The 44,414-nt window shown below is 49.6% G+C and carries 41 protein-coding genes (1 of these 41 running past the window's edge); 7 read left to right on the forward strand and 34 right to left on the reverse strand.

Annotated elements, in window-relative coordinates:
* The 6 genes from ACFSB2_RS16175 to ACFSB2_RS16200 form a co-directional block, all read right to left on the reverse strand.
* Window positions 1–437, reverse strand: the 5' end (the start) of a protein-coding gene (locus tag ACFSB2_RS16175) for an alpha/beta fold hydrolase (protein WP_377944125.1). Its footprint begins 517 nt before the window's first position; only the first 437 of its 954 coding nucleotides appear in the window; it begins with the start codon at window positions 435–437; the stop codon falls past the left edge of the window.
* 55 nt (window positions 438–492) lie between these two features.
* Window positions 493–1,392, reverse strand: a complete 900-nt coding sequence (locus ACFSB2_RS16180; protein WP_377944126.1) for a phosphotransferase family protein — start codon at window positions 1,390–1,392, stop codon at window positions 493–495.
* A gap of 465 nt (window positions 1,393–1,857) precedes the next feature.
* Window positions 1,858–2,247, reverse strand: coding sequence for a VOC family protein (locus ACFSB2_RS16185; RefSeq protein ID WP_377944127.1), 390 nt, complete (start codon window positions 2,245–2,247; stop codon window positions 1,858–1,860).
* A gap of 165 nt (window positions 2,248–2,412) precedes the next feature.
* Window positions 2,413–3,291, reverse strand: a complete 879-nt coding sequence (locus ACFSB2_RS16190) for an N-acetylneuraminate lyase (protein WP_377944176.1) — start codon at window positions 3,289–3,291, stop codon at window positions 2,413–2,415.
* A 163-nt stretch (window positions 3,292–3,454) separates the two neighbouring features.
* The gene (locus ACFSB2_RS16195; protein ID WP_377944128.1) at window positions 3,455–3,904 is read right to left on the reverse strand and encodes a phosphotransferase enzyme family protein; all 450 of its coding nucleotides are present in this window, start codon (window positions 3,902–3,904) and stop codon (window positions 3,455–3,457) included.
* Window positions 3,905–4,063: 159 nt separating this feature from the next.
* Window positions 4,064–4,588, reverse strand: a complete 525-nt coding sequence (locus ACFSB2_RS16200; protein WP_377944129.1) for a GNAT family N-acetyltransferase — start codon at window positions 4,586–4,588, stop codon at window positions 4,064–4,066.
* A gap of 727 nt (window positions 4,589–5,315) precedes the next feature.
* Here ACFSB2_RS16200 and ACFSB2_RS16205 point away from each other — a divergent pair.
* Window positions 5,316–6,017: a class I SAM-dependent methyltransferase gene (locus ACFSB2_RS16205; protein WP_377944130.1), complete on the forward strand. Its 702-nt coding sequence runs from the start codon at window positions 5,316–5,318 to the stop codon at window positions 6,015–6,017.
* A gap of 304 nt (window positions 6,018–6,321) precedes the next feature.
* On the opposite strand, the gene ACFSB2_RS16210 is transcribed toward ACFSB2_RS16205, so the two are convergent.
* Window positions 6,322–6,930 (reverse strand): methyltransferase domain-containing protein, encoded by a 609-nt coding sequence (locus ACFSB2_RS16210; protein ID WP_377944131.1) that lies wholly within the window; start codon window positions 6,928–6,930, stop codon window positions 6,322–6,324.
* Between the two features lie 173 nt (window positions 6,931–7,103).
* Here ACFSB2_RS16210 and ACFSB2_RS16215 point away from each other — a divergent pair, with 173 nt between their 5' ends.
* Window positions 7,104–7,892: a class I SAM-dependent methyltransferase gene (locus tag ACFSB2_RS16215; protein WP_377944132.1), complete on the forward strand. Its 789-nt coding sequence runs from the start codon at window positions 7,104–7,106 to the stop codon at window positions 7,890–7,892.
* Between the two features lie 252 nt (window positions 7,893–8,144).
* Here ACFSB2_RS16215 and dapF read toward each other — a convergent pair whose 3' ends face one another.
* The 7 genes from dapF to ACFSB2_RS16250 form a co-directional block, all read right to left on the reverse strand.
* Entirely contained in the window at window positions 8,145–8,984 is an 840-nt protein-coding gene (dapF, locus tag ACFSB2_RS16220) for a diaminopimelate epimerase (RefSeq protein WP_377944133.1), read from the reverse strand.
* A 46-nt stretch (window positions 8,985–9,030) separates the two neighbouring features.
* On the reverse strand, window positions 9,031–9,165 hold the full coding sequence (locus ACFSB2_RS16225; RefSeq protein ID WP_377944134.1) for a hypothetical protein: 135 nt from the start codon (window positions 9,163–9,165) through the stop codon (window positions 9,031–9,033).
* A gap of 111 nt (window positions 9,166–9,276) precedes the next feature.
* Window positions 9,277–10,572, reverse strand: a complete 1,296-nt coding sequence (locus ACFSB2_RS16230; RefSeq protein ID WP_377944135.1) for a glycosyltransferase — start codon at window positions 10,570–10,572, stop codon at window positions 9,277–9,279.
* Window positions 10,573–10,624: 52 nt separating this feature from the next.
* Entirely contained in the window at window positions 10,625–11,506 is an 882-nt protein-coding gene (locus tag ACFSB2_RS16235) for a GNAT family N-acetyltransferase (RefSeq protein WP_377944136.1), read from the reverse strand.
* Window positions 11,507–11,976: 470 nt separating this feature from the next.
* The gene (locus tag ACFSB2_RS16240; protein ID WP_377944137.1) at window positions 11,977–12,819 is read right to left on the reverse strand and encodes a carbohydrate ABC transporter permease; all 843 of its coding nucleotides are present in this window, start codon (window positions 12,817–12,819) and stop codon (window positions 11,977–11,979) included.
* On the reverse strand, window positions 12,819–13,814 hold the full coding sequence (locus ACFSB2_RS16245) for a carbohydrate ABC transporter permease (protein ID WP_377944138.1): 996 nt from the start codon (window positions 13,812–13,814) through the stop codon (window positions 12,819–12,821). Before ACFSB2_RS16245 ends, ACFSB2_RS16240 begins: the two co-directional genes overlap by 1 nt.
* A 36-nt stretch (window positions 13,815–13,850) precedes the next feature.
* On the reverse strand, window positions 13,851–15,212 hold the full coding sequence (locus ACFSB2_RS16250) for an ABC transporter substrate-binding protein (protein WP_377944139.1): 1,362 nt from the start codon (window positions 15,210–15,212) through the stop codon (window positions 13,851–13,853).
* Between the two features lie 267 nt (window positions 15,213–15,479).
* Between ACFSB2_RS16250 and ACFSB2_RS16255 the strand changes: the two genes are divergently transcribed.
* Window positions 15,480–16,376 (forward strand): helix-turn-helix transcriptional regulator, encoded by an 897-nt coding sequence (locus ACFSB2_RS16255; RefSeq protein WP_377944140.1) that lies wholly within the window; start codon window positions 15,480–15,482, stop codon window positions 16,374–16,376.
* 38 nt (window positions 16,377–16,414) lie between these two features.
* On the opposite strand, the gene ACFSB2_RS16260 is transcribed toward ACFSB2_RS16255, so the two are convergent.
* Window positions 16,415–17,119, reverse strand: coding sequence for a TetR/AcrR family transcriptional regulator (locus tag ACFSB2_RS16260; protein WP_377944141.1), 705 nt, complete (start codon window positions 17,117–17,119; stop codon window positions 16,415–16,417).
* A 258-nt stretch (window positions 17,120–17,377) separates the two neighbouring features.
* Between ACFSB2_RS16260 and ACFSB2_RS16265 the strand changes: the two genes are divergently transcribed.
* Window positions 17,378–18,808, forward strand: a complete 1,431-nt coding sequence (locus tag ACFSB2_RS16265) for an MDR family MFS transporter (protein WP_377944142.1) — start codon at window positions 17,378–17,380, stop codon at window positions 18,806–18,808.
* Window positions 18,809–18,998: 190 nt separating this feature from the next.
* Here ACFSB2_RS16265 and yicI read toward each other — a convergent pair whose 3' ends face one another.
* The 5 genes from yicI to ACFSB2_RS16290 form a co-directional block, all read right to left on the reverse strand.
* Complete coding sequence (gene yicI, locus ACFSB2_RS16270; RefSeq protein ID WP_377944143.1) at window positions 18,999–21,320, reverse strand: alpha-xylosidase; 2,322 nt, start codon at window positions 21,318–21,320, stop codon at window positions 18,999–19,001.
* A 75-nt stretch (window positions 21,321–21,395) separates the two neighbouring features.
* Window positions 21,396–22,217, reverse strand: coding sequence for a carbohydrate ABC transporter permease (locus tag ACFSB2_RS16275; protein ID WP_377944144.1), 822 nt, complete (start codon window positions 22,215–22,217; stop codon window positions 21,396–21,398).
* Window positions 22,214–23,080, reverse strand: coding sequence for a carbohydrate ABC transporter permease (locus tag ACFSB2_RS16280; protein WP_377944145.1), 867 nt, complete (start codon window positions 23,078–23,080; stop codon window positions 22,214–22,216). Before ACFSB2_RS16280 ends, ACFSB2_RS16275 begins: the two co-directional genes overlap by 4 nt.
* Window positions 23,081–23,158: 78 nt before the next feature.
* Window positions 23,159–24,430, reverse strand: a complete 1,272-nt coding sequence (locus ACFSB2_RS16285) for an ABC transporter substrate-binding protein (RefSeq protein ID WP_377944146.1) — start codon at window positions 24,428–24,430, stop codon at window positions 23,159–23,161.
* A 295-nt stretch (window positions 24,431–24,725) separates the two neighbouring features.
* A complete protein-coding gene (locus ACFSB2_RS16290; protein WP_377944147.1) occupies window positions 24,726–25,748 on the reverse strand; it encodes a LacI family DNA-binding transcriptional regulator in 1,023 nt (340 codons plus the stop codon).
* 500 nt (window positions 25,749–26,248) lie between these two features.
* Here ACFSB2_RS16290 and ACFSB2_RS16295 point away from each other — a divergent pair, with 500 nt between their 5' ends.
* Complete coding sequence (locus ACFSB2_RS16295) at window positions 26,249–27,991, forward strand: ABC transporter ATP-binding protein (RefSeq protein ID WP_377944148.1); 1,743 nt, start codon at window positions 26,249–26,251, stop codon at window positions 27,989–27,991.
* A 108-nt stretch (window positions 27,992–28,099) separates the two neighbouring features.
* Window positions 28,100–29,017: a phosphotransferase gene (locus tag ACFSB2_RS16300; RefSeq protein ID WP_377944149.1), complete on the forward strand. Its 918-nt coding sequence runs from the start codon at window positions 28,100–28,102 to the stop codon at window positions 29,015–29,017.
* Between the two features lie 102 nt (window positions 29,018–29,119).
* Here the strand turns inward: ACFSB2_RS16300 and msrA are convergent, their stop codons facing one another.
* On the reverse strand, window positions 29,120–29,659 hold the full coding sequence (gene msrA / locus ACFSB2_RS16305) for a peptide-methionine (S)-S-oxide reductase MsrA (RefSeq protein WP_377944150.1): 540 nt from the start codon (window positions 29,657–29,659) through the stop codon (window positions 29,120–29,122).
* Between the two features lie 229 nt (window positions 29,660–29,888).
* Between msrA and mgrA the strand changes: the two genes are divergently transcribed.
* On the forward strand, window positions 29,889–30,878 hold the full coding sequence (gene mgrA, locus ACFSB2_RS16310) for an L-glyceraldehyde 3-phosphate reductase (RefSeq protein WP_377944151.1): 990 nt from the start codon (window positions 29,889–29,891) through the stop codon (window positions 30,876–30,878).
* A 199-nt stretch (window positions 30,879–31,077) separates the two neighbouring features.
* Here the strand turns inward: mgrA and hmpA are convergent, their stop codons facing one another.
* The 13 genes from hmpA to ACFSB2_RS16375 all read right to left on the reverse strand — a co-directional run.
* The gene (hmpA, locus tag ACFSB2_RS16315) at window positions 31,078–32,295 is read right to left on the reverse strand and encodes an NO-inducible flavohemoprotein (protein ID WP_377944152.1); all 1,218 of its coding nucleotides are present in this window, start codon (window positions 32,293–32,295) and stop codon (window positions 31,078–31,080) included.
* A 269-nt stretch (window positions 32,296–32,564) separates the two neighbouring features.
* Window positions 32,565–32,753, reverse strand: coding sequence for a hypothetical protein (locus ACFSB2_RS16320; RefSeq protein ID WP_377944153.1), 189 nt, complete (start codon window positions 32,751–32,753; stop codon window positions 32,565–32,567).
* Between the two features lie 161 nt (window positions 32,754–32,914).
* Window positions 32,915–34,375 carry a CoA-acylating methylmalonate-semialdehyde dehydrogenase gene (locus tag ACFSB2_RS16325; RefSeq protein ID WP_377944154.1) on the reverse strand — a complete coding sequence of 487 codons (1,461 nt, stop codon included), beginning with the start codon at window positions 34,373–34,375 and terminating at the stop codon, window positions 32,915–32,917.
* A gap of 24 nt (window positions 34,376–34,399) precedes the next feature.
* Window positions 34,400–35,248 (reverse strand): 5-deoxy-glucuronate isomerase, encoded by an 849-nt coding sequence (gene iolB, locus ACFSB2_RS16330; RefSeq protein WP_377944155.1) that lies wholly within the window; start codon window positions 35,246–35,248, stop codon window positions 34,400–34,402.
* 55 nt (window positions 35,249–35,303) lie between these two features.
* On the reverse strand, window positions 35,304–37,166 hold the full coding sequence (gene iolD, locus ACFSB2_RS16335) for a 3D-(3,5/4)-trihydroxycyclohexane-1,2-dione acylhydrolase (decyclizing) (protein WP_377944156.1): 1,863 nt from the start codon (window positions 37,164–37,166) through the stop codon (window positions 35,304–35,306).
* 23 nt (window positions 37,167–37,189) lie between these two features.
* Window positions 37,190–38,146 (reverse strand): 5-dehydro-2-deoxygluconokinase, encoded by a 957-nt coding sequence (iolC, locus tag ACFSB2_RS16340; protein ID WP_377944158.1) that lies wholly within the window; start codon window positions 38,144–38,146, stop codon window positions 37,190–37,192.
* Window positions 38,110–39,042: a Cgl0159 family (beta/alpha)8-fold protein gene (locus ACFSB2_RS16345; protein WP_377944159.1), complete on the reverse strand. Its 933-nt coding sequence runs from the start codon at window positions 39,040–39,042 to the stop codon at window positions 38,110–38,112. The genes iolC and ACFSB2_RS16345 overlap by 37 nt, the downstream gene beginning before the upstream one ends.
* 100 nt (window positions 39,043–39,142) lie before the next feature.
* Window positions 39,143–40,060 carry a myo-inosose-2 dehydratase gene (iolE, locus tag ACFSB2_RS16350; protein WP_377944160.1) on the reverse strand — a complete coding sequence of 306 codons (918 nt, stop codon included), beginning with the start codon at window positions 40,058–40,060 and terminating at the stop codon, window positions 39,143–39,145.
* Complete coding sequence (gene iolG, locus ACFSB2_RS16355) at window positions 40,057–41,082, reverse strand: inositol 2-dehydrogenase (RefSeq protein WP_377944161.1); 1,026 nt, start codon at window positions 41,080–41,082, stop codon at window positions 40,057–40,059. The genes iolE and iolG overlap by 4 nt, the downstream gene beginning before the upstream one ends.
* Window positions 41,083–41,172: 90 nt before the next feature.
* Window positions 41,173–41,730 carry an HAD family hydrolase gene (locus ACFSB2_RS16360; RefSeq protein ID WP_377944162.1) on the reverse strand — a complete coding sequence of 186 codons (558 nt, stop codon included), beginning with the start codon at window positions 41,728–41,730 and terminating at the stop codon, window positions 41,173–41,175.
* Between the two features lie 67 nt (window positions 41,731–41,797).
* A complete protein-coding gene (locus ACFSB2_RS16365; protein WP_377944163.1) occupies window positions 41,798–42,547 on the reverse strand; it encodes a glycerophosphodiester phosphodiesterase in 750 nt (249 codons plus the stop codon).
* Between the two features lie 75 nt (window positions 42,548–42,622).
* Window positions 42,623–43,900 carry a CehA/McbA family metallohydrolase gene (locus ACFSB2_RS16370; RefSeq protein WP_377944165.1) on the reverse strand — a complete coding sequence of 426 codons (1,278 nt, stop codon included), beginning with the start codon at window positions 43,898–43,900 and terminating at the stop codon, window positions 42,623–42,625.
* Window positions 43,901–44,000: 100 nt separating this feature from the next.
* Window positions 44,001–44,414: carbohydrate ABC transporter permease (locus tag ACFSB2_RS16375; RefSeq protein ID WP_377944166.1), on the reverse strand; the 414-nt coding region annotated here is incomplete at its 5' end.

Consider the following 44,414-nt stretch of genomic DNA (forward strand, 5'->3'; position numbering starts at 1 on the left):
CCCAACGCGCGAAGATGCGATCGCAATGATAAATCAAAATCAAACGACGGGCACTCCAAAATCAAGCAATCGATAGACTTTGGATAAGCTACTGCATACCTGACACCAAGATGACCTCCGAACGAATGGCCAAGAACACTCCATGATTTGATGTCCAAGGCAATGCGCAGCGCTTCACAGTCCTCGACGAGATCGTCCATCCCAAACGGTTCATCAGCCAGAATCGGGTCAGAACGAAGCACGCCACGTTGATCAAACGCGATGACGTGAAAGTGCTTGGCAAGACGTTTCATTTGGAACTGTACGAAATCGTAACAACTTGCGCCAGGGCCACCGTGTAAGTAGACAAGCGCAGGCAAATCTGCTGCACCGTCCATTTCGACATGCAAGCGCTTTCCACGAACTTCGATCAGTTGCGCGGTATTCAGCTGATTCATCAGCTTCCCTCCTCGTTTGTGTTATATTTACACGCCATAAACGCGTCAAGCCACATCAAACATACGCTTCCACAATGTGTGAACAGCGTGTCGTCAACCAATCGAGATCGACCGGATTCTCTCTCACCGCGCTATCGTATATCTCCTGTAGCCCGATGCGAAGTTGGTAGCAGAAAAGACGTTCTTGATACTGTGGCAGAGATGACAGTTCTCTCGCCTGTCGGATCACGAGCTTCATTCTGTCCTCGCCCCAGAAGGCGAGATTGGCCCATTCATACAGCGGGTCCCCAAACAAGGCCAAGTCCCAGTCAATCACCGCCGTAATGTGCTGACCATCGCTGAGCGTGTTGTAAGAGCCGAAATCACCGTGAATCAGCCGCCGTTCCTCGGGACAGGTTTCACTGAACTGGTGCACAAGTTGAAATAGTAGCTTTACTTGCTCCATGTCCACATATTCGCTGGCCTTCTCCCAATCATTTCGCCCATCATCGGTGATGCTAATCAGATAATCGCACCAGCTTGGGTGCGCACCGACGCCATGCGGATCAAAACGGCCAAAACCGGATGTTTTATCTAAGTTGGACATGGCGATTGCCGCTATGGTCCTCGCCGTTGGCTCCGCCATTCGCTGCATCGCTGCCTCATCCAAGTCGTGCAACCTCATGCCACGCGCACGACTGGAAATACAGAAGGCGTGATGTTCATCCAAATGGTCGATCTCGATGATATCCGGGATGGGCACGCGCGCACAGCTGAATTGCGCGCTTGCATACGCATCTTTTTGAAAGCCGACGATGGAGCGATTAACTCGAATGACAAACTCGGCACCATCGTGGCAAAATCCGAACGCCTGGGAAGACAATCCCTCGCTAAGTTGATGAAATGCGGAAATCTCCCCCCAACGGCGCTGGAGCATTTGTTCAATGCGCGCCGGAGGAACTGCAGGTTTCGTCATCATTTGCGCCTCCTTTTTTCAATCGAGCGACGAAAAAGCTTATCTATGAAAATAAGCCATTGCATGCGGATAATCCACCGTGATGGAGAAGTAACGGAATACCGAGCCCCCCAAAGCCCCCTCGACCCGTTTATCCATCCACTGGGACATGTAATTATGGAAATTCTGATCCGGTCGCTGTTGATGGCACTGGGTAAGTATGCATCAGCGCGAAATTCCGGAAAATGGACAGATTCAAGTTCTCCTTCATCTGTTGTCTCTTTAAACACTTCTAAGTTCAATCTTTCTACTGTTGATGGTGCTATGAGCATCGCTCCGCCACCAGTGTCCGTGTAAAAGGTCAGTTTGACGCCATCGATTGTGATCGGACACACAAAAATTCTGTCCCCGACAAAATTTGTCGGAAGGATAAGATTAGACATCATACCCCCCTACCTAATCTGTTTGTGCAAACCGCGTGCCACTTTACTCCGCCTCCGTTATCCGCTCGGCTGGCCGCAGCAAATAGCCATCCGGATGTCGCACCCAAAACTGCTTCATATGCCACGGCCACACTTCCAGCGGACGGACGATTTCTGCCCCCGCCTGTCGCGCTGTTTCGTAGACTTGTTGAACGTTATCCACCAACAGGACAATTTCGACCCCTGCGCCTCGCGTCCCAGGTTCAGGCAAGCGAGATCGCTCGGATTGCCAATAGTCACCTTTGTCAGACCCAAGCAGAATGGTTGTCTCACCTCGCCGCAAACCTGCATAATGTTCATCATGTTCTATCGCTTTAAACCCGAGCACGTTCTCAAACCATACGACGGACTCATCAAGATGGCTTACACAAATCTCAACCCAACTGGTTCTCATGCTGGCATCTCCCTCGCCGGAAAATTGACAAAGACACCGTTCACATCGGGAAAGTCTCCGTCAGTCTCATGTTATGGCACAGGTAGCACCGCATCCATACGCCATTCGGCCTAAGACCTTTATCGATCCGGCAAACCAAACACTTCACTTTGCATCATGTGTCTTTCATAGTGAGAATCTATCCACTAATCTTTTCACTTCATCGCGCCGGTTTTGATCAAACCGTTTCATCGGTTCTCGACATACACCAGCGTCAATCCCTTTCACTTTCAAAATTCCTTTGAGCGTCTGATAGATACCCAATGCCAAAATTTCTTCAATCAGATCATTGGTCTCATGTTGAACAGCTAAGGCGTTTTGCAAATTGCCTTGGCGAACGGAGGCAAGTATTTCCTTGGCTCGCTTGCCATTCACATTAAATGTGCTGCCAATCGCCCCATCGATGCCCATCACCGCTGCCGACAGCAACATTTCATCAAAGCCGGAAAACAACAGTTTTCCTGGAAAATTTCGCTTTATCCGCTCAAGTAGATAAAAATCACCCGATGTAAATTTGACGCCGATGATTTTTTCGTTTTGGAATAACTGCTCAAATTGAGAGCGTGACAAATTGACGCCAGTGAATGAGGGAATGGAGTAGACGAACATGTCCTTGCCTGTTGCAGCGATGATCGAATCATAATAGTATTTGATCTCCGCAAAATCGAATTTGTAATAAAACGGCGTCACGGCGGACAGACAATCATAGTTCAACGTTGTTGCGAACTCTCCCAATTCGATGGCCTCATGCAGGTTGATGGATCCCACCTGTGCAATCAATGTTGCTTGATCCTGCACTTCGTCCTTCACAATTTCAAAAATCAGCTTTTTTTCTTCGGTTGAGAGCATGAATGTCTCACCAGAGCTGCCATTTACGTACAGACCATCGACTTGGCAGACATCCAGATTGTGCCGCACGACCTGCCGCAATCCTTTTTCAATCACCTTGCCGGACGCATCAAATGGCACGAGCAATGCGCTATAAATCCCGTTGATTTTGGCCATCCCCTTTTTGGCATCGATTTTGGACAATTGATGCAAGCGTTTTCTTAAAGATAAACAAAAACGCTGACAAAGCAAGCTTGGTTTTTATCTCCCTGGTATGATTTGCAATATCGCCAAGTTTCACATCTGGGGAGTCGGAAAACGACTCCCCAGCGCACGGTTCTTACAACCCTCGCTGCTCCAGTGACGTTCTATATGAGACGACGCAATCGGTCAACTTGGCATGCAATGATTGAAACCACTCTGGCGCAGCCTCCTCGTCAGGCACATCAATGGCGCGAACGAGCTTCGCGTAGCTGATCAGGGCGCCCATTCTCCTGAACATGGGCACTTGCGAGTATATCGCCGGATCGAACGAAGCATATTCGCGATATCCCTCGACAAATGACTGGAACAAGGGATGATTCACATCGTCATCTTTCTCCAAAAGCGCTTCAAGCGCAAAGACAATGTCTGCGGCATACCAGTCATATGCACAGTCATCAAAATCCAGAATGCCAACACCATCTTCCTGCCAACAGAGATTGTCGAGTTCAAAATCAAAGTGAATCAATCCAAAAGTTGTCGGGATGGATGTTGAGCGACTCGGCCCACAATTCTGGCCGGGAAGCATCCACTGTGTTTAGCAACCAAATCTTGTTCTTCAAAAAAAGAATCCCATCCCAATGAACTCAACGTTCTCGCCATTCGCATTTCCCCAATCCTCTTTTTTGAACGCAAAAAAACCGCAAGGCTAAGCCAGCGGTCAACTTAATCAAATAAAAACATAAGATCATAGATCAATCCAAAACCGCAGAATAACGTTGCCATCGTCTTCAACGTAGCTCGTATCCTGAACGCCGCCATTTTTACGTATCGTCTTTTCGGAGCCTACATTCCACTCGTCACAGACAACGAGGACCTTCTCTAGTCCCAACTCCCTAGCCTTTTCCAAGGCCAACGACAACAGCTTTGTCGCATATCCTTTTCGTCGCTCAGAAGGTCGAATGCCATACCCAATGTGCCCGCCTCTGTTCAACAGTTGTTCCGTTAGCCCATGTCGAATATTGACCACGCCCACAATTCGCCGCTCCCCAGTGACCATCCAGTACGTGGAATCAGGAACCCATCCATCTGGCAACTGTTCACCTTTCTCGTTCTTGAGCAGAAACTCAATCATGCCCTGAAAGTCTGTCGGATCTCTGGAAATCACCCAGGGCACCATCTTTTCCCCACGCTCTACCCACTCCCTGTAAAAGGTAAGGTACGCATTTTGCAATGCCAAGGATGGGCGCGATAAATATACTTCAGACTCCATTTTTTGACCTCCAGTCTATTTGACAATCTTGATTTCATGGCTTTGATTTTCCTTTGGTATCGAGCTTCACAAACTCTTTGTCCAGGATCTGAATATGTTAAGATTGAAGAAGCCTTTCTTGGGAGGGTCATTTTTGAACAAAGTGTTGTTCGTGATCGCAAAGTGTATATGGCTTTGTATTGCTTGTGTAACGGCGTTCTATGGTGTGTATTATTTATGCTTAAAGTATCATACGTACGTTATTATGAAAAATAGGGGCGATTCCTGGGCAGGACCTCCGACAAGCATGTTGGAGTCTCCAGGTGTTTTGCTACATTGTGAACACTGGCTTGTTGGGTTATTGATAAGCACCGCCGTATTGTTATTCGGTATGTTTACATTTCGTGTTTTCAAACCATCTAGTGTTTAAATTATTTGGATGATTGCACCATATAAACCCATTTAACCCTATAAAGATATTGGAGCATTAAGATAACGAGGTGATTTAACGTCCGTTATTGGGTGACCTAGAGGGTTTCATGGATAGGACTTGGTGTCCCGTTCAGATAAGTCGAACCCATTCTTTTTCATAGAAGGGATTTGTCATAGCTACAAGGAGCACATTTCTAAACAGTGACCTAGGAGGTGGCGCGATGAATGGCATACGAATTAGGGCAAAACTTTCCACAGGGGATAGCGCCTATTAGCCCGCAAACCAGCGTATTTCCCCTGAAGAAGGGGCATTTTGTTGAATAATCCATTTCTGCAGATTGACAATCCAGCCGCTTGGGGACCAGGTTCTTTCGAGATGGCTTTTCCTTTAGTCAATGCCTTAGGTATTCAGCCAGGGATGCGAGTATTGGAAGTTGGAGCGGGATCTGGTCAAATCGCTGCAACCTTAGCTAAACATTGGCGTGTGTCTGTAGTTGCCTTGGAGCCTTGGAGCGATGGCATCGAAATACACACTAACGCAAAGTTACTCAGCGTAGAAAATCAAGTGCTAGCAATGCGACTAAAAGCACAGTCGCTGCCTTTCCCTAACGACTGCTTCGACGCAGTGATTAGTATTGGGGCATTCGAAATGATCGAAGATGACCGTCCGATCACCTTGGCTGAAATGGTTCGAGTTGTCAAACCCGGGGGCCGTGTAGGAATCGCTGAACCGATGTGCTTACCCGCCCCGATCCCCGATGAAATCGCTGAACTAGACAATCAGACAGGTGGAAGCTTTCAGAGGTGCTTCCGAACTGTTGCGTGGAACTGCAATTTGTTCCGTCAATACCAACTAAAGGTCATTGATAGTGAATATTTCTCACAAGCTCGACAGTGGTGGTTAGAATATAGGGAAAAACATCTCATGTCACAGACAGACCATGCCCCCGAACAAGAGTTAATTCTTCGTGACGAAGGTCGATGGATATCGTTGGGAATGGTGGTTGGAGAAAAGTAAGTCTGTGAATCATGTTCCCACTAAAATCCCGAGGGTAAAAAACTCGGGATTTTGCTATGAAAGAAACAGCTAGTGCCCCATCAGGCAACCTTGATCTTCTTTTGTTCCCTTAGAATTCGCTCGTCGCGTTTATGTTTATTCTGCCAGCGAATGTACGCCCGGATGGCTTGGGCAGTACTACATTGACCTATCTCGAAAATGGGATAACATCTTCGACCTCATGTACGGATAATTGGCAAACATACGGAACTACAGACAGTCAATCGATCCGGCTCAAACCATCCTGCAGTATACAATGTTCACTTCATCTGGCTTCCATCACTTTTTTGGTTTTGGAAAGAAAGCAACTTACGCTTGGATGACTATCAAAAATCGTAATGTCTTCGAGAATAAGCTCAGTCTCTTTTATAAAATCAATAAATTTCTCTTCACTATGATTCTTCAAAAAATCCATATAGATCAGGTGTCCGCCCGTGCGCACAAGATCAATACAGGCTCGAAGAGTCTTTTTATACTCCCCTGTCTCCCTCACCGTTGAACCGATAATTGTAACAACATCAAATTGCTCTGATGGAATAGTAGAGTTCAAAATATCCATGCACAGCACTTTTGACGCATTCGGATGTGCTTCTCTCATCTGTCGATATTGGAACATTCCACAAATTTCACTGTCAATATCTATGCTGGTGAGTTCACCCTTACCCACAAGTAGGTATCCTAGGTAATCATCCCATTCTCCGACACCAATCCCCACATTACACACTTGTATTCCTTCAAAAATTTTAAGATGTTTCTTGATGTAATCGCGGGTTACATACTCCAAATACAGTGATTCAGGGGATAAATTCCACGGTTGAGCTTCCGGCCCTCTTAGCTCTAGGTAAAAATCAAGAAGTTCCTTATCATTTTTCATCTTCACAACCTCCTAAAATGTTCTCTCAATATAACGTTTAACGTACATGTTTTGTTGGAACAGTAGACCGAGGATATTTCTCCACGGACTATGTTTAAGAAAGCTTTACAAACATCAAGTATAATGATATGTTAGCGCTTTCCAAACATCAGTATCCAAGGAGGTCTATCTGCATGCAAGAAGAGATGACGAGGGCCAATAAGGTAGCGTGGAATACAAAAGCGTATGATGCTTGGGTAAGACACTACGGAACTCCTGTCAAACTTGCCGAAGAATTGAAACAGAAACATCGGGAGCTTTTACATCTTTGGCTCAAATACATTGGTGATCCAGCAGAAAAGCGAGTTCTAAACCTCCTTGGTTCAACTGGTCGAAGAGCAATATCTCTAGCCATGTTGGGCGCCGATGTAACCGTAGTGGATATATCTCAAGAGAGCAAATTATATGCCACTGAGACTGCATTCCATGCAGGCGTTCATCTCAATTACATCGCGGCGGATGTGCTGAACATCCCGAATGAAGATACACTCGGGACATTTGACATCGTTTTGATGGAATTTGGTATATTGCATTATTTCATGGATCTAAACTCCATATTTTCCGTGGTTAATCGAAGATTAAAACAGGGAGGGCGATTGATTTTAACCGACTTTCATCCTTTCTCCAGATTATTGGTTAGTACTCGAAATCTACCTAATCCATCAGGGATTTATTTTAGAGATGCCATCGTAGAAGGTGAAGTGGCATTTGCAAAACTTCTTCCAGAAGAAGATCGTTCCGGATTGGGCAAGGTGTTAATACGAAGCTGGACTGTAGGTGAAATTCTAACTTCCATTGCATCCCAAGGCTTGTTTATACGCACGTTTGAGGAAATAAGAAATTCAGAAAACCCAAACCTACCAGAATTTTATACGCTCATTGCTGATAAAATGGAAGTACAATTGCCCCCATTGTACTTCTGATGTTACCTAGCCTTTCGTTGTTAAACTCATATGAATGATTTCAAGCAGATGACGTAACATCAGGCCGTGAAAAGAAAGCGAAAATAGCAAACATTCGAGTTAAAATCATAAGATTCAATTGATCCAGTTGGTTGTATAGCAGTGAAAAGATCGCGGGGCTTGTCCTCGATCTTTTTGCTGTTATTAAAAAAACACAATCATATCCCTGTGTTTCTTTTGAAGACAACTCGTATCTTTCCACTTCTACGGTAGTCAAGCAAAAATTTCGTTGGATAAAACCCCCTTAGATACAAAAACCACGGGTCCCGTCATTTGTATCTTATAATTATCCAAGATGACTATTTCAAGCTCCCCACCTGCCATCTGAACTTTGACGGTATTTTGCGTTAACCCCAAGCGAAAAGCTGCAGCCGCCGCAGCACAGCTACTGCTACCCGACGCCAATGTATAACCAGCGCCGCGTTCCCAGATCTCGATTTGGATATGATGTCGATCTATAACTCGCATAAATTGTACATTTGTGCGGTTCGGGAACATAGCGTGATTCTCCAAATGAGGCCCCATTTCTAAAGCAAGGTCTTTTGATAACATGTTTACAGGCACCACACAATGAGGATTCCCCATGGATACACACGTTACGGTCAACTTCCTGCCATTTACAGCTAGATGTTCATTAACAACCTCTCTTTCTTCTCCCAGCACGGGTATTTTCGTACTGAGAAAGGTTGCCGCCCCCATGTCCATCACAATCTTGTTCCGGCGATCTATCACGTGTGCGGTAACCATGCCACCGAGCGTTTGAAAGCTAAATGGCTCCACACTATTTCGATATCCTTCATCAACTAGATATCGAGCAAAAATCCTTGTTCCATTTCCGCTTTTCTCCGCTTCACTGCCATCTGGATTAAAAATACGTAATTGAATGTCTCCACTCTTGGTAAACAATGGACCATATAATACCCCGTCGGCCCCCTCACCAAAATGAGGTTTGCAGATGGCTCGCACAGATTCTTCATTTATTGGAACCGAGGTCTTATTTGGATCGACCACAAGATAGTCGTTCCCCAGTCCGTGATAACGATAGAAATCCAAGTAAAATCACTCCCACGTAATCGTCATATAGCGCTAACACTATAAGTTAGGTATACTCACGCATGAGCCATTCCTTCAGCTGGTGAAACGCACTATGTTCACTCCAAAAGCGAATCACTTCATCGCCAGCGAGATCGGACAGCAAAAAATCCGCGTTCTCCGGTCTCACCAATCGGTCCATCACCGTACCCTGTTTTCGAATTTCGCAGCATTCGAGGTAACATAAACTAGCTCCATCAGAAATCATCCCTCCGCGAGTGTGGGAACCTGTTGAATGGCTACCTTCCTTCATTCAATTACTCGTATAGATGGGAACAGCAGACAAATGTTTTTCTAGCCAATCCATCGCATTTTGTAGACCATTTTCCGCTTTGATGGACTTCCCTAATTCGGCCGCTCTGGCTTTTACAGATTCATCTTGCAAGTCTTGAATGGCTCGTGTCAGATTTTCTTTAGTCATTTTAGGAAAAGGCAAATGACGCCCGACATTCAGTTCCGTGATTCTTTCTCCCCAAAAGGGCTGATCCGCATAAGTCGAGCAAATCATCGAAGGTGTCCCTGATGCCAAAGCAGTGTGCGTCGTGCCTGCACCCCCGTGGTGGATTACGCAACTGCAGCGAGGGAACAACCATTCGTGTTCGGCAGACTTGATCATAAACACAGAATCCTGCAGTGGTGTTCCTTCCACTGTCATGTTGGACCAGCCAGAAGCAACGATCGCTCTTGCATTCAGCGATTTTGTGATATCCAAAACCATATCGATCATGTTCTGCGGCTCCAAAACGGGTAGGCTGCCAAAGCCAAAATAAATGGGAGCCTGCCCACGGTCCAGCCACGCTGCAAGATGGTCGCTTGTTTTTTCCTCTGAATGCTTGGGTATATATTTATCATCCATTTTCCATTGACCCGTGATGAAGTTGTGATCGCCCCAGTCTTTGGGATGAGGAATGATAGAAGGGCTGTACGCATGGAGAATGGGTATCCGCTGTTGGGCCAATCTTTTAAATACGGAGCCGCGAAGTGGCGCCAGTTCCAGTTGTGAACGCCATTCGTTTATATCGCCTGCATTTGAATTCTGCCACACCTTTGAAAATACTTGATGCGTCAGTTGATTCATGAATCCGAAAGGTAGACGTTTGGCCCTGACCAAAAATTGAGGAAATTCCTTTGTGGTGGAGACGAATGGGAAAGGCGTGGCCAACAAAAAAGGTTTCTTTAGTTTTTCGGAAAGGGTTGTGACATGGGGTAACAATAAAGGGTGAACGATCATTACATCACAATCCTGACAGGCAAGAAAAAGGTCCCGCTGAAGTTCGTAACGTATTTCATGACTGATTCGCTGCAGCGCTTTCATAAATTCCTTTACATTACCGGAAGCCATCCACCGACGCCCCTCTTCGGATTCAAGAATTTCTTGGGTGTTTCCGGCTAGCGAATTGTAGGATATAGGGAATTGTTGAAGATAAGTCTCAAAATTTTCGGGTGCGGCCAATGAAACTTGGTGACCCGTTTCCTGTAGTCCAAGAGCAAGCGCGAGAAATGGCCGTAAATCGCCCAAGGTGCCCATCGTCAATAAGGTGATGTTCATTTTTAATCCCCCCTACAAATAATTGTAACTCGAATTGCCATTCCCGACGGTATCATTCTTTCGGAAAGGTATGTTCAGCAAAGCAAGCGATTTCAGCAAAGTGATACTTTTGATAAAAACGAATTGCCTTTTGATTGGATTTGGCAACGCGCAAACAAACAGGTTTGGTTTCTCCCTGATTCATCAAAGCCTTGGTCGCATGTAGCAAAAGTATCTTTCCGTAACCGAGTCCTTGGTATTGGGGATGCACAACCAGATCACTGATGTAATTCGTATCGACAATATACGCACCTACAAGGGCGTTTTCGTTCCAAAACGCTCTGAGTTCATTTTTCTGCGCTTTAGCCTCTAGACGTTGAGCGAAGATATCCTTATGATTCGAATACCAATCCACTGGCCAACCGTTTTCCTTGTTCAATGGATAATAAGCTTGCTCAAACAAGTGCACGAACTCATTGAACTGCGACCGTTCAAATGACCTGACGACCAGATTAGCAATGGGAACTTCAGGCGGAATGGCACCTTGATAGGCCAACTCAAAACCCTCCATGTCCGAGGCGAACCCCAAGTCCCTCACACATTTGACGATGTTTGCATTTCTTCCGTACACGTTAAAACACAATGGTTCCTTATCGGCGATATACGATCCGATGGTAGACTCGATAAGTTGGAGAATATCGATATCTACCATTTCTTGCATAAACGATGCGTAAGCATAATTCGTCCCCTGCCAGTGAACAAGACAGTACACACCTTGATTCGGCGGACGCCCATCGTGATAAAAAACCTTGATTCCCGATGCGTCAGCCGCGCAGCGCACAAAATCTGCTGTGTCCGGGGACAGGCGTTCAATCAAATCAAGGATTGAATGCTTCGAGTTTTTTTCCATCCCGCTCATCATCTCACTCTCTGCTATCCCCAGTTCAGTGCGCATCGGTTCTGTCCACTCCTGTGCTGAATCGCGCCAGATAGATTCTGCCGGAACAATATATGGATCAAACGGATGAAGAAAAACAACAGCATCAATGTCCGAACCATCATGCGCCGTGCCAGTTGCTCACGTTTATGTAGAGTAGCAGATGTCAATGGAGTTGCTCCTTTCCAGTCATATCCGTTCGAATGAAACAGCAACAATGAGCGCCCTTAAGCCTTATGTCTACTGATACTTGACATACATATATAGAAATGAATGAAAACGAAATACTGTTGGGATTTTTCCTCTACCATTTTAACTCAACTTCCGCAGAGGAATCTGACCCATACTACTACAATTTGTCTAGTGACTTTACTTAACCATTTAGAATAGAGAAATAAAAGTCCAAAGTGATAAATCCAGAGCAAATTTAAAACCACCCTATCCGAATCAGGGTGGTTTTCTTTGAGCGTGAATTGCCGCTTCAGAAACTAGCCTTTGACACCGGACAAACTGATGCCCTCGATAAACGTCTTTTGCGCGAAGAAAAACACAATCAACATAGGCAGTAAAGTCACCAATGCCCCCGCCATCACCAACTGCCAATTGGACGTATATTGACCCAAGAAAGATGACAAACCTAGCTGCAGCGTCCACAGCTTCTGACTGCTCAAATACAGCATCGGATTGAAGTAATCATTCCATGTGCCCATAAATGTAAACACGCCGACGGTCACCATTGCAGGTTTCGACAGAGGGAGAATAACCTTACTGTAAATCGTAAAATAATTCGCACCATCAATAAATGCCGCTTCATCGTAATCCAGCGGAATCGACAGATAAAATTGCCGCAGTAAAAAAATGAAGAACGAATTTCCAAAAAACGAAGGTAGCGTCAAAGGCCAATACGAATTATACGCACCAAGCACTTTCCAGCCGATAAACTGGGGAATGAACATCACCACCGACGGAATCATCATGGTCAACAGCACACACACAAACCAAAAATTTCGACCTTTGAATTTGATGCGGGCAAATCCAAAAGCAATGAAACTATTGCTGAGTATCGCGCCAATCAAATTGACAACGACCAGGAATAGCGTATTGCGAAAATAGAGAGCAAACGGGGCATCCTGAAATGTTTGAACGAAATTCGACCAAAGCAGTTGCGAGGGCCACCATTTCATCGGCACTGAAAAAATCTCTCTTGAACTCATGAATGAGCTACGTAGGAGCCAAAAGAACGGAAACAACATCAGAATGGTGAATACAGTGAGCAACACGTAAAGTACAATTTTGATTCCAACTCCTCTTGTCTGCATAGAAGTCCTCATCACTGTGCACCTCCTTCGTAATACACCCAACGATTTGAGAAACGAAAGATGATTCCCACACAGATGGCTACAATGATGAACAATACCCAAGCAAGTGCGCAGGCGTATCCCATCGCATTATTTGTGAACGCTTGATTATACAGATTGAGAATATAGAACAGACTGGCGTTGTTCGGACCGCCGTCGGTCATGATTTGACCTTGGGCAAACGTCTGTAAACTATTGATAAAATCGGTGACAAAATTAAAAAAGATGATTGGACTAATCATTGGCACAGTGACATTCCAAAAACGTCGCCATAATCCACCGCCATCCATATCGATGGCTTCATACAAATGTTGTGGTACACCCTGCAGCGCAGCCAGATAAATGACCATGTTGTTCCCAGCGCCCCACAAGCTCATCACGATCATCGCCGGAATCACCAAGCTTGAATTGTATAGCCAGTTCTGCGGTTGAATATGAAAGAACCCCAACACGGTATTGAGCAGCCCGTATTCTGGATTGTAAATGAACGACCAGATCACAATCGCCGCAACCAGCGGTACAATGGTTGGAATGTAAAATACTGTACGAAAGAAACTTTTAAAGCGAATTTTGGCATTCAAGAGACTCGCTAAGAACAGCGCTAATATATTGATCAGAATCACGCTGACGACACCGTAATAAAACGTTACACGTAAAGATTGATAAAAGAGCGGATCGGCGGTAAATAATTTTCTGTAATTACTGAACCCAGCCCACTGCATCGGACTGATGATATCCCAGTGCGTCAAGCTCACAATGAAACCAAAAATCACAGGCGCGAGGACGAAGATGAGCATGCCTAAGATGGTGGGCGCAATAAAAAGGTACCCCCACTTCATGCGCGATTTCTCAGACGGTGTCATTTTACTCCGTTTTTTCTCTACTCGAACGCTTTGAGCAGCCATTTCACTGGCCATATGAAGGCACCCCATTTCACGGAATTTTAAATCGTTTTTTGGGGGAACCATGTAAGGACTCCCCCAGGCTTGGCTTGTATGTTGTTTTTATTGATAAGCGCCCTGCAAAAGTGGTTGGATTTGTGAAGCCGAGCTGTTCATGGCCTGTTGGGCAGTTTGTTTGCCTGTCCACACATTGCCAAGTACCTGTGTCAACTTATTGTCGATCTCGTCATTGTTTTTAGCCCAACTATAATAGGGAGATAAGACGATTTTGGAATTGGTGACCGTTCCCCGCACGACTTCCATATAGTTTCCGCCGTGTATCGAGTTATTCGCCCACAACTTCACCGATTTGGGGTCTGTATACCAACTGAGCAGTGGAGGAATCCAGACGCCTGTCTGATACATATTTAGAATATTTTTTGGATTCAAGAGATAACTGAGCAGCTCCCAATCGGCTTTTTGGTGTTTGCTGCTTTTAAAAATAGAGATCCCGGCACTCCACACGCTGTCTTTAGGCGTTTTAAACATCGGGACCGCTGCATAACCCGGTATATATTTATCTTGATTGAATGTTCCGACATCGTACTGCCCATCAATCAGCATTGCCAGTTGACCATTTTCCAACATCGTCGTGCCGGATGGCATGGTGGATGAGGCTGTGGGCGCCGGCGCAACGTGATCATTCAAAGCCAAGTCGGCAATCGACTGCAGGACCTGTGTAGAAGCAGGCTTGTCGATCAACAGTGTCTTCCCATCCCGTGTCATGTATCCCCCGCCATTACTTTGCATCAACGGATCTAGGTCAAAATAGGCTTCATTTACCTCCACGCCGTATGTCTTGGTTTTCAACGGCTGGAACCCTGGGTCGCCTGGATGTTTGCCGCTTGCATCGACGGTCAGCTTTTTTGCAGCCGCGACCATCTGGCTCCACGTCCAGGGATGCTGGGGGTTTGCAGAAGGCGGTTGAATCCCTGCTTGTTTAAAGAGATTTTTGTTGTAAAAAAGCATTGGGATCTCGGGGCCAATCGATACGCCCCAATCATGCCCTTTGTCCTGGAAGATAAGTCCAGGTAAAAAAGCGCTTCCACCCTTCGCATAATTGATCCCTTTCATATTTTTCACATCTTGCGTCAAGTCTGTTAACTGCCCCTTCTCCCCATATAAATTGGGATAGTCCATGTAGGCAATATCTGGCGCCGAACCAGCGGCGACGAGTGTGGATAGCTTTTGTTCATAATTTCCGTTGGTCACAACATCCGCTTTCACCGAGATATTCGGATGCGTGGACTCAAAATTACTGAACGCCTGTTTAAGGGAAGTTAACTCTTGCCCAGAAGCCCACGTTAAAAAATCAATTGTGATTTTTCCATTTTGAGAATTGCCGCTGCCACTACTACCGCAACCGCTAACCAAGAAAGCGATTCCAGTGGTGAATGAAAGACAGGTCATTGCGTATTTCTTCATCACATTCAACCCCTTGCAAATAGTTGTGAATCCCTTTCAGGCATCCATTATAGCTGTCATTCATCGCGAATCATTAGCCTAAAATTACTGACTATTCGACATAAATTATCATCATCAGGACATGATTGCCGTAGTGTGGGATGATTGGCGCAAGAAAGTCACTCACATAGAAGGGGGTATTTTTGATTTTTTCGCACACAGCATACGTTGGTATATGATAGCCGCAAAATCGTTTCCGCAGAGGCGTTCTTTGAAAGGATGAGTCACATGGAAAAGGGGTTCAAGGAACAGACTTCCTTCCTCAACCAGGCTTTCCCAATCAATATATTTACGTTACCAGCCCCAGACTATATATACGTTCACTGGCATGAACATTTGGAACTGGTATACATCATCTCTGGTTCACTGACCATGCAAATTGACACAACGTTTACAGAGGTTTTTGAAGGAGACGTCGTTTTTGTCAACTCTAAGCAAGTGCATTCTACGAAGAATGAATCACCTGGGACTAAACTGATTGCGATCGTCTTTAACGAACGATTACTTCGCAATGCGCATCTGGATTACACAGAACATCGGTATATACTCCCTATCCTGAATCAAGAGATTCATTTGCCTACTTTTCTAGAACGGGAAAATCGATTAACCAAACAGATTGTAGACTCGATTATTCGTTTAGTTTGTGAATTTGACAGCAAGATGTTGGGATATGAGCTATCTATTAAATCTGACCTCTTTAAGATCTTCACAGCAATTATCCGCTACGCTCATGAAAGCGTATTAAACAGCAGTGTGATCAAACGAACATTGGATAGCACACACCCATTGGATGGCATATTGCAGTATCTCCAATCCAATTTAGACAAACACATCTCTTTAACAGAATTGGCCCGTCAATACAACGTCAGCGCAAGCCATTTTTGTCGCCTGTTCAAAGGACTAACAGGGAATACACTGCTCAAGTACCTGAACCAGTTGCGCATTCAGCAAGCTGAGAAGCTCCTCCGGGAATCTGAAATGCCAATTTCGGAGATTGCAGAGAGACTTGGCTTCAGCAGCTTGTCTCACTTTGAAAGGGTATTCAGGAAAATGCATTTCAGTAATCCGTCTGCTTTTCGCGCAAAGGCGAAAACTTCGGGGATTTATATCTATGACATGAACTGATGCAAACTTTGCTCATTAAGCCCTCCATCCAATGGCATTCACGCCATATGGCCCACATCATCTTCTCTTCGCGCGAGTGACAACTGTTCAATGCCCGAAATGAGAATGGTAAGCCCTGTTTGAAACATGCTGATCGACCCAAGTTCGCTGAATATTTGATTGCGATGCATCCGACGAAGCGGATCGGCAACATGGTCAGGTAAATGATCCATCGCGTTGGCGGACTGTTTCTGTACGTGTTCCATCCCGTCCTGTTGCATCGCCAGATTCACTTTCTTCTGTTGATGTCGATCCAATTCAAAAGAAAGCACATAGTTGAGCATGCATGCAATCGCAGAGAACTTATCTCGGTCGCTAAGCGGCAGCGGATCGACAATGATAAGCATGGCGTTGATCAACGCTAGGTATTCGGGTTCTGACGGCAATGTCTGCATCATCAATTGCGCGGAACAGGGGTATTTTTCTAATTGCTCACGAAAATGCATGCCGAATTGATAAAGAGCCGCTTTCCAATCTTCCTCATTTCGAACGGACAGCAGGACTTTCTTCGCAATTTCATTCGCCAAATATTGAAAAATATTCTGTTTGCTTGGGAAATGCCAATAAAGAGAGGCCGCCTTAATATCCAGTTGCTTTGCCAATTTCCGCATGGTGAAGTTTTCAATGCCATCACTACGCAACAAGTCCCAGGAGGCGCTGACGATCTTTTCCTTCGTGATGGGCGTGGCCTTGTTTGGGTTCAAGATTAAACGACCTCCATTCGTTGATATCAATCATTATAAACCAGACAAGCAAAATATCTAACGTCGTTAGTTTTTATACTTTACAAGACCGATTTTCTTGTTATCATGAAACTAACGTTGTTAGTCTTGAACGTTCAAAAACCGTTTGGTATGCATCCTACACAATTTCTCTGCCGCCAAACTAACATCGTTAGTCTCGAAACAAATGTCAGTCATTCCTGATTCGACACACGCGTATCAAAGAAAGGTTGTGTTCGCTTGAACAGTTTATCAAATGAAAGTGTGGCAGCTTTTTCTGTCAGAAAGATTCTACCGACCTTATTGGCGCTCATCTTTGGCATGCTGGTGGTCATGTTGGACAGTAGTGTGATGAATGTGGCCATTCCCCAATTGGAAAAGGCGTTCCATGCCGATTTGAAAACCATGCAGTGGACAATTACCGGCTATACACTCGCGTTATCCGCAGTGATTCCCTTGGCAGGCTGGTTTTCTGATCGGTTTGAAGCAAAACGGGTATTTTTGCTGTCTGTCGTCCTGTTTATGGTTGGGTCTGTTTTATGTGCTATGGCGACCACCCCCGCACAACTGATTACCTTTCGCGTTCTACAAGGGCTTGGCGGCGGCATGGTTACGCCCATCGGCTTGGCGTTTTCGTTTAAAGTGGCGCCGCCGGACAAACGCGGCGCTATCATGGGGTTATTGGGTTTGCCGATGCTGATTGCGCCTGTGTTGGGTCCGCTTCTCTCCGGTTGGCTTTTGGAATATGCAAACTGGCACTGGATCTTCTTTATCAATGTTCCCATCGGCATTGTGGCGTTGGGCCTGGGGTATCGCTTCCTTCAGAGATCAGACGCCGGCAAACACCTAAAGCTCGACATCATTGGCGCGATTTTGGCGCCTGTCTCCTTCGCGACACTGATTTATGGCGTGCATAATGGCGGCAGCGAGGGGTGGAGCACGTTGTCCACTACCGTACCTTTGGCCATTGGACTGATGCTTCTGTCTGTATTCATTGTCGTGGAACTGCGGCAACAGACACCACTTTTGGAATTGCACGCTTTTCGGTCGATGGAATTTAGCAAAGGGCTCGCGATTGTCTTCATGAATTGGATGGCCATTTTCGGCGCTCTATTCTTGATCCCGCTCTATTTACAGCAGGTGAGGGGGTTTTCCACCTTTCACTCTGGCCTGATGGTCATTCCCCAAGCAGTGCTGTCGTTTGTCGGCATGCAGATAGGTGGGAAATTGTTCGACAAATTTGGCGCACGGCCGGTTGTCTGTACTGGGCTTGCCGTGTTGTCCGCCGCTCTATATTGGCTATCTCGGATTCAGGCAGACACGAATATCTTCCTTCTGGCGACCAACCTCGCGCTTCTCGGTCTTGGACAAGGATTGACTTCGATGCAGATCAGCACACACGTCCTAAAGTCGGCGCCAGCAAAACTGATTAGCCGCGTGACACCCATAACCACCTCTGGGCAACAGATTTTCGGTTCCCTCGCCATCGCGATGATGTCTGGATTTTTGACGTCCAACATCACAAAGCATATCCAACTGGTCACCAACTCGACAGGGACACGGTTGGCGGCCATGGCAAACGGATTTGGCGATACGTTCTTGATAGCCATGGGGGTAAGCATTTGTGGCCTTGTGATGGGGCTCTTTTTGCGTCGGCAAGAAACACGCTGAGTGCAAACAGATGATCCGGCATTTGGTACAGAGTCAGGAAAGGGTTAAAGGATGGTGGCGACTTGCCAACAAAACGACAGGGGTATGGAAATGAGAAACTACCGCTTAGTATTTTTCTTACAAATAACCTCCTTCCATTCATTCAGCAGGAGGGGCAGGCCATGTTCCAAGCCTCCCCCTCTACCCACGCTTACTTCAGTTCAATTTTGATGACGCCGTCAATCACTTCCGGCGTGATTTCTGTCCCGCTTTCAGTTTGTGTCCACGTGCCATTTTGTACGCTGGTGACGGTATCCACATTGCGCAGAAGGATACGCCACGCGTTCTTTGCGCCTTCTGCATGTACTTCAAGCTGCTTCCCGTGGCGTTGAACATGAAGCGTGATCGCAACCGAACCATCCGTGTCACAGACGGCTGTTTGCAAGTCCGCGCGCTCGCTCAACGCAAAGACGTGAAAAGTGACGCCGTCGCCGTAACTGTAATCAGGCTTCGTGGTATCATGGCCAACGGCAATGATGGAATTCTCGCGGACGAACAGCGGCAAGCTCATGTAGTCGTAATGTTCATTGCGCCAGACGCCGCCAGTCACGCGCTCGCCTGTCAGGAAATGCGTCCACATTCCTTGTGGCAGATAGTAAGACGATGTCCCGTCTTCACTAAAAATAGGCGCCACGAGCAGCGAATCGCCGAGCATGTATTGCCTGTCCAAATAATGACACGTAGGATCCGCTGGAAACTCCAACATCATCGGCCGCATCATGGGGATACCACGCGTTGAGGCGTCTACGGCCATTCGGTACAGATATGGCATCAGACTGTATTTCAGTTTTGTAAAATGCCGCAGTACATCGACCGACTCTTCATCATAAACCCAAGGCACGCGATATGATGTGCTCCCATGTAGACGACTGTGGCTAGAGAGTAAGCCAAACGCAACCCATCGCTTGTACAAATCAGGCGCCGAGGCGTCTTCGAAGCCGCCGATGTCGTGGCTCCAAAATCCGAAGCCAGATAGGCCCAGCGACAAACCGCCACGTAGGCTCTCGGCCATCGATTCATAGGTGGCGCTGCAATCGCCGCCCCAATGCACCGGGAACTTTTGACCGCCAACGGTGGCGGATCGGGCAAAGAGCACTGCCTCCTTTTCTCCGAGCGTTTCTTTGAGCACATCAAAAACCACTTTATTGTACAAATACGTGTAATAGTTGTGCATCTTCTGCGGATCTGAACCGTCAAAATAGACGACATCTGTGGGAATCCGTTCGCCGAAGTCCGTTTTGAAACAGTCAACGCCCATGGCGAGGAGGCGCTTCAATTTTTCCGCAAACCACGCACAGGCGTCGGGATTGGTAAAATCGACAATACCCATGCCCGCTTGCCACAAATCCCATTGCCACACGTCGCCATTCGGTCTCTTCAACAAGTAGCCGTGCGCAGCGCCTTCCTCAAACAGTGGGGATTTTTGCGCGATATATGGGTTGATCCAGACACAGATTTTCAATCCCTTTTCTTTCAAGCGACGCAGCATTTGCTCTGGTTCGGGGAAAACGCGTCTGTCCCATTCGAAGTTGCACCACTCGAACTCCTTCATCCAGAAGCAGTCGAAGTGAAATACGCGCAGAGGAATGTCTCTTTGCGCCATTCCGTCAACAAAATGGCTGACTGTTTTTTCGTCGTAATTCGTCGTAAACGAGGTGGTCAGCCACAGGCCGAAGGACCATGCTGGCGGCAGCGCAGGTTTTCCCGTCAAGTCTGTATACTTTTCCAACACTTCTTTTGCGGTTGGTCCATTGATGATGTAGTATTCCAGATACTCGCCAGCTACACTGAACTGAACTTTGGAGACCACCTCGGAGCCAACTTCAAACGAGACGAGTTCAGGATGGTTGACAAACACACCGTAGCCTTTGTTGGTCACATAAAGCGGGATGTTCTTGTACGCCTGTTCTGAATTGGTGCCGCCATCCTTATTCCAGATGTCGACCACCTGTCCATTCTTGACAAACGGTGTAAAACGCTCGCCAAGCCCATAGATGCATTCACCAACACCGATGCCCAATTGCTCACGCATATAGACCTCTTTGTTGTTATCCACCACGTAAGCCATGCCTTTGCGCCCACTGCCCGTGAGCCGAGTTTGGCCGTTGTAGTAATCCACAGACCAGATGTCTTGTTTGCTGACTTTGACTGTCAAATCCCCGCTCGTCAGGGAAACGGCTTCGTCCCCCTCATCGATTTGGACAGCCCCGCTTCGTCCTCGGATTTCAAATTCCGGCGTGCGTTTTTGCCCCCCTTGATAATGGTAGAGCTGAACGTGAATCACATCCGGTATTGGGGAAGAGAAGCGCATGGTGAGCAGAGGCCCATCCAATGTCGCCCCGCGCGTGGCCAAATGTTTGCAAGGCGCATATACCGTCACTGAATCGTCATCGCGCACGACCTCGTGCACTTCGACAGGGGAATGGACATTGACGCCGGATCGATTGAGCCAATTGCCGTTACTGAATTTCATTGATAGTCACTCCTAGCTGCATCTCTTTATATCTCGACAATCGCCCGCGGCCATCTCCGCACTTGGGCAAACCCTTTACTTGATTGCCCCTTTGGTGACGTTGTTGACAATCCATTTTTGAAAAAAGATGTAGATGATGATCATCGGCAGCAACGCCAACAAATACGAGGCAAAAGCCAAGCTGTAGTTGGTGCTGTACTGCGACTGGAACGCATATTGTACGAGCGGCAGCGTGTACTGGTTCGGATTGGACAACATCACAAGTGGCAGCAAAAAGTCGTTCCACGCCCAAAGACCGGTTAAAATGGCGACGGTGGCATTCATCGGCGCCATGAGTGGGAAGACGATGCGCCAGAAGATGGTCCAACGGTTTGCGCCATCCACCAAAGCTGCTTCTTCCAGTTCCATCGGAACAGAACGAAGGTAACCAACGTAAAGAAATACGTTTTGCGATACACCATACACGATGTACAAAATGATCAAACCGATGCGGCCGTCCAAGCCGATGTGGCTCATTTGACGCACGAGCGGCAGCATCAGGATGGGAAATGGCACGAACATGGCTGCGAAAAAGTAGTAATACACCGCCTTGAAGAACCGTCTATGCATATTTCTAGCGATGGCGTAAGCAACCATCGAGTGCGTGAGCACCGTCAACACCACGGCGAAGACCGTGATGACGAAGCTGTTCATGAAGGTGCGGAAATAGTGTGTGACCGCCATTGCCTGGGTAAAGTTCCCCCAGTGAAATTTGTTCGGAATGCTGAGCACCGACTGTGCCAACTGCTGCGGACTTTTGACAGCCACCATGATGGCCATGTAAATCGGAAACAGAATAAACAAGGCACCGATGATGAGAAATACTGTTGCGACCCAGTTGTTTTTTGTTCGGCTCATAACTGCACCTCGCGTCCCTGCAGCACACGTACTTGAATCAACGCGACGCAAACTAAAATAATAAGGAACACAACGGCGTTGGCGGATTGGTACGCCAGTTCTCCGCCACCTAACCCGTTGGTGTAAATGACGAACGAGATGGACTGTGTGGATGTTCCAGGTCCCCCGTTGGTCATCCCCACGACTTGATCAAACACCTGCAAGTAAGTTTTGGCTGCTAACACCATGTTGATGGTGAAAAACGGAACAATTAGCGGGAACGTGATCTTCCAGAACGTCGTCCACGGCGATGCACCGTCGATGCTGGACGCCTCGTATACATCCTCTGGAATCGTCTGCAATCCAGCGAGATAGAGCAGGGTGTTAAACGAAGCCCCTTGCCACACCGAGACGATGACAATGCCGACCCACGCCCAACCTGTCCCGAGAATATTCTGCGACAGCGCCGTAAAATGCATATCCTGGGCAATCGTCGGAATCAAATTTGAAAACAAGTAATTGAAAATAAACGAGACAATCAGTGTGCTAAGTACATACGGCAGAAAATAGATGGCTCTAAACGTCTTAGAAAGCTTAATTTTTGCATTGAGCGCCAAGGCGATGAGCAAGCTGATGACATTCACCAGCACCGTGGTCACAATGGCGAACTCAAATGTAAAACCATAGGCGTGCAGAATCTGTTTGTCGTGCAGCAGGTCCAAATAGTTCTTGAATCCAATGAAATGATATGGACCAAATCCGTTCCAGTTCGTAAAACTTAGGAAAATGCCGTGCAAGGCAGGCCAGGTGTGAAAGTAAAAAAATACGACCACCATGGGCACTGTCATCAAAAAGTAGGTGAGCGACCTCCTCATCCAGGCCATCGTAACACCATCCTGACTCCATTTTTTAAAGCGGATGGGGGAAGCAATTCCCCCATCGTGCAACCCGTTTGAGCGTAATTACTGATGTGCAGCTGATTGCTGATACAAGTTGTCCATCTGTTGCAGCAGTTGGCTCACAGACTGTTTCTTCGACAAAGCGCCTTGCAGAACAGCCTCGTATTGGTTGCCAGCCGCCATTGCTGGTGGATAGTAGTGATCATCAAAGTCCACGACTTTTCCTTGGTCAATGTACGGTTGCAGACTGGTCAACGCCGGGTCCGTGTTCTTGACGCCTGTCACTGCTGAGAACAATCCAGCGACAGATGCATACTGCGATGCCGTCTTGTTTTGCAAGAGGAAGTCAATGAACTTCATCGCAGCCGCTTGTTTGGCGGAATTTCCGGAATTCGACACCGCCAACAGGGAGTCTACGCCAGAGACCATCTTGGTCTGGCTTGGATCATTGGTCGCTGGCACAACGAATGTGCCGAGTTTGATTTTCGGGTTCGCTTGACGAATCACCGGCAAAGTCCAGATGCCGTTGGCGTAGAACACTGATTTTCCGTTTGCGAAATCTGGATTGACATCGTTGTAATCCACGCCGAATTGATTCGAATTACCATAGGAAACAAACTGCTGCAAACGTTGTGCGGCAGTGACGTCGCTCTTGCTGAACGTCGTCTTGCCCGCTTTTAAATCCTTGATAAAATTGGGGCCTTCGGTGTTCACTGCAAGCGCATTCCAAATCGGCGCAATGGTCCAAGCATCTTTAAAACCGTTATAGAATGGGGTGCCACCAGCAGCTTTGATTTGCTGTGCTTCGGACATCAACTGGTTCCAAGTGGTTGGCACCTTCAAATGATATTTGTTAAAGAGTGTCACATTGTAAATGATGGGCACCGCATTGACCGTGTACGGAAGCGCGTAAGGTGTGCTCTTGCCCACTTCCCCTTCGAGCATCTTCAAATAAGCAGAAGAAACTTTGCCGACCTCAGGTGTGCCAGACAAATCTTTAAACACCCCGTTGTTGGCCATTTGAATGAACGTTGCGTCAGCGCCCATAGCAATGATGTCTGGAACGCTCCCTTTGGCGAGATCCGACTGAAGCACGGTGTCGGTGTTGGGTGGATTGATTTGCTTGATTTGAATGTTCGGATTCTGCTTTTCGAACTTCTGAATCATCTGATTCCATTGGTTCACAACTTCAGGCTTGTTTTGCAGAAATTCCAAAGTCACCTTGCCGCCACTGCCGCTCGATCCTGTGGCGTTTCCGTTTCCTGAAGTGCCGCAACCTGTCACAACAGCGGATAATGCGATAAGTCCGGATGCAACTGCCATTATCTTTTTCAAATAGCTCTCCCCCTCGAACTGATCTTCCAATGTGATGCAAACGCGACAGCGCTTGCAAAGAATCCAAAAAACACCCCTACACTAATGTTCCAGGATCTACATCTCTCTATGCCAAGCCTCACCACCAATCCAGTGCGTTTCGGCGTCGCCTGTGACACGTGTCTCACGATGTCTATACCAGGCAAACCATGACCTCTGCATCAAAACGACGTTAAAAGCCATCAACCCAATTCAAATAAAAAACCATTCAAATCATTTTTTGATGTACGTACGTCATTTTGAGGCATAAAAAATATCAAAAATAGAACTTTGCATTTTCCTTGATGACAATTTCAAGCTTCGTGATGTTTTCCTGCACGTCAATCTCCTCATTGAGCGCCAGGTAATTAAACATTTTCTTTACGGCCAAATACCCTTGCCCAACCGGATCCTGACAAATCACAGCGGTAATGACGCCTTGATTCAAATTGCGGTAAATGGCGCGATTCATATCGTGCCCAATAAGCACAGTTGAATCATTGAGGTCTAACTGTGCGATTCGATCCAATTCGGCATTTGACACATAGATGCCGTCAACAGATTTCAATTCACCCTCTATGGCCAAGAGAGAATCAGTGAGATTTTCCCGTTCCATTTTGAGCGGACCGACCATTTTGACGGCAGGGTAATCAATGAGCGCCTCGCGAAACCCTGTGATTTTCTGCTGCGATTGAAATGATGTCCAGGAATCTGTCACCAACGCAACTTTTCCAGACCTTCCAATCAGCTTGCACAGTAACTCTCCCGCCAATTTGCCTGCGTTATGATAATTACAGCCGACATAAAACAGTCTTTTGCTGGTTGGCGCATCAATGTTCAATGTACAAACCGGAAATCCCCCGTCGATGGATTGGTCTATGACGTCCACGTAAGCGTCATCCGCAGCAGGAAGCGCAATGGCGTCAAAATTTCCCGACTGCACAATGTCGCGAATGGTTTCTACATTCTTTGCAGCATCATCGTTGATGCGAATCATTTCAATGTGTAAACCATAGTCTCGTAGCTCACGATGAGCGTCCTCTGCCCCTTTTTCGACCTGATCCCAAAAATGCGTTGGGTATTCCAAAAGGACGACCGCAATGGAAAACGCTTGCTTGCGCGAAAGAAAGCTCGCAGACTTATTGACCAAATAATCGAGTTCCTGCGCAGCCTCAAGCACTTTTCGGTATGTTTCCGGCTTTACATTTCCTCGCTGGTTCAAAGCCCTATCCACCGTGGAGATGGAGAGCCCTAACTGTTCAGCAATCAGCTTTTTTGTCACTCTCGATTGTTTTTCCATTTAGCTCTCTACCCTTACGCATTTTATAAAAAACGCTTTCCCTTTAAGTTTCCTCAAGCACATCGCTGAAACGAAACTTCCCTTTTCAATATACGTCATCCGCGATGCTTTCGAAAGACCGAGACACCCCTGATCCTGTAGACACGATGTAGCGCCGCATCTGGTGCTAGTACAATTTATAATCCATGTTGATTTGCTTGTCAATCATTTATGACGTATATACATCATTTTTATGTATATCGTGCGTCATTTTTTTCTGATGGATCTCAAGTTTCTGTGACAAAAAAACTTGGCAATAGATGCGTCACGGATGGCGAAACAACAAACGTCGACCCAATTTTCAGAATATAATAGGAGCACCATCACAACAAGGAGGCAATTTGGATGAAAAAAATGACGCGTCAAACCGCACAAACATATAAGGGTGGAACACTTCTTAACATGTAAGCGGTGTACCCCTTATATGTGTTGATTTCAATCACACAAAAAAGGGGTAAATTATGCGTTTTCCAGTCAAAAGGTTTCTTTCGTATTACAAACCGTATTTGCCGCTGTATCTCACCATCTTGGCATGCGATTTTGTGGTATCCGCCGTGACTTTGGTGTTTCCACTGCTCGTTCGGTATATCACGAAAGATGTTTTAGGAGGAGACTTGTCCACTGCGCTGCACAAAGTATATTGGATTGGCGGGCTGATGCTGGTTTTGGTCGCCGTTCAAAATATCGGCAACTACTTCGTGGACTACAAAGGGCATGAAGTCGGCGCCCGCATGGAAAGCGACCTGCGCAGCGAGTTGTTCTCGCACATGCAGAAGCTTTCCTTCAGCTTTTACGACAAGGAAAAAACCGGGCAGTTGATGTCTCGTATCACAAACGACCTGTTGCTGCTCGCCGAGTTATTTCACCATGGACCGGAAGACTACGTCAAATATTTCATCCGCTTTGTTGGCGCATTTGTCATCCTGTTCTTGATCAACGCGCCGTTGACCATCGCCGTCTTCTGCTTTTTGCCCTTTTTAGCGGTCTTTGCTTTGTATTTTAACAAGGTGTTAAACAAGGCGCTGAGAAGGAACAAAGAGCGCATTGCGGACGTAAACCTGCAGGTCGAGGAAAGTCTATCCGGAATCCGCGTCGTAAAATCGTTTGCCAATGAGCGTGTAGAGATCGAGAAATTTGACCGAGAAAATCGGCGATTTTTCGATAGTCGGAAAAAAACGTACCAAGCAGAAGCTTACTTCTTCAACGGGGTTGGTACGTTCATCCAACTGATTACCATCACAGTGATCATTTTTGGGAGCGCCATTATCGTCAATCACGCCTTGGATTTGGCGGATTTGATCACGTTTTTGCTCTATATCAGCTTTATGATTGAGCCCATTCAACAGTTGTCTCACATGAGTACGCAGTTTCAAGAAGGCATCACTGGGTTCCAACGCTTCATGGAAATCATGAACTTGAAGCCGGCAATTGAAAACAAGCCGAATGCCATCACGCTGTCAGAAGTGCGTGGCGCAATTGAATTCAGGCAGGTTTCTTTCCGTTACGAGAACCATTTGCATCACGTCCTGGTCAATCTGTCCCTGCGCGTTCAACCGGGCGAGTACGTCGCATTGGTCGGGCCATCTGGGGCTGGGAAAACGACGTTATGCTCACTCATCCCCCGCTTTTACGATGTGACAAATGGAGCGGTGTTGCTAGACGGGATCGACGTCCGCGATATGGATTTACAATCACTGCGACATCACATCGGTATCGTTCAGCAGGATGTTTACCTGTTTGCGGGCACGGTGATGGAAAATATCCGTTATGGCAATCCGGCAGCGAGCGATGATGAAATCATCATGGCGGCCAAGCGCGCGCATGCTCACGACTTTATCATGAGCTTGCCAAATGGATACCACTCGGAAATTGGACAGCGCGGCGTCAAACTGTCTGGCGGTCAAAAGCAGCGCCTCAGTATTGCCCGCGTATTCTTAAAGAATCCGCCTGTGCTGATTCTGGATGAGGCGACGAGCGCGTTGGATAACCGGAGTGAGCGCGTTGTCAAAGAATCATTGGAATCGTTGGCGAAAGGACGTACGACGCTCGTGATTGCCCATCGCCTTTCTACCATCCGCAATGCCCAGCGCATTGTCGTATTGACGGAAGATGGCATTGTGGAACAAGGCACACATGATGTGTTGCTAGCCCAGGACGGCGCGTATGCACGTCTGTATTCCATGCAATTTGAATTACAAGTATAATCACATCATCGAATTGACTCTCTAAATCGGCTCTCTCCTTGACAAAAGGAGAGCAGCTGATTTTTTTGCGCCGTCGCGCAGTTCCCCAAGAAACGGAGGATATCCTTGATGGATCCCATTTGGAACGCAGAGTACAGCGTCACCGAAACACTTGCGCAATCACTCATTCAAGGGCAATTTCCAGCGCTCGCCCCCGTGACGATTTCATTTATAGACGAGGGTTGGGACAACCGTGTATTTCAGGTCAACCGGTCATTCGTGTTCCGTTTCCCCCGTCGCAAGGCGGGCGTCGATTGCCTGCTCGCAGAGCGGCGCACCATTCCAAGCCTGGTATCCAGCTTGCCACTGCCCATTTCAGCGCCAATATACATCGGTCAGCCGACCGACGCGTTTCCCTACCCATTCTGCGGATATCCGTATCTCCCTGGCCGCCCAGCATATACCCAACAGCTTGATGATGGACAGCGGAATGCGTCCGCCCCTTTACTGGCAGAGTTTCTTCGCGCCTTGCACACCTTCCCCGTCGAGCAAGCCAAGCAGACAGGCATTGCAGGAGATACCATCGGGCGAATGGATTTGGCAAAGCGTCTGCCAAAGCTCGAGGAACATCTGCATGAACTGCGCTCAAAAGGACTACTGCCTGACATCCAGCCATTCATGCCGATTCTGAATGATCTGTCAGCCATCCAGCCGGAGGCCGGACCACGCGTGGTGACACACGGAGATCTCAATTTCCGCAACTTCCTGCTTGACGAGTGCGGGGTTGTTTCAGGCGTGATCGACTGGGGCGATGTCCACCTCGGCCATCCTGCGGTCGATCTCGCCGTCCTCCACAGCTTCCTTCCGCCTGCGGGACGGCGCGCGTTTTTGGCGGCTTACGGCGCAATTGACGACGCAACCTGGCGGCTGGCTCGCTTTCGCACGCTGTACGTCACGGCGTTCCTGATACTCTATGGCGTGGATATCGGTGACACTGTACATGTGCAAGCGGGGCTGAAATCATTGGAGATGATACTGCGGACGTGATGACTTCTGGCAACCCAGTGTATACAACTACGTTTAGTTGGAACGAGCGCCGCCTGCCCCAAGCCGTTTACCAGCCTGGGACAGGCGTGCCGTGCGACGAATCTAGCGCCAGTGTGCCTGAATAAACGCATCGCGGCCAGACGCGCTACGGTATCCCTGATAATGCGAGGGATCCTTCTTGTAGAAGTCCTGATGATAGCCTTCCGCCGGATAAAACGGCCCCGCCTCGATGATCTCGGTCACAATCGGTTTGGCAAAGCGTCCGCTGGCGCCAAGCGCCTGTTTGGAGGCCTCTGCAGTTTGCCTTTGCGCTTCACTGTGATAGAAAATCGCCGTTTTGTAAGATGAGCCTCTATCGACAAATTGCCCACCAGCATCGGTTGGATCAATCTGTTGCCAATAGACATCCAGCAATTTCTCGTACGGGAAAACGGCGGGATCAAACGTGATCTGAACTGCTTCGTAGTGCCCTGTCGTGCCAGAACACACCTCGGCATAAGTTGGATTTTCCGTATGTCCGCCAGTGTAGCCGGATATGACGCTGATGATGCCTGGCCACTGGTCAAACGGCTTGACCATGCACCAGAAGCAACCACCCGCAAAAGTGGCCAGCTCGCGCTGTTCACCATGGGATTCGCTCATGTCAACACTCCCCATCTTGAAAATGAAATCGGCGCTTTGATGCCGCACCTAGCGCAAAACTCGTTCCTATTTTACACCAGGAAGCAACCACTTGCAGTGCTGATACCGCAAAGAAGATGAACACGGATATCATTCCCACTTTATCTATCGTAGAACTATCATTTTTGAAGCGGGTTCTCTATAATAAGAATAGTTCGACATATGCACTAACAAACAGGAGGTTGAACACTTGAGTTACTTAGCTAAAAATGATCGCTATGAATCGATGGTCTACAACCGCTGCGGAAATTCCGGGTTGAAGCTCCCTGCCATCTCGCTTGGCCTGTGGCACAACTTCGGCGGCATTGATACATATGAAAACGGTCGCGCCATGGTCCGCCGCTCGTTCGACTTGGGCATCACCCATTTCGATCTCGCCAACAACTATGGACCGCCAGCCGGCTCTGCCGAAGAGAACTTCGGCCGCATGATGCAAGCGGATTTGCACCCCTACCGCGATGAACTCGTCATTTCCACGAAAGCGGGTTACTACATGTGGCCTGGTCCGTATGGGGAATGGGGATCGAAAAAATATCTCATCGCCAGTTTGGATCAGAGCCTGAAACGCATGGGACTGGATTATGTGGACATCTTCTATTCACACCGGCCAGATCCGAACACGCCGCTCGAAGAGACGATGCAGGCGCTCGATCAAGTGGTGCGACAAGGGAAAGCGCTGTACGTCGGCATTTCCAGCTACAACGCAGAACAGACGAAAAAAGCGGTGGACATTTTGAACGAACTTGGAACGCCGCTGTTGATTCATCAGCCTTCCTATTCGATGCTCAACCGATGGATTGAAGATGGCTTACAAGATGTCCTCTCCGCAGAAGGTGTGGGTTCTATCGCATTTTGTCCGCTGGCCCAAGGCTTGTTGACAAACCGTTATTTGACAGGCATTCCGACCGATTCGCGCGCCGCTAAATCTTCGGGCGCGTTGCGTCAGGAAGATGTCACGGAGGCCACCATCGCCAAGGTTCGCAAACTCGGCGAGTTGGCGCAAAAACGCGGCCAGTCTTTGGCGCAGATGGCCCTGGCTTGGGTGTTGCGTGGCGGTCGAGTCACGTCGGCGCTGATTGGCGCAAGCCGTGTCAGCCAGATTGAAGAGAATGTCGCAGCTTTGAACCAGTTGGAATTTAGTGCGGAAGAATTAAAGCTGATTGACGAGATTTTGGCTTAATCGCGCAGTAAAGAGAAAAAGACCTTCCCATGGTGGGCGCGTTGGGATATTTTTAAGTCTCGGAGTGCTCTTTCATGATAAATGCTCGATAGATAGCCAAACATCTGGCTTCAGATCAGAGACTCGAAGGGGTCAACCAATCCAGTAACTGAACTGGTTGACCTCCGAACGAGCGCATATTCGCGCGTCAATAAGCCGCTTAGTCTGTGAGGCTGCCTTGGGGACCAAAGAATTCGTAATGAATCTGGTCATCTGGAACGCCCCATCCTTTGAGCGCCCGATACATCGCCTTCATAAAAGGCGTGGGCCCGCAAAAGTAGAAATCAGAGTCTGCGGAAACAACTTGCTTTAACCAATCGAGATCGATAAACCCTTCTTTGGAGAAGTGTTTATGTGCTTTGTCCTGTTCAGTCGGCTTTTCGTAAACGACATGGTAGTTCAGACTCGGGTTCGTCTCTGCTAACGTGTTCAAGTCCTCCTGTAATGCATGGAACCCACCGTGAATGGCCGCGTGAACATATGTTACAGAGTGACCAGGTTGTTCTTGTAAAAGCGTCTTGACCATACTGACCAACGGTGTCATACCGACGCCACCACTCAAGAAGACAACCGGTTTATCAGCCGGCTTTTTCATCACAAAATCCCCAGAAGGCGCACTCACATAAAGTACGTCTCCTTCGTTTAGATGATTGTGAAAATAACTGGAAACCAAACCAGCTGGAATATCCCCTCGTCCGTCTTCGCGTTTCACACTAATGCGATAATGCCCCTTGCCAGGCGCATCTGACAAGCTGTAGTGGCGGCGTTGAGTGTATGTTTCACCTGGAATATCAACTTTGAAAGTTAAGTATTGCCCAGGAAGGAAATCTGCAATCTCCTTGCCGTCCTGCGGAACCAAGTAAAACGAAGAAATGACATCACTTTCAGGTACCTTTTTTTGTACAACGAACGGTCGAAAACCGCTCCAACCGCCTTTTTGGGTCTCTGCCTCGCGGTACATTTCATGTTCAACACTGATGAATGCATCCGCAATTACACCGTATGCCGCAGCCCACGCATCTATAATTTCATCTGTTGCTGCATCTCCGAGCACTTGTTTAATCGCTTTTAGTAAGTTTTCACCTACTATTGGATAATGCTCTGGAAGAATGCCAAGAGCGCGATGTTTATAAGAAATCTGCTTCACAGCGGGAAGGATATCTTCCAAATGATCGATGTGGACTGCGGCAGCGTATACAGCGTTTGCCAACGCGGTTTGCTGATCGCCTTTTCGCTGATTCATTTTGTTAAAAATGTGAAGCAACTCCGGATGGCTATCGAACAAAAGTTGATAAAAGCGGGTTGTAATCGCGGTTCCATGGATCTCGAGAACTGGAACGGTCGCCTTGATAATGTCCCTTTTTTCCTGACTGAGCATTTGTACGCCTCCTAGATACGCTACATGTGGTTCAGTTGCCATTATAATAGCGTTAAAAGCTAAAAGATGTATATAAATTGCATCTTTTGTGACTATTTTTTGGACGATCGTATTTTCCGTGAATCGGTCTGAGAATATTCGATGGGGTTGACTGTCGTCGGCATGTAACGAAACGTCTTGGCGTGGGGTGTGGCCGGGGGCGTATCATAAATATGATTGGCGTGCCGCAAGACACGCCAATCATTCTTCAGAACAGCCAAGAAAGGTGCTTATGACTCTTGCTGCTCCGATTTTTTGCTCTGGAGCTTTTTCATTTTCTCAATCAACGCTTGTTTCTTGTCGTCCTTCACTTGCGCTTCAGACGCATGTTGATTGTTATAGGACTTATTCCGGGCTCCACCGGCGAAACCTGAACCGGATAAATTGGGTGGGCGCTTGCGATTTTCCGCTCGTGGCACAATCATCCCTCCTGTCGAATTCATGCTCTGGCCTTGTGAAATGGCTTTTCACAAGGCCAGAGAGAACGGCTACACTGATCTTAATTGTCGCCAGCAGAAGGGTCAAGCAAAGAAATGCGCAATCATCGTCTGCTTGAGGAGACGAAGCTTGCCGCTGCCCATCAGTACCTGGCTGTGACCATCTTGCGCCGCGTATAAAATTCAATGCCGTCGCGACCGTTGACATGCAAATCCCCGTAAAACGACTTCTTCCAGCCGGAGAACGGGAAGAAGGACATGGGCGCGGGCACGCCAACATTGATACCCAGCATTCCCGCGTCGATCTCCTCGCGGAACTGGCGAATCGCCTTCGCGCTGTCTGTATACATACAAGCGCCGTTGGCAAATTCTGATTTGTTGGCGATGGCGATGGCTTCATCTAGACTCCCTGCGCGAACGACAGATAAGACAGGCGCAAAAATCTCATCCCGCCAGATTTTCATCGTGGAATCGACGTGATCAAAAATCGTCGCTCCGACAAAGTATCCCTGTCCATCCGTGCCGGGGTCTTTGCGGCCATCGCGCAAGAGGGTCGCCCCTTCGGCTTCACCAGTCGCAATGTAATCGAGCGTGCGCGCTTTGTGTGTATCGCGGATGACCGGCCCGAGAAATACGCCATCTTCCAACCCATCACCCATGACGATCTCGTCGGCGGCCTTCACCAGTCTGTCCACCAACTCGTCGGCGATATCTCCGACCGGCACCACGACAGAACAAGCCATACAACGCTCTCCGGCGGATCCAAACGCGGCGCCGATGATGCCTTTGACCGCTTCGTTCAAATCGGCGTCCGGCATGACAATCGTGTGATTTTTCGCGCCTGCTAACGCCTGTACGCGCTTGCCATGTTCCGCAGCCGTCTTATACACATATTCCGCCACAGGTTGTGAACCGACGAATGAAACGGCTGTAACACCCTCGTGCGCCAAAATGCCATTGACCACATCGTGGGCGCCATGCACGACATTGAGCACGCCATCTGGCAATCCAGCTTCTTGGAACAGTTCAACCAGTCGATTGGCGCACAGCGGCGTCCGCTCTGAAGGCTTGAGGACAAACGCATTGCCGCAGGCAATGGCCAGAGGAAACATCCAGCAAGGCACCATCATTGGGAAGTTGAACGGTGTAATTCCGCCTACCACACCAACGGGATAGCGATACATGCCAGACTCCATATCTGTCGCAATGTCTGGGAGTTGGCTGCCCATCATCAGCGCAGGCGCACCTGCTGCATATTCGACACACTCAATCCCTCTTTGCACTTCACCGTAGGCTTCCTTAAAGCTCTTGCCGTTTTCCAGCGTGATCAAACGCGCCAGCTCTTCCCAATGCTCTACTAGAAGTTGTTGGTAGCGAAACAAAATCCGCGCCCGTTTGGGGACGGGCGTCTTGCTCCACTTTTGAAATGCCGATTTCGCCGCCGCTACGGCCGCATTCACATCTTCCTTGCCAGCCAACAAAATCTCAGCGAGCGGCGCGCCTGTCGCTGGGTTGGGCACGATCACCCGTTCGGTGCCCGTCGAATCCACCCATTGTCCGCCGATAAAATTCTTGAGCGTCTGCACATTTGTCGATGATGTCATCCGATCCGCCCCTTTATGCTTCATTCAGCGCTTTGCGCCATGTTCCACCGTGCCCATGATGTTGCCATCTTTTGGCGCGATATGCCGATAATCTTCGTCAATCGTATATTTCCAAACGCGGCCATGTCCTGCCATCACGTTCAAATAGTACGTCGTAAATCCTGGCGGCGATGCCACGGGATGATATCCCTTGGGCACCAGCACCACATCGCCATCAGACGGTGTGAGCACCGCGTTGAGGTCCTGTTTGTCATAGACGCGCTGCAGGGCTTGGCCATGCGGCGGATCGATCCGATAATAGTACGTCTCTTCGAGATACGACTCTTGCGAGGGGATCTCCTCGTCATGCTTGTGCGGCGGATAACTGGACCAGTTGCCTGCCGGCGTGACCACTTCCACCAACAGCAGTTTCTTGGCCGGATGATGCTCATCCAGCAGGTGATGAATCATGCGGGTGGTGGAACCTTCTCCCCGTCGTTCAAAGGCAATCTCCTCTGCGCGCACATGTCTGGCTTCGCCCACGCCCTCATCGGCGACAGAGGTGGCCACGGCGACTTCTGCGGCGACAGATGCCTGGAAGCTCACCGGCTGTCCAGGTGGACAATAGACAAACTCAGGTGGCAGCTCGGAAAATACGGAATCTCTCGAGCCGACCGCCGGGAATTGGTGTTGCCCCACAGTTACGTCGCACTTGCCTTCAAGCACGATGACCGCCGTTTCTTTGTCCGCTGTCGAGACGGTCACCTTCTCCCCCGCCTTGAGCCGATACACCTCGAAACCAATGTAGGTCCACCCCGCAGATTCGGGCGTCACCTGCACGATGGGCGTTTGCCCCTGCGTTGACCGCGCTGCGCAAACCAACAACTCACTCATTCAATCACCCCTCTGATAGATATACATGCGTAAGCCAATGACCGAATCGTTTCGCTCAATACTTGGACGCCTTCGCAATCATCGTCTGGGCATCCGTCCAGGCAGCCTGCACTTTTTCGTTCTTGGAAACCTCCGCCACGCCAACGCGCCACCAGGACTCGTAATTCCCCGTCCCTGTGTCTGGCAACACTTTGATATCAATCAGCACGGACTGCGTGTCTTCCTTCGCCGCCGCCAAGGCAGACTGCAGCTCTGCGATGGTTTTTACCCGATAACTCTTGCAGCCAAGGCTCTCCGCGTGTTTGGCGAAATCAATCGGCACATACGCGCCCGTCAACCGGCCACTCGATTGATCCCGATAGCGCAATTCGTTGCCAAACCCGTTCGATCCATGGCCGCGCTGCAAATTGTGAATACATTGATAACCCGAGTTATCAAGCAGAATGATGGTGATCTTCTGGCCTTCCTGCAAACTGGTCACAAGTTCTGAGTGCAGCATCAAGTAGCTGCCATCCCCGACCAACGCGTACACATCGCGCGCTGGATCAGCCAGCTTGACGCCAAATGCGCCGGCGACCTCGTAGCCCATACACGAAAACCCATATTCCATGTGATACGACCGCACGGCATTCACGCGCCATAGACGATGCAAATCCCCCGGCAGACCGCCTGCAGCCGCGACAATCACCGCGTCTTCGGCCAACGTGTTGTTGATTTCCCCAATCACCGTCGTCTGCACAAGCCCGTCATCATGTGTCAATCCGTACAAGCGGTCGATCTCGTCATTCCACGCTTGCCGTCCGGCGCGGATGTCCGCCTCCGCATGGGCGGAGTGGTAGCCGCTGTTTTGCAGTTGTTCCGCAATCGCGGTCAGCGCTTCGCGCGCATCAGCGAGCACTGGAATGGCGTCCATTTTGACGGCATCCATCGCTTGCACGTTGATAGAGATGAGCGGCACATCAGCGGCAAACGCCGTTTTGGAGGCCGTTGTAAAGTCGGCCAAGCGCGTGCCCACGGCAATGACGAGGTCCGCCTCTCGCGCTAAGCGGTTGGCGGCTAAAGAGCCGGTAACGCCGATGGCGCCCACATTCCATGGATGTTCCCACAAAAGCGCGCTTTTGCCAGCCTGTGTCTCTGCGACCGGAATGCCGAAAGATTCAGCAAACCCAGCCAGTGCATCTGTCGCCAGCGAATAATGAACCCCGCCGCCTGCAATCAGAAGCGGGCGTTTTGCGCTGCGAATCGCCTCTACGGCGCGCGTCAAAGCCCCGGCTGCAATTGGGCGGCGTTCGATGTGATGCACGCGTTTTTGGAAGAACGAAACCGGGTAATCATACGCTTCCGTCTGGACATCCTGGGGCAATGCCAGCGTCACAGCGCCTGTGTCCGCAGGGTCCACCAAGACGCGCATCGCCTGCACAGCGGCGGTCATCAGTTGTTCTGGGCGCACGATCCGGTCAAAATAGCGGCTGACCGGCCGAAATGCGTCGTTTGCCGAAACCGTGTAATCTGAGGGCACCTCTAACTGCTGCAAAACCGGATCAGGCTGGCGACAAGCGAAGTTATCTCCTGGCAAGAGCAGCACGGGCACGCGGTTGACCGTGGCGGTGGCCGCCGCCGTGACCATGTTTAACGCGCCTGGTCCAATCGACGTCGTGCAGGCGTAAATCCCCAAACGATTTTTTTGTTTGGCAAACGCCGCAGCGGCGTGCACCATCCCTTGTTCGTTATGCCCTTGAATATAGGTCAAATCCAGTTCTTCATCTTCTAGCGCTTCCCCAATGCCTGTGACGTTCCCATGGCCGAAGATACCCATGACACCGTGGACAAATTTATATTCTTGTCCATCGACTTCCACGTATTGTTGATCCAAAAAATGCAACAGGGCTTGCGCCATCGTCAGACGAATGGTTTCCATTTTTATTCACGCTCCTCACCGTGTCAGCTGGTTGTCGTTCCAGCGCTCGCCACAAGCGACTCGACCTCAGAACGGGTGGGCATCGCCTCGGAACAACTGTGGCGCGAAACGACAATGGCCCCCGCAGCAGCCGCATAATGCAGACGCTGTTCCACTGACCACCCTTGCAAAAGGCCAAATACATAGCCTGCGCCAAAGCCATCGCCCGCGCCAAGTGTATTGAGCACCTGTACGGAAAACGCAGGTACGCGCCGCGTGCCCTCTGGTCCGAAGTACAAAACACCGTCGCCGCCTCGTTTGGCAACAACCTGTTTGGGACCGTAGCCGAGCAGGCGTTCACTCGCTTCAACTGCATCCGCCGATTCGCCGACAAACGCCAGTTCCGGTTCGTTGGCGATGACGACGTCGCTCTGTTGAATGGCCAGGCGGTAATAGAGCCGCGCCTCGGCTTCATCGCGCCAGAAGTCAGGGCGCCAGTCGATGTCCAGCACATTCACGCCGCCAGTCCGACGGTTGTGTTCCAACGCCGCCAACGTCGCCTCGCGTCCAGGTGAAACCGCAAGCGACGTGCAGGCGACCACGAGGACTTTGGCTTCGCCAATCGCGGTGAAATCGAGATCAGACAATTGCAAATTGGCATCCGCGCACGGTTTGCGGTAAAACAGCACAGTGGAATCGCTCGGCGGCGAGATGGCTGCAAAAGCAAGGCCCGTCTGGTAGACGTCATCGTCCTTGACCATCCGGGTGTCAACCCCTTCGCGCGCCAATACTTCGCGGAGAAATTCGCCGTGTCCGTCGCTGCCCACCCGACTGATGAGCCCGACATCGGCGCCGTGGCGCGCCAAACCGACGGCTGTGTTCGCCGCGGAACCGCCGAGATACTTGCGAAAAGAAACGACATCCTTCATGGGGACGCCAATCTCGTTGGCGTACAAATCCACAATCAACCGACCAAGTGTGTAGACTTCAGGCCGTCCCACAGAACCACCTCCTGTTCTTCTTCGTACACAGCGGCAGCCAGCTTGCTCGCCACCACAACCGGATCCACATCATCTTCCGGGTACAACACCCCGCGCCCAATCATCAAACCGCGCACGTTCGGACCAGCGGCCAGCGCCTCCGTGACATTGGCGACCAATTGTTCTGTCGTGCCAGGATTGCCGCCGCCGAGCAGCACAATCGGGCATGTCGTCGCCGCCGCGACCCGCGCCATGTCCCCAACCATCGGCAACTTCAGCCAGCGATGCGCGCTGCTGTAGCCCATCGCCGAAGCGACCCCGACCAAGCGGACGAGATCGTCGGTGGAGCCGTTCGTGGTCAGCGGTTCGAGAAAACAGGGCAAATTGTGATCTTCGAGCACATTTAGCGCATCGACACAGTACTGCATCGTGCGCAGGGAATCCCGGCTGTCGGGATCTAAGCGAAACAGCAATTTGCCCGCATCCAGATGCAGCGCTGCAATGGATTCGGGCGTATAGCCTGTCACCACATCGTCCAGCTCAAATACCGTGTTGGCCAGACCGCCGCGATTCATCGATCCGACGAGAATTTTCCCATCGATAAAATTCGGTCCGCCCGCCTCGACCACCAGATGGTTGAGCAGCAGCACTTCTTCGATGATGTCAGGGGTCGCCAACAAACCATTGACAAAAGGCTGCATGAGCACACGCGCGACCCGCGTCAAAAGTTCTCCTCTATCCGCCATCGCCCACGGATTTTTGCCTGCAGCCACAACGCGGCGCGCAGGGTGATCAATGGCCAGCAGCACAAGCTTTTCCGCTTCCCAATGCACCCTGCGCTGCCGTCTCTCCAGCAGCGTTCGGCAAAGTTCCGGTTGCGCCAAACGCAGACGGAGAATCGATTCCGTCACCTGCATGACCAACGCCTTCCTTTCTAGACGAAAGCGCGTAAATGTTACGCGCGTATCCTGCAAATCAAGTTGATGCCCTGGTGCGAAACGCATCACGCATGGCGTTCTAACACGTATACATCAACTTTTCCAATGTCGTTTTGGCCGCCGTTGCATAGGCCACCGGCTCTGCCAATTGCGGATTTTGCTCCGCTTCAATGACCATCCAACCTTGGTAGCCCAATTCGCGCAACTGGGTCACAATGGCTTCAAAATCGAGACATCCATCGCCAGGTGTCGTGAACAGGCCATGCCGCACAGCGTCAATGAACAGCGCCCCTGTCTCGCGCATCTCATCGAGCGCGTTTTGGCGAACATCCTTCAAGTGAACACAGGCGATGCGCCCAAAGTATTTGCGCAAAATGTAGCGTGGATCTCCACCGCCAGCGTAGATGTGGCCTGTGTCAAAGACGATGGACACCAAGTCTGGATCTGTCATTGCCAGCAAGCGTTCAATCGCCTCCGGCCGCTCCACATTCGTGCCGACATGCGGATGATAAGCCAGGCGCATGCCCTGCTGGCGCGTGTACTCACCTGCCCTGTGCAAGCCCTCGGCCAATGAACGCCAAGCTGCATCGTCATACGGCGCCACCACCTGCCTCGGTTGTCGATCCCAATGAAGGCTACCACCCCCGTCGCACACCACCACATAGTCCGATCCCAACTGGCGCAGGGATTGAACGTGCGCTTGATAGGAAGCGAAATCGGCGGCAAAATCAACGCCCGTACTGAACAGCACCGTCTTCCACGCGCCTGTGAGCACCATCTTGTACTCTGCGAGCAAATTGCGCAGTTCCACCGGATTTTCAGGAAATTTGCGGCTCATCTCTGTGCCGCGAAACCCGAGTTTCTGCATGTCGGACAGGACCGTGCGAATCTCGTATTCGTCGCCGAGATCGAGCATGTCGTTGTTGATCCAGTTGATGGGTGAGATGCCAAGCTGCACGTTGTACATTGGGGGTAACGTTTTGTATTGTCCGCTCAACTGACGTTCACCTCATTTAATCCTGGCACAGCGACCTCGCGTTTTTCTTGATAGGAACGCTTGGCGGCGGTGGCGATGGCCAAGGCCTGATATCCGTCGCGAACACCGACACTGGGGCGCTCGCCCTGTTGCACACACTGGATAAAGGCGATGAGTTCATCGACATACGCCTCTTTAAACCGTTCGATGAAACCAGGCAGAATCTCGTAGTTGCTTCCGCGATTGGATAGGAGTGTGACATTCTGCTGGCGCAAGCCTGACACCACCAGTGTCCCCTCGGTGCCGAGGATTTCCGCGCGAATGTCATAGCCATAAAACGCGTTGCGATACGCCTCGATATCCCCGGCTGCACCACCTTCAAAGCGCAGATAGCTCAAAGCTTGGTCTACGTCGTTGTAGCGGGCCACCTCTTTGGAATACAGTACAGAGCCCACGGCCGACACCGAAGTGACTTCGCGTTCCATCATAAAGCGCGCAATATCGTAATCGTGGATGCTCTGATCCGCAAAAATGCCGCCGCTGGCTGCCACATACGTCTCAGGCGGCGCCTGAGGATCTCGACTGATTCCTTTAAAATAGAGCGGTTCCCCGATGGCGCCCGCAGCAATCTGCGCTTTAGCCGCCTTGTACGCGGGGTCAAACCGCCGCATGAACCCGAGTTGACAGAGGATGCCTGATGCTTCCACCGCATGGACGGTCGCCGCGGCCTCTTCTAAATCGAGCGAGACTGGCTTTTCCAAGAACAGCGCCTTGCCACTCTCTGCCACTTTTTTTGCGAGTGTCGCATGCGTGCTTGTCGGTGTCACGACAAAAATCGCATCGATATCTGTTGCCGCCAGCAATTCATCTGGTTCCGTGCTCCACCTTTGCACACCCAATTCACGTGCGGTCTTTTCTGCCAACTCCGGCACACTGTCCAGTACGGCCACCAATTTGGCCCCTGGAACCCGCGTGGCCAGATTGATTGCATGCTGGTGCCCCAAACGACCCAGCCCAAAAACTGCGCAACGCACAGCATCCATCTTTGTCCGCCCACCTTTTGATTCAGCTTCGCCAGCACCAGCGAACCAGTGCTGTATTCACCACACACATCTGAAAAAATAATTGAAAGATTAGGACATCCGCTTCTCCACAAGCAGTTCGTTCGAGTTGGTCGTCGTGACCGACAACCATTCCGTTATCGCGGCCATCACTTCTGCTGGTGTCGTACATGTGTAATCCGCGCACGCTGCATCTTCCGGTACGGGATACCGCTCGTTCCAATGAAACCACAGCGTCGTCAAGCCCCTTGCTTTCGCTCCACGGATATCTCGTTCATAGTTGTTGCCGACCATCATGGCCTGTACAGCCGTATCTGCCGTCAACCCATGCTTTTCCAAGGCATCTTCAAACATCAGGGGATGCGGTTTTTCGACACCCAACTCCTCCGAGATGGAAAATGACTCGAAGAGATCATAGAGTCCATGCTGCAAAAGGACATTGCGGTATGTTCCCGGACGCGTATCTGCCACGATGCCACAAGGTACACCACGCGACGAGAGATCAAGCAAAAGGGCTTTCATGCCGGGAATCAAATCCGCCTGCAAAGTCGTTTGGCTGTCATCTTTGATTTCGCTTTCTTCCACCATAATTGTATCGCCCAAATCAAACAAAACAACCTGTTTCGCCAATGACACCGACTCCTTTTTACGTCATTGATTTGCTGAACCGATTATACAAATGGGCAGACGCGCACCTCTATTTCTCTCTTGTATGCGCGAGAATTTCAGAGATACAGTTGGTATCCACCAGGTCCACATTCAACTGTTGCGCCAGTTCCCATTGATTCACATCATCAATCAAGCTGGCGTGCACCAGATAATTGTGCGCGTGACATGCCTCCACCGTTTCCGCTGTCAAATGATACCAGGGTTGGTTGACGCCATCGGCGCCGACCTCAGCGACGTATGCAACGGTATCGTAGAGGCGCGCATTGTAAGTGACACAGGCCCGAATCTCTGGGGCGAGGCCTTTGGCCCGCGCAATGGCGACGTGATCGAACGACATCAATAGCGCCTGGTCTTGCATGCCATGGGCTTTCACCTGTTCGATGACACGCGCTTCCAACTCGGGATAGACAATGGGGCCGTGTTTCAGCTCAACATGGAGCAAGCACGTGCCTTTGGCGAGGTCTAGCACCTCTTCAAACAGCGGAATCTGCTCATGCGCAAATGCAGGCGAAAACCAACTGCCTGCATCAAGCGCCCGCAATTCTTCCAATGTGTGATCCCGTACAAGCCCGTGTCCGTTGGTGGTGCGGTTCAACATGGCGTCGTGAATGACCACCACATGACCGTCGGCGCTTAACTGCACGTCCAATTCCAGCGCGGTTGCGCCCAAAGCAATGGCCTGCCGGAAAGCGGCCAGCGTGTTCTCTGGCGCGGTTTGACTCGCGCCGCGGTGCGCGCCGACAATCGGCTTTGCAATCGGCAACGTAAAATTCTCCATGCGCTTCCTCCTCATGACCTCATGAAAGCTTCTTTACATGATGAAGCGTCTTGCACGACGATCCCGATGGACGATTTACTTGGCAAAATAAATTGGGTTGCTCATGCCCACCAATAACATGTCATTCACTTCAGCAAAATGCCGCCATATCTCCACGCGCCAGAAACGTTTTCCATTCGCCGACCACTGCTTTTGCCAAGCCTGCTCTCCTGGCTGCACCGTGTACGTTTCCGCCACGCCCTGTTCGGAAATCAGCTTGATGATGTCGCCTGGTTGAACATGCGCGACGGTCAAAGCAATTTCTGACTGCTGCCTGTTCGGCACCAAATCGCCCATCATATGGTCGCCGCATGTCAGTTCCAACGTGGGGCCTTCTGGACTGAAACTGATAAAAGCGTGTCCTTGATTGATGGCATGGAGAATCGCGTCCACCGTGCGCGACGGACTCTTGACCCATGTGGTCGGCACGCCGTGTCGCACATAGGGATGTTCGCGATGGGTGTCACTCCCGCCAACCGCGACAATGCGCTTGCCCGCTGCCAACATGTCCTGCCACAGTGCCAGACTGGCAGCATTGCAGGCGCGCCACGGGCCATTCCAAACTTCCAGCCAGTCAAATGGCACATCATACCCCCACTGCCACTGACAGCTCGGTCCGGTATCGTCGAACGGATGATTGATGGCAATGAATGCGCCCCTGGATTTGGCTTCCTTCAGCAAGCGCTCGACATCGGAAACGTCTTGAACCCGAAAGTCGTCACAAGGTATGGGCACGCCAAACAAATTGGCATGACCGTGATAAGTGGTCAATTCCATTGCTGGAATGTAAGTGACCGGAGATTCTTGCGGATAGGAGAAATTCTGGCTGACCGTGTTGTGATCCGTCAGACCGACATAATCAAACTTTCTCGCCTTGGCGATCTCGTCTAGCTCTGCGAACGTATACGCCCCATCGCTGTGGACCGTATGCAGATGTAGATCTCCTTTCACCCACGCATCCTGATGCGGAACGAGGGTGATATCCGCTTCTACATGCGCCCCTGCTTCACTGATGGTGTACACACCCAAGATGACCGCCCAGCGACCTGGTGGAATATCGCCTGCGAGATACCCAGGTGTCGCGCTGTCCAGCGCGATGCGCAAATCATATTTGGTGCTGCCGCTCCACCCGCGCACTTGAGCGGGATCGGTCAAACCGACATCAATGATGCACGGCTTTTTCGCATGCGGCTGCACTGTGATTTGAATGCGAATCTCACCGATGTTTTCTGGCACCTCAAAGGGCACTTCGACAAAATGACCTTCATCCGACTTGTGAATCTCCACTGCATAATGACTTACTTCCGCTGCCAAAGTGGCACCTCCTGAATCATGGACAATGAAGCGATCCGGTTGCGTGCACCAACCCCATTTTCATCAGGGCAGTTGGTGCAAATGTGTGATGCATGTCTGCCTACTCTTTGCTGGCACCCAAGAAAATCCCTTTGACAAAGTACTTCTGAACAAACGGATACACCAAAATCAACGGGAGAACCGCAATGATGATGCCCGCCATCTTGACATTCGTCGTGACGAGATTTCCGCTTGAAGTAGACGAGCCCTGGTCGACCAAACCGTACAATGCGACCTGAAGCGTGTCTTTGGCCGAATTATTGATCAAGAGCAGCGTGGTCAACAGGTTATTCCAACGTCCGACAAACTCAAACAGGGTCACTGTAGCCAGACCTGCTTTAGAGAGCGGGAGATAAATGCTCCAAAAGGCGCGAAATTGCCCTGACCCGTCTATTTTTGCGGCTTCTAAAATGTCCATAGGTATCGACTGGAAAAAGTTCCTCATGAGGAGAATACTAAATCCTGAAACAGCGCC

The sequence above is a fragment of the Alicyclobacillus fodiniaquatilis genome (assembly GCF_042678105.1).
Classification (GTDB): domain Bacteria; phylum Bacillota; class Bacilli; order Alicyclobacillales; family Alicyclobacillaceae; genus Alicyclobacillus; species Alicyclobacillus fodiniaquatilis.

Coding starts and splice junctions, on each gene's coding strand:
- ACFSB2_RS16215 (WP_377944132.1), top strand. CDS start 7,104: ATGCAAGAAGAGATGACGAGGGCCAATAAGGTAGCGTGGAATACAAAA.
- ACFSB2_RS16275 (WP_377944144.1), bottom strand. CDS start 22,217: ATGAGCCGAACAAAAAACAACTGGGTCGCAACAGTATTTCTCATCATC.
- iolD (WP_377944156.1), bottom strand. CDS start 37,166: ATGGAAACCATTCGTCTGACGATGGCGCAAGCCCTGTTGCATTTTTTG.
- ACFSB2_RS16255 (WP_377944140.1), top strand. CDS start 15,480: ATGGAAAAGGGGTTCAAGGAACAGACTTCCTTCCTCAACCAGGCTTTC.
- ACFSB2_RS16190 (WP_377944176.1), bottom strand. CDS start 3,291: ATGGCCAAAATCAACGGGATTTATAGCGCATTGCTCGTGCCATTTGAT.
- ACFSB2_RS16245 (WP_377944138.1), bottom strand. CDS start 13,814: ATGGTTCCCCCAAAAAACGATTTAAAATTCCGTGAAATGGGGTGCCTT.
- ACFSB2_RS16225 (WP_377944134.1), bottom strand. CDS start 9,165: ATGGACCGATTGGTGAGACCGGAGAACGCGGATTTTTTGCTGTCCGAT.
- ACFSB2_RS16250 (WP_377944139.1), bottom strand. CDS start 15,212: ATGAAGAAATACGCAATGACCTGTCTTTCATTCACCACTGGAATCGCT.
- hmpA (WP_377944152.1), bottom strand. CDS start 32,295: ATGCTCAGTCAGGAAAAAAGGGACATTATCAAGGCGACCGTTCCAGTT.
- ACFSB2_RS16325 (WP_377944154.1), bottom strand. CDS start 34,375: ATGACATCATCGACAAATGTGCAGACGCTCAAGAATTTTATCGGCGGA.
- ACFSB2_RS16365 (WP_377944163.1), bottom strand. CDS start 42,547: ATGGAGAATTTTACGTTGCCGATTGCAAAGCCGATTGTCGGCGCGCAC.
- ACFSB2_RS16235 (WP_377944136.1), bottom strand. CDS start 11,506: ATGCGCACTGAACTGGGGATAGCAGAGAGTGAGATGATGAGCGGGATG.
- ACFSB2_RS16290 (WP_377944147.1), bottom strand. CDS start 25,748: ATGGAAAAACAATCGAGAGTGACAAAAAAGCTGATTGCTGAACAGTTA.
- ACFSB2_RS16345 (WP_377944159.1), bottom strand. CDS start 39,042: ATGCAGGTGACGGAATCGATTCTCCGTCTGCGTTTGGCGCAACCGGAA.
- ACFSB2_RS16295 (WP_377944148.1), top strand. CDS start 26,249: ATGCGTTTTCCAGTCAAAAGGTTTCTTTCGTATTACAAACCGTATTTG.
- ACFSB2_RS16300 (WP_377944149.1), top strand. CDS start 28,100: ATGGATCCCATTTGGAACGCAGAGTACAGCGTCACCGAAACACTTGCG.
- ACFSB2_RS16280 (WP_377944145.1), bottom strand. CDS start 23,080: ATGGCCTGGATGAGGAGGTCGCTCACCTACTTTTTGATGACAGTGCCC.
- ACFSB2_RS16180 (WP_377944126.1), bottom strand. CDS start 1,392: ATGACGAAACCTGCAGTTCCTCCGGCGCGCATTGAACAAATGCTCCAG.
- yicI (WP_377944143.1), bottom strand. CDS start 21,320: ATGAAATTCAGTAACGGCAATTGGCTCAATCGATCCGGCGTCAATGTC.
- ACFSB2_RS16240 (WP_377944137.1), bottom strand. CDS start 12,819: ATGAGGACTTCTATGCAGACAAGAGGAGTTGGAATCAAAATTGTACTT.
- ACFSB2_RS16230 (WP_377944135.1), bottom strand. CDS start 10,572: ATGAACATCACCTTATTGACGATGGGCACCTTGGGCGATTTACGGCCA.
- ACFSB2_RS16210 (WP_377944131.1), bottom strand. CDS start 6,930: ATGAAAAATGATAAGGAACTTCTTGATTTTTACCTAGAGCTAAGAGGG.
- iolB (WP_377944155.1), bottom strand. CDS start 35,248: ATGAGTGAGTTGTTGGTTTGCGCAGCGCGGTCAACGCAGGGGCAAACG.
- ACFSB2_RS16195 (WP_377944128.1), bottom strand. CDS start 3,904: ATGCTTCCCGGCCAGAATTGTGGGCCGAGTCGCTCAACATCCATCCCG.
- msrA (WP_377944150.1), bottom strand. CDS start 29,659: ATGAGCGAATCCCATGGTGAACAGCGCGAGCTGGCCACTTTTGCGGGT.
- iolG (WP_377944161.1), bottom strand. CDS start 41,082: ATGGATGCTGTGCGTTGCGCAGTTTTTGGGCTGGGTCGTTTGGGGCAC.
- ACFSB2_RS16185 (WP_377944127.1), bottom strand. CDS start 2,247: ATGAGAACCAGTTGGGTTGAGATTTGTGTAAGCCATCTTGATGAGTCC.
- ACFSB2_RS16200 (WP_377944129.1), bottom strand. CDS start 4,588: ATGGAGTCTGAAGTATATTTATCGCGCCCATCCTTGGCATTGCAAAAT.